This window comes from cf. Phormidesmis sp. LEGE 11477, from assembly GCF_015207105.1.
In the GTDB taxonomy this organism is placed as follows: domain Bacteria; phylum Cyanobacteriota; class Cyanobacteriia; order Phormidesmidales; family Phormidesmidaceae; genus Phormidesmis.
The window spans coordinates 1-57,671 of record NZ_JADEXO010000011.1; the positions used below are offsets into that span (position 1 = coordinate 1).

General features: G+C 50.5%; 51 protein-coding genes (1 of these 51 running past the window's edge). 20 read left to right on the forward strand and 31 right to left on the reverse strand.

What is annotated here, in order from left to right:
- From IQ256_RS05465 to IQ256_RS05475, 3 genes are all read right to left on the reverse strand, one after another.
- On the reverse strand, positions 1–2,828 hold a 2,828-nt coding region (locus IQ256_RS05465; protein ID WP_193854548.1), incomplete at its 3' end, for a HEAT repeat domain-containing protein.
- Positions 2,825–4,396, reverse strand: a complete 1,572-nt coding sequence (locus IQ256_RS05470; RefSeq protein WP_193854549.1) for an MFS transporter — start codon at positions 4,394–4,396, stop codon at positions 2,825–2,827. The genes IQ256_RS05465 and IQ256_RS05470, both read right to left, overlap by 4 nt.
- A 30-nt stretch (positions 4,397–4,426) precedes the next feature.
- Positions 4,427–4,564: a hypothetical protein gene (locus tag IQ256_RS05475; RefSeq protein WP_193854550.1), complete on the reverse strand. Its 138-nt coding sequence runs from the start codon at positions 4,562–4,564 to the stop codon at positions 4,427–4,429.
- A gap of 26 nt (positions 4,565–4,590) precedes the next feature.
- On the opposite strand from IQ256_RS05475, the gene IQ256_RS05480 reads away from it, so the two are divergent.
- A complete protein-coding gene (locus IQ256_RS05480; RefSeq protein ID WP_193854551.1) occupies positions 4,591–5,319 on the forward strand; it encodes a ferritin-like domain-containing protein in 729 nt (242 codons plus the stop codon).
- A 405-nt stretch (positions 5,320–5,724) separates the two neighbouring features.
- Here IQ256_RS05480 and IQ256_RS05485 read toward each other — a convergent pair whose 3' ends face one another.
- Positions 5,725–6,939, reverse strand: coding sequence for a cell wall metabolism sensor histidine kinase WalK (locus tag IQ256_RS05485; RefSeq protein ID WP_193854552.1), 1,215 nt, complete (start codon positions 6,937–6,939; stop codon positions 5,725–5,727).
- A gap of 800 nt (positions 6,940–7,739) precedes the next feature.
- On the opposite strand from IQ256_RS05485, the gene IQ256_RS05490 reads away from it, so the two are divergent.
- A complete protein-coding gene (locus IQ256_RS05490; RefSeq protein WP_193854553.1) occupies positions 7,740–8,138 on the forward strand; it encodes a hypothetical protein in 399 nt (132 codons plus the stop codon).
- A gap of 47 nt (positions 8,139–8,185) precedes the next feature.
- Here IQ256_RS05490 and IQ256_RS05495 read toward each other — a convergent pair whose 3' ends face one another.
- The 5 genes from IQ256_RS05495 to IQ256_RS05515 all read right to left on the reverse strand — a co-directional run bounded on the left by IQ256_RS05495 (position 8,186) and on the right by IQ256_RS05515 (position 14,282).
- The gene (locus tag IQ256_RS05495) at positions 8,186–8,686 is read right to left on the reverse strand and encodes a Na-translocating system protein MpsC family protein (protein ID WP_193854554.1); all 501 of its coding nucleotides are present in this window, start codon (positions 8,684–8,686) and stop codon (positions 8,186–8,188) included.
- Positions 8,687–9,406: 720 nt separating this feature from the next.
- The gene (locus IQ256_RS05500) at positions 9,407–10,741 is read right to left on the reverse strand and encodes an efflux RND transporter periplasmic adaptor subunit (RefSeq protein WP_228024602.1); all 1,335 of its coding nucleotides are present in this window, start codon (positions 10,739–10,741) and stop codon (positions 9,407–9,409) included.
- A 63-nt stretch (positions 10,742–10,804) separates the two neighbouring features.
- Positions 10,805–12,151, reverse strand: coding sequence for a ferrochelatase (locus IQ256_RS05505; RefSeq protein ID WP_228024603.1), 1,347 nt, complete (start codon positions 12,149–12,151; stop codon positions 10,805–10,807).
- 500 nt (positions 12,152–12,651) lie between these two features.
- Entirely contained in the window at positions 12,652–13,725 is a 1,074-nt protein-coding gene (locus IQ256_RS05510) for an aldo/keto reductase (RefSeq protein WP_370623351.1), read from the reverse strand.
- Positions 13,726–13,790: 65 nt separating this feature from the next.
- Positions 13,791–14,282 (reverse strand): bifunctional nuclease family protein, encoded by a 492-nt coding sequence (locus IQ256_RS05515; RefSeq protein WP_193854556.1) that lies wholly within the window; start codon positions 14,280–14,282, stop codon positions 13,791–13,793.
- A gap of 293 nt (positions 14,283–14,575) precedes the next feature.
- Here IQ256_RS05515 and IQ256_RS05520 point away from each other — a divergent pair, with 293 nt between their 5' ends.
- The gene (locus tag IQ256_RS05520) at positions 14,576–15,295 is read left to right on the forward strand and encodes a riboflavin synthase (RefSeq protein ID WP_193854557.1); all 720 of its coding nucleotides are present in this window, start codon (positions 14,576–14,578) and stop codon (positions 15,293–15,295) included.
- A gap of 88 nt (positions 15,296–15,383) precedes the next feature.
- On the opposite strand, the gene IQ256_RS05525 is transcribed toward IQ256_RS05520, so the two are convergent.
- Positions 15,384–15,971, reverse strand: a complete 588-nt coding sequence (locus IQ256_RS05525; RefSeq protein WP_370623352.1) for a pentapeptide repeat-containing protein — start codon at positions 15,969–15,971, stop codon at positions 15,384–15,386.
- 151 nt (positions 15,972–16,122) lie between these two features.
- A complete protein-coding gene (locus tag IQ256_RS05530) occupies positions 16,123–17,091 on the reverse strand; it encodes an ion channel (RefSeq protein ID WP_193854558.1) in 969 nt (322 codons plus the stop codon).
- Between the two features lie 364 nt (positions 17,092–17,455).
- Between IQ256_RS05530 and IQ256_RS05535 the strand changes: the two genes are divergently transcribed.
- Complete coding sequence (locus IQ256_RS05535; protein WP_193854559.1) at positions 17,456–18,370, forward strand: peptidoglycan-binding protein; 915 nt, start codon at positions 17,456–17,458, stop codon at positions 18,368–18,370.
- Here IQ256_RS05535 and IQ256_RS05540 read toward each other — a convergent pair.
- Entirely contained in the window at positions 18,367–21,051 is a 2,685-nt protein-coding gene (locus tag IQ256_RS05540) for a DUF3536 domain-containing protein (RefSeq protein WP_193854560.1), read from the reverse strand. The genes IQ256_RS05535 and IQ256_RS05540 overlap by 4 nt on opposite strands.
- A 431-nt stretch (positions 21,052–21,482) precedes the next feature.
- On the opposite strand from IQ256_RS05540, the gene IQ256_RS05545 reads away from it, so the two are divergent.
- The 3 genes from IQ256_RS05545 (at position 21,483) to IQ256_RS05555 (ending at position 23,606) form a co-directional block, all read left to right on the forward strand.
- Entirely contained in the window at positions 21,483–21,941 is a 459-nt protein-coding gene (locus IQ256_RS05545) for a hypothetical protein (protein WP_193854561.1), read from the forward strand.
- Between the two features lie 21 nt (positions 21,942–21,962).
- Complete coding sequence (locus IQ256_RS05550) at positions 21,963–22,667, forward strand: HEAT repeat domain-containing protein (protein WP_228024604.1); 705 nt, start codon at positions 21,963–21,965, stop codon at positions 22,665–22,667.
- A gap of 69 nt (positions 22,668–22,736) precedes the next feature.
- Positions 22,737–23,606, forward strand: coding sequence for an Rpn family recombination-promoting nuclease/putative transposase (locus IQ256_RS05555; protein WP_193854562.1), 870 nt, complete (start codon positions 22,737–22,739; stop codon positions 23,604–23,606).
- Positions 23,607–23,747: 141 nt separating this feature from the next.
- Here the strand turns inward: IQ256_RS05555 and gndA are convergent, their stop codons facing one another.
- The 3 genes from gndA to IQ256_RS05570 form a co-directional block, all read right to left on the reverse strand.
- Positions 23,748–25,157, reverse strand: coding sequence for an NADP-dependent phosphogluconate dehydrogenase (gene gndA, locus IQ256_RS05560; RefSeq protein ID WP_193854563.1), 1,410 nt, complete (start codon positions 25,155–25,157; stop codon positions 23,748–23,750).
- Positions 25,158–25,301: 144 nt separating this feature from the next.
- The gene (locus IQ256_RS05565) at positions 25,302–27,185 is read right to left on the reverse strand and encodes a glycoside hydrolase family 10 protein (protein ID WP_228024605.1); all 1,884 of its coding nucleotides are present in this window, start codon (positions 27,183–27,185) and stop codon (positions 25,302–25,304) included.
- A gap of 28 nt (positions 27,186–27,213) precedes the next feature.
- Positions 27,214–27,561, reverse strand: coding sequence for a translation initiation factor (locus IQ256_RS05570; protein WP_193854565.1), 348 nt, complete (start codon positions 27,559–27,561; stop codon positions 27,214–27,216).
- A gap of 244 nt (positions 27,562–27,805) precedes the next feature.
- Between IQ256_RS05570 and IQ256_RS05575 the strand changes: the two genes are divergently transcribed.
- Together IQ256_RS05575 and IQ256_RS05580 are read left to right on the forward strand one after the other, a co-directional pair.
- A complete protein-coding gene (locus IQ256_RS05575) occupies positions 27,806–28,546 on the forward strand; it encodes a rhomboid family intramembrane serine protease (RefSeq protein ID WP_193854566.1) in 741 nt (246 codons plus the stop codon).
- Between the two features lie 124 nt (positions 28,547–28,670).
- Positions 28,671–29,573: a sulfotransferase gene (locus IQ256_RS05580; protein WP_193854567.1), complete on the forward strand. Its 903-nt coding sequence runs from the start codon at positions 28,671–28,673 to the stop codon at positions 29,571–29,573.
- A gap of 42 nt (positions 29,574–29,615) precedes the next feature.
- Here the strand turns inward: IQ256_RS05580 and IQ256_RS05585 are convergent, their stop codons facing one another.
- The gene (locus IQ256_RS05585) at positions 29,616–29,762 is read right to left on the reverse strand and encodes a hypothetical protein (protein ID WP_193854568.1); all 147 of its coding nucleotides are present in this window, start codon (positions 29,760–29,762) and stop codon (positions 29,616–29,618) included.
- Positions 29,763–29,853: 91 nt separating this feature from the next.
- Here IQ256_RS05585 and IQ256_RS05590 point away from each other — a divergent pair, with 91 nt between their 5' ends.
- Positions 29,854–30,939 carry an ABC transporter ATP-binding protein gene (locus IQ256_RS05590; protein ID WP_193854569.1) on the forward strand — a complete coding sequence of 362 codons (1,086 nt, stop codon included), beginning with the start codon at positions 29,854–29,856 and terminating at the stop codon, positions 30,937–30,939.
- 84 nt (positions 30,940–31,023) lie between these two features.
- On the opposite strand, the gene IQ256_RS05595 is transcribed toward IQ256_RS05590, so the two are convergent.
- The 4 genes from IQ256_RS05595 to IQ256_RS05610 all read right to left on the reverse strand — a co-directional run bounded on the left by IQ256_RS05595 (position 31,024) and on the right by IQ256_RS05610 (position 34,714).
- Positions 31,024–31,626, reverse strand: coding sequence for a heme-binding protein (locus IQ256_RS05595; RefSeq protein ID WP_193854570.1), 603 nt, complete (start codon positions 31,624–31,626; stop codon positions 31,024–31,026).
- Between the two features lie 423 nt (positions 31,627–32,049).
- Positions 32,050–33,279, reverse strand: coding sequence for a trans-acting enoyl reductase family protein (locus IQ256_RS05600; RefSeq protein WP_193854571.1), 1,230 nt, complete (start codon positions 33,277–33,279; stop codon positions 32,050–32,052).
- A gap of 250 nt (positions 33,280–33,529) precedes the next feature.
- Positions 33,530–34,183 carry an intradiol ring-cleavage dioxygenase gene (locus tag IQ256_RS05605; RefSeq protein WP_193854572.1) on the reverse strand — a complete coding sequence of 218 codons (654 nt, stop codon included), beginning with the start codon at positions 34,181–34,183 and terminating at the stop codon, positions 33,530–33,532.
- Positions 34,184–34,318: 135 nt separating this feature from the next.
- Positions 34,319–34,714, reverse strand: coding sequence for a phosphomannose isomerase type II C-terminal cupin domain (locus IQ256_RS05610; RefSeq protein ID WP_228024612.1), 396 nt, complete (start codon positions 34,712–34,714; stop codon positions 34,319–34,321).
- A 607-nt stretch (positions 34,715–35,321) separates the two neighbouring features.
- Between IQ256_RS05610 and IQ256_RS05615 the strand changes: the two genes are divergently transcribed.
- Positions 35,322–36,698: a DUF1800 domain-containing protein gene (locus IQ256_RS05615; RefSeq protein ID WP_193854574.1), complete on the forward strand. Its 1,377-nt coding sequence runs from the start codon at positions 35,322–35,324 to the stop codon at positions 36,696–36,698.
- A gap of 105 nt (positions 36,699–36,803) precedes the next feature.
- Positions 36,804–38,048 (forward strand): DUF1501 domain-containing protein, encoded by a 1,245-nt coding sequence (locus tag IQ256_RS05620; protein ID WP_193854575.1) that lies wholly within the window; start codon positions 36,804–36,806, stop codon positions 38,046–38,048.
- A 72-nt stretch (positions 38,049–38,120) separates the two neighbouring features.
- On the opposite strand, the gene IQ256_RS05625 is transcribed toward IQ256_RS05620, so the two are convergent.
- From IQ256_RS05625 to IQ256_RS05670, 10 genes are all read right to left on the reverse strand, one after another.
- The gene (locus IQ256_RS05625) at positions 38,121–38,822 is read right to left on the reverse strand and encodes a Na(+)/H(+) antiporter subunit B (protein WP_193854576.1); all 702 of its coding nucleotides are present in this window, start codon (positions 38,820–38,822) and stop codon (positions 38,121–38,123) included.
- On the reverse strand, positions 38,819–39,172 hold the full coding sequence (locus tag IQ256_RS05630; protein ID WP_228024607.1) for a hydrogenase subunit MbhD domain-containing protein: 354 nt from the start codon (positions 39,170–39,172) through the stop codon (positions 38,819–38,821). Before IQ256_RS05630 ends, IQ256_RS05625 begins: the two co-directional genes overlap by 4 nt.
- A complete protein-coding gene (locus tag IQ256_RS05635; RefSeq protein ID WP_370623353.1) occupies positions 39,165–39,512 on the reverse strand; it encodes a monovalent cation/H(+) antiporter subunit G in 348 nt (115 codons plus the stop codon). The genes IQ256_RS05630 and IQ256_RS05635 overlap by 8 nt, the downstream gene beginning before the upstream one ends.
- Positions 39,505–39,756 carry a hypothetical protein gene (locus tag IQ256_RS05640; protein WP_193854577.1) on the reverse strand — a complete coding sequence of 84 codons (252 nt, stop codon included), beginning with the start codon at positions 39,754–39,756 and terminating at the stop codon, positions 39,505–39,507. The genes IQ256_RS05635 and IQ256_RS05640 overlap by 8 nt, the downstream gene beginning before the upstream one ends.
- Positions 39,753–40,190 carry a Na+/H+ antiporter subunit E gene (locus tag IQ256_RS05645; RefSeq protein ID WP_193854578.1) on the reverse strand — a complete coding sequence of 146 codons (438 nt, stop codon included), beginning with the start codon at positions 40,188–40,190 and terminating at the stop codon, positions 39,753–39,755. Before IQ256_RS05645 ends, IQ256_RS05640 begins: the two co-directional genes overlap by 4 nt.
- The gene (locus IQ256_RS05650) at positions 40,187–41,701 is read right to left on the reverse strand and encodes a cation:proton antiporter (RefSeq protein WP_370623354.1); all 1,515 of its coding nucleotides are present in this window, start codon (positions 41,699–41,701) and stop codon (positions 40,187–40,189) included. Before IQ256_RS05650 ends, IQ256_RS05645 begins: the two co-directional genes overlap by 4 nt.
- Complete coding sequence (locus IQ256_RS05655) at positions 41,698–42,042, reverse strand: cation:proton antiporter subunit C (RefSeq protein WP_193854579.1); 345 nt, start codon at positions 42,040–42,042, stop codon at positions 41,698–41,700. The genes IQ256_RS05650 and IQ256_RS05655 overlap by 4 nt, the downstream gene beginning before the upstream one ends.
- A gap of 259 nt (positions 42,043–42,301) precedes the next feature.
- The gene (uraH, locus tag IQ256_RS05660; RefSeq protein WP_193854580.1) at positions 42,302–42,658 is read right to left on the reverse strand and encodes a hydroxyisourate hydrolase; all 357 of its coding nucleotides are present in this window, start codon (positions 42,656–42,658) and stop codon (positions 42,302–42,304) included.
- Positions 42,659–42,668: 10 nt separating this feature from the next.
- A complete protein-coding gene (gene hpxO, locus IQ256_RS05665; RefSeq protein WP_193854581.1) occupies positions 42,669–43,832 on the reverse strand; it encodes an FAD-dependent urate hydroxylase HpxO in 1,164 nt (387 codons plus the stop codon).
- A 285-nt stretch (positions 43,833–44,117) separates the two neighbouring features.
- Positions 44,118–45,980, reverse strand: a complete 1,863-nt coding sequence (locus IQ256_RS05670; RefSeq protein WP_193854582.1) for an iron uptake porin — start codon at positions 45,978–45,980, stop codon at positions 44,118–44,120.
- Between the two features lie 263 nt (positions 45,981–46,243).
- On the opposite strand from IQ256_RS05670, the gene IQ256_RS05675 reads away from it, so the two are divergent.
- From IQ256_RS05675 to IQ256_RS05685, 3 genes are all read left to right on the forward strand, one after another.
- Positions 46,244–47,656 (forward strand): uracil-xanthine permease family protein, encoded by a 1,413-nt coding sequence (locus tag IQ256_RS05675; RefSeq protein ID WP_193854583.1) that lies wholly within the window; start codon positions 46,244–46,246, stop codon positions 47,654–47,656.
- Between the two features lie 187 nt (positions 47,657–47,843).
- A complete protein-coding gene (locus IQ256_RS05680) occupies positions 47,844–50,048 on the forward strand; it encodes a phosphoketolase (RefSeq protein WP_193854584.1) in 2,205 nt (734 codons plus the stop codon).
- A 3-nt stretch (positions 50,049–50,051) separates the two neighbouring features.
- Entirely contained in the window at positions 50,052–51,392 is a 1,341-nt protein-coding gene (locus IQ256_RS05685; protein WP_193854585.1) for a four-carbon acid sugar kinase family protein, read from the forward strand.
- On the opposite strand, the gene IQ256_RS05690 is transcribed toward IQ256_RS05685, so the two are convergent.
- Positions 51,384–53,114 carry a sensor histidine kinase gene (locus IQ256_RS05690; protein WP_193854586.1) on the reverse strand — a complete coding sequence of 577 codons (1,731 nt, stop codon included), beginning with the start codon at positions 53,112–53,114 and terminating at the stop codon, positions 51,384–51,386. The genes IQ256_RS05685 and IQ256_RS05690 overlap by 9 nt on opposite strands.
- Before the next feature lie 194 nt (positions 53,115–53,308).
- Here IQ256_RS05690 and IQ256_RS05695 point away from each other — a divergent pair, with 194 nt between their 5' ends.
- The 5 genes from IQ256_RS05695 to IQ256_RS05715 all read left to right on the forward strand — a co-directional run.
- The gene (locus IQ256_RS05695) at positions 53,309–55,927 is read left to right on the forward strand and encodes a cyclic nucleotide-binding domain-containing protein (RefSeq protein WP_193854587.1); all 2,619 of its coding nucleotides are present in this window, start codon (positions 53,309–53,311) and stop codon (positions 55,925–55,927) included.
- A gap of 204 nt (positions 55,928–56,131) precedes the next feature.
- Entirely contained in the window at positions 56,132–56,362 is a 231-nt protein-coding gene (locus IQ256_RS05700; protein ID WP_193854588.1) for a hypothetical protein, read from the forward strand.
- Positions 56,359–56,787 carry a PIN domain-containing protein gene (locus IQ256_RS05705; RefSeq protein WP_193854589.1) on the forward strand — a complete coding sequence of 143 codons (429 nt, stop codon included), beginning with the start codon at positions 56,359–56,361 and terminating at the stop codon, positions 56,785–56,787. The genes IQ256_RS05700 and IQ256_RS05705 overlap by 4 nt, the downstream gene beginning before the upstream one ends.
- A 161-nt stretch (positions 56,788–56,948) precedes the next feature.
- Entirely contained in the window at positions 56,949–57,632 is a 684-nt protein-coding gene (locus tag IQ256_RS05710; protein WP_193854590.1) for a cysteine hydrolase family protein, read from the forward strand.
- 7 nt (positions 57,633–57,639) lie between these two features.
- Positions 57,640–57,671, forward strand: partial view of an ABC transporter ATP-binding protein gene (locus IQ256_RS05715; protein ID WP_193854591.1) — the 5' end (the start) only. 1,687 nt of this gene lie beyond the right edge of the window; the window shows 32 of its 1,719 coding nt (coding positions 1–32); its start codon is at positions 57,640–57,642; its stop codon lies beyond the right edge, outside the window.

The window sequence follows — 57,671 nt, forward strand, 5'->3', positions numbered from 1 at the left end:
TCTAATGAGAGATTCTTGAACAGTGAAACGGTCTTTAACAGCAGCAATCGATTCATGACAGTCTTAGCAGGTAAAGTAGTTTCAAAAATTTGGCTCGCCACCTGTTTCACAAACGGGTCTGGATCGTTTACTAGCGCCGATGGCACCATGGCCAAAGCAATCAGCGCCCCAGATTTAATCCAGCGCTCACTCGATTCTAAAGCCTCTAGCAGCAGCCGATAGCCTTTTGTCTTTAGCCACAGCGGCGTCACCTCACTGATTGCCTCGGCTGACTCAGCCTCGGCTGGGGATACCAACGCTTCTAATAGCGGCATCAGCGGGATGACAAATCGCCGATGGTTGAGCGAGGCCAGTACTTCGATAGCGTTTTCTAGCTCCGCTTGAGCATTGGTCGCTAGCAGGCGATTGACCGCATTGACCGTGCGAGCGTGCCCTAGCGCCGAAAGAACATAGAGCACTTTTTGGATCAGGCGATCGTGATAGTCGTCAATAGCTACCGCCAGTGCTTGCCAGCTAGGGGCGTGGCTAGGTATCTGTGACTGCCAGCGCCGAGTTTTAGACAAGAGTGCATAGCTCGGTGCCAGGTAGTCAAACAGGACATTACCGGCATAGCGCGATTGCACCAGCCCAATCGCCGTAATCGCCGCGTTCACCACCTCTACCTGCGGATGGTTCAAGCTCGCCTTGGCTAGATCGACGCCCGCACGACCGTAGGCTGCCAGGGCTTTAGCTGCTTGCACTCTGACACGCGGATCGTCATCACTCAGGCAGTCGCCAATCGCAGAGAGCGTCTGGTCGCAGCAGCTGATCCGCAGCAGTTCTAGCGCCGCGATTTTGACCATAGGATCGTAGTGACTCAGCTTGCTATGGGCCATGCTAGCGGTGGCGTCATCACCTCGATAGGTGAGTGGCTGTAGCGCCTCTAGGCCAGTGCGAACGATATCTGGGCTAGTTTGAGTCAAAACCAGGTCGGGAATCAGCGACGCCAGCCGAGAGTTTTTGCTGTAGGCGACCACGCGAGTGATGATACGGGCGGCTTTGGGCGTGAGAGGATTGGGCCATTGATCGAGACTGGTATGGCCAGAAGTATGACTAGAATCAGAACCAGAAGTATGGACAGAGGCATTGCTAGAGTCGGAGGGAGCGTTAACAATAAGATCGGCAATTCTCCCCAGTATTTTGATCTCTTCGCTGGGGTCGCTCAGCCAGGTTTGAATGTCCTTAGCGTCGGGCACATACTGATTGATCAGCAGCACTTCTAAGGCGAATGCTCGTAGCTCCGGGGTTTGGAGCTTAGCTTTGAAAGTCGCTTGCAGCTCGGGCTCGCTGGGGCTAAATAGAGCGATTACCTGTTCATAAACCTGACTGTCAGGCAAGCTATCAGACGAGTTTCCAGCGGCGACCAGCGGTTCTATCTCAGGCAAGAACTGACTGGGTTGATCCATCCGCGCCGCTAGTTCGAGCCCTTTGAGCTGACTATAGCGATCGCCATCGGTTAGCAGATCTTTGACGGCTGTAGCCGACTGCGGCGTGAGCTGAATCGGATACAGATCAAACTCATCGAGATCTAGGCTGTCCGAGCGAATCATGGCTTCTAGACCGCTGGCATAAAAGCGACCCATCGGCAGACGTACTAGCAGCAGCAGCACCGTCAGCCCGGCTACCAGCCAAGCAATCTGCATCAAAGTCAGCCGCGTTTCGCTAATCCAAAGCAGCGTCCCGGCCAGCGTCAGCCCCAGTGCGTAGATGAGTCCGTCACTAAGCGAGCGAATCCGCCCGACAAACTCCCGAGGAATGGCATTGTAATTAAGCTGATGAACCGGCAGATTGATCCCCTTGTACAATGCATCGCCGTTGACATGCAGTCCTATCGCTGCGGGCAGCCCGAAGTGAGAAAGTAGCCCTGCGAAGCTCGCCAGGGTCGTCAGTGGATACACCGGATTCATCTGCGCCACGCCCAAAGTTTTCAGCAGTGGGCGCGTCGCGCCGTAGATCACCGCCACCTGCACCAGGCTGATGACGATTCTCATGCCGCCCAAAAAGCCTGTCAGCGCCTGTTCGCCAAAGTGACTACCGTAGATGCTGAACCAGAGAAATTCAGAACTGGTGTAAATGATCACTAGCAAGAAGCTGCTGCTAGCTAGGAACAGCGCTAGCGGATAGCGTCTGACTAACTCGGGAAAGGTACGTAGCGACTCGATGATGCCGACCGCCTGATTAGACTCACCGACGTTGACTCGCCTTTGCGATCGCTCTAAATACACGAGCTGTGCTACCCCGATCAGAAAAACCACTGGCATAAACAACAGCAGATCTCGGGTTCTAAAATATTGAGACAGTAGCGTAGTCAGGCCGCCGCCTAGCAACGTTCCTACCGCCTGAGCAATGCCAATATAGGGGGCATAGCGCTTGTACTCTAAGGTCGTGAAGTAGTCTGTCAGCAGGCTGGGATAGAGCACGTTGTTGTGAAAATCCCACTGAAAGAAAATTGCAATCAGCAGAATGTAGTAGGCGTAGGTAGACTCTTGCGAGAGCAGCAGCCGCAGCCCGATGATTGCCACAACAGACAGCAGCAGCACGTAGCGAAAGAGCTGCGGTCGGCTATAGCTATCTACGATCTGTGAGAACACCGCATAGGCAGGCATAGAGCACAGCCCAATCAAGATAAACGCCTGGGGTAAATGCCCAGCGCCTACGTGGGTGACAAACAGTGAATTGGCGATCGCCATTCCTAGCACGCTGTAGACCAACACCGTTACTGCCAGCAGCAAAAGCTGAGAGAGCCGATCTAGCTTGAATGAGAGTATAGGGAAAGTGTCTGTTGTCATGAGGTAGCAGGCTCTCCCAGACGGCTATCGTTAGCAGCATCTTCAACAACGTCTTCAGTGGCATCTTCAGCGGCGTCTTCGGTAGTGCCTTCGGCAGTGTCTTCGGCAGCACTTTCAGATAGAGACTCCAACGACTGCTGTGGCACTTGCACGAACGGCATAATCGCCGCAGCTAGCAGCAAAAAGACGCCGCCTATCACCACGGCCATCAGGCGATTGTCATGCAGCCAGTGTTCCATCACCCAGCCAAACCCCAAGGCAATACCAATCTCTGGCAGCACGATAAAAAAGTTAAAAATGCCCTGATAAATGCCGCGCTGCTGATTAGGAATAGCGTAGGTCAAAATGGCATAGGGAATTGACTGAGCGCTCGCCCAAGTTAGGCCAAATCCCACCATCGGCAATAGCAACATCCAAGGCTGCTGCACTAGCAATAAAGAAACCAAACTCAACCCACCGCAGGCTAAGCAAATGCTGTGAACGGCCTTGCGACTGATGCGCCGAGTTAGCCTAGGCAGCAGCAGCGAAAAGGGAATACAAACTGCGTTGAACATGGCAAAACACAGGCCAGCCCATTCAATCCCAGCATTGTACAAATCCGAGTCGTTTTGCGCTGCACCGAACAGATTACGAGCCACCGCTGGCGGAAAGTAGAGGAAAAAGCAGAAAATTCCCAGCCAGGTGAATATCTGCACCCAGGCTAGCTGCTGCATGGTCTTCGGCATCTGTCGCAGTGCTTGAAACGTCTCTTGCAAGCTGTTGAAGATGCCGCCATGCTCTGCCTGCCGCCGCTCAAACTTAGCCAGATCTTTTGGCGGGGACTCAGCGGTGGTGATCGCCGTCCATACCGTTGTCCCTAAAAACAGCGCCGCACCGATATAAAAGGAGAATTCTACCGTCAGCGGAATCCGTTGATCCGGGCTTGAAGACGCATCTACGCCGAACAAGTGATTCAGCAGCCAAGGCATGCTAGAGGCCGCGATCGCGCCTAGTCCCACCATCACGCTCTGCATCGCAAACCCTTGCGTTCGCTGCTTTTTCGGCAAGAGGTCGCCGATGAAGGCCCGAAACGGCACCATACTCACATTGGCACTGGTATCTAACAGCCACAGCAGCGCCGCCGCCATCCATAGAGTCGATGAACTGGGCATCAGCACCAGCGCAACTGCCGCCGCGATCGCCCCGCCCAATAGATAAGGTCGCCTGCGGCCCAGCGCACTCCACGTATGGTCGCTGAGATTGCCAATAATCGGCTGCACAATTAGCCCTGTCAGCGGCGCTGCTAGCCACAAAATTGGCAAATTGTGAGCGCTAGCCCCTAGATACTCAAAAATAGAGCTCATGTTGGCCATTTGCAGACCCCAGCCAAACTGAATACCTAGGAATCCAAGGTTCATATTCCATAGCTGAAACAGACTGAACCGGGTATCGCCTGCTGGCGACTCGTCTGACGGTGACTCATCGGGCGATGACTCATCGGGCTGCGACTCACTTAGTGACTTATCTGGCTGTGCCCTATCGCCCGTTGTTTCCTCTATATCGGGTGGCGTTTCCTGAGCGGTGGACATGCGTGCGTCTCCTACGGTTGGCTATCTATTCTAAGGTGAACCAGCTTCTTTCGCGCTGGCTTCTTCACCGCTAACTTCTTCACTGTTGGCTTCTTCACTATAGCCATCGTGCTCCGCTAGATCGAAATTTTCGGAAAATGTAGATTGAGCGCCTGTAGTCAATATCACATTCAAGCTTAAGCAAAATCCTTTTAATGACTGCAACAATACACGGCACAGACCAGCACAGCGGTGCTAATGCTAACGATACTAAGCACTGGACAAGGGCCTTCTCACAAAACACGAAGCGCTGGCAGCAGTTTGCCCAAGAGATCGATTTTTCTACACTGCGCCTAGACGCTCATCTAGTTGATTCCATCAAAGTCTTTCAACTAGGAGAATGCTCGGAAGGAAGAACGCTAAAGGCACTCGCCGCCAGCTATGCTCAGCGACACGACAATCCTGACTATTTGCTAGCGATACAACAGTTTATCAAAGAAGAACAAAGACATGCCTACTACATGGCTGAGGCGCTGCGAGCAAACGATGTAGAACCGATCGCCAAACAGTGGAGCGATGGGCTTTTTCGTAAGGTGCGCCAGCTGTGTGGCTGGGAGATGATGATCTCAGTGCTGTTGACAGCAGAGGTAATTGCGATCGCATACTACTCAACACTTGCTAAAGCCAGTAGCGACCCTCAGGCCAAACGGCTATTTGAAAGAATCCTACAAGACGAAGCGACACATCTACAGTTTCATGGGGAGCATCTGCGCTGCGATCGCGCCAGCAAGACCTCAATTCGTCGGAGGCTGCATAGACTGTTTCACTGGCTGGTAATTGCACTCGTCTGGGTAGAGCATAGACAGGTACTGACCTATCAGTTTTCCTCATTTTCTCAGTTCTTCAAGCGATGCGACGCGCTGCTGCTGACGACACTCACATAAGCCATACTGAAGCCATTTTTGCTCTGGCAGATGATTGGTCGAAAGAGAAAGAAACTTGTGCATATTACCGCGCCGACAACTACGCAACAACAGCCTATTTATTAGACATTACCGGAAAGTAGAAGAATCGAAGAACAGAGATGAATCCCACTACTTTGTTCAAATGCTCATACACATAAACGCCAGAATTAGAATCCTTATCGTTGTCAGATAAAGCTTGCTCCACTTGAGTTAACTTTGAGGTGTATTTCAACTGATGAAGTAGCCTACATAAAACGCTTGCATCCTCAACTTTTGCCTGTCGGATCATTGACATTTACGGCTCTTCCTATCTTGTAATGAAACCTAGAAACTAGTTATGTTCAGAAGCAGTCAGCCACCTAACCCCAGGCATAACGAACCTCACTAGCTAGTCTGCGAATAGTCTTCGCCGGTATCGAGCGGTAATATAATAGAAAAAGTAGAGCCTTTGCCTACTATCGAAGTAAGTTTTAGCTCACCTTGTAGCAAAACTACTAGCTTACTAACAATCGCTAAGCCCAATCCGGTACTATCAGTAGGATGAGACACCGCTTCGCTATCTCTAAGATATGGCTTGAAGATATTCTCTTGCTGTGCTGGGCTAATGCCTCTACCCGTATCTTGAACAGACAGCAGCCAGCGGTCATGTTCTAGTCCAGCACAGCTAACCTGGATGCTGCCGCTGTCGGTATAGCGAATCGCATTGCTGATTAGATTTACTATCACCTGCTGCAGCCGTAGCATGTCTGTACTGACCAAAGGAGGCGCACTTCGACAATCTACCGTCAGGCTCAGCCCTTTCTTCAGCGCTGCAGGCCGCTGAGACTCGACCACCCGCTCTACTAGCTTAGCGACTTCAAACTGCCCTACCTTTATCGAGTGCTGCTGCGAGTTTTTGCGAGATACTTCTAGCATATTGTTGACTAGCTGAAGCATCTGTATGCCGTTTTCGTAGATGCGCTCTAGATGCTTAAGCTCCTTGGCAGGCACCTTACTAGTAGAGGAAGTCTGCTTTCGTGCCCGCAGCAGTAACGTTGAGAACGAAATCACTGAATTGAGCGGGTTCTTTAGTTCATGTGCTAGGTATGACGCATTGTCCTTCTGCATCTGCACGAGGCGAACTAGCTCCTGATTACTTGTGAGCAGCTTCTGGTGCATGGGTTCCAAGCGCTCTAGCTGATACTGAGTGTATCGTTCAGCCGCACTGCCGGAGATGCGCTCAAGCACGCTATCAATCGAACGCAGCGCCACAACAGCATCTGAAACATTCTCGGATCTGAAATCAAACTGAAGGGAAGAGAGCAGCAACATCCGCAAAATGTTGAACTCTCTATCCATTTCCCTAATGTCAAACCCTAGTTCTACGGGTATTTGAAGTCGCTCCCAGGACTCTAACTGTAGCTCGTGAATAGGACCTTTGGCTGATTCATTCGCTAAGCACGCTGATATTGCTTCGATCATCAGCGGCAGTCGGCTGTGAATAGACTCATAGGTCATCGTTACGTTGTAGCTTTGCCTGATATCACGACGAACCTCTCTGGTCCAACGCTCGATAATATCATCGACTTTATCTAGTAGCTTTGCTTTCAAGGCTTCCATAGCTTATTGGTCAACACTCTTGTCAGCAGGTGTCAGTACGGTTTCTGCAACTACCACCGCGACAGCTCTACTAAAAGAAGAATGACTATCGCACCAAGCATAGGTAGGAATATATATGCTAATCACTCTAAAGAACAGCCTAGGAGCACATACTTACTAGTAGGTATATCAAAGTAACTCCCAGCCCAGACAGAAGTACCAATTCTTTTTACCTGCTTTCCCTTTCTTTCCATAGAGAAATTGAGAACAGCACGTGATTTTCTTTTTAGAAACATACTTTTGACATAGAGCGATCTCTTGCTTTAGATATAAAATACCAGGCGATCACAGTATTGAAATCTGCAAGCGCCTGGTTTCGGACTATCGCTATTAAATAGTTGCGCTTATTGAAGCTGGTTGTCTTGAAGAGTAGAAGTTTCCACAAGAGTTGGTTTGATTCGCACATCTATGCCAAACGAACGAGTGTAAAGTTCTATTAAGATGATACCCTTTGTTTTCAACAATGTAATTTTCTACAAGGAATGAATATATTTAGTCACCAGTCTGGCCGCTTCTACTACTACCGTTGCTCACAATCTTTCCAAAGCACTTCACAGCGAAAGTAAGTACTTATACCCAATTGCATAGATTATGGTTGGTATTTTCGTTCTTTATACAACTGCGCTCTAAGCCTTATGCCGCAGGGCTAGATAGCGGCGGCAGCCTACGATAGACGTTACTTGCTTTCAACGAGTGCTATTTACTACGCTTACGTGCCGTAGCATCTTGCCATCAGCCCAATAGAACACACCTTAATAGCAATGATAGAGCCGCTACCCAACTTACAAGCACTGACTGCTTCCATAGAAGCAGCCGTAGAGCAGCTCTTCTATGCGTATTTAGGCACTAGGCTAGATTGGGTCGAGTGCAGAGTGATAGAAGAAATGGACTTTGTCATTCGTATAGAGAGGCCCGTCTCTGCCACCGAGAACTACCTTTTTCAGCAGCAGCAGGACACACTAGCACTAGAGATGGGTCTAGCCATCAATCAAGCGCTAAAGAACAGACTCTTTGTCCTACTTTGCGATCGCTTCGGCCTAGCAGTGGCCGACATCTCCTTCCTACAATCAGCACAGCTACAAAAGCTTGACCTATTAGTCTTGCTAGACGGTGCATCAGCAGCTAAATCGGTAAAAAGCGCTCAGCGACGCAAACCTTAGAAAAGCGACGCAGCTACTCAGAGCTATCTTCTCTTACCTGTTTTCTCTTACCTGTTTTCTCTTATTGGAGACGATGATAGCTTAGCAATTAGACCCGTGCAGCCCTGTTCATAGCAGGTATCGGCCACCATCGTTACTACCCTCACATTGAGACGCCGTTCTATCAAGCTAACTAGCTGCCGATGCATCAGCCTATCGACCGTAAAGCACACTCTCTGCGCCTCTAGAGCTTTCTCTAAAAACAGTAGCCTCTCTACCGGTGTGATACTTCCTTCTACCCATATCACTAGTCGGCTGTCTAGCAAATCACAGCTTACCTGCTGAGGGGGCTGACCCAACCGCTCTTTGTACAGTTGCTCTATCGCTGCTGTGATACTTTTTAGCAGTTCGTCGGTAATGGGCAAGCGGTTTTCGGTGAATGAAGCATTGTTAGCATGGGCATTTGAGCCTGAGGACTGGATCAAGGTTCCTTCTAAAGCTGTTTTTTCTAAGGCGAGTCTTTCAAATAAGCGATCCGCTTTATCGCCCGAGGAAGTAGGTTCTTGCATAAGAGACCAAGGGATAAGGAAGGCTGAGCAAAGCAAGCTTTTCTAGCTCTCGTTCGTCAGCACGGTTCATGATCCGAATTGACAGAACAGCATCAGAGGCAAATCCGTTCGCTCTCATCTATGTTAATAAATGTTAACAAAAAAGAAAACTACTTAATTGAGGAGTATTGCCGAACAAGACAGGCGGTGTTCAGCACTGGAAGTAAATGAACTTTTCTCTATGACTTTTGTAGACTCACTCAGGACATTCCCATCAGATAGAACTGTTGTAGAGCACTACGTAACTCGACTAGCAAAGTAAACATGCATCCTCATGCTATATCAACAGCGAAGCCTCTGACGCAAAAGGGCAGAGTGGTCAGCATCAATCAGATGGCCAAAGCCACAAAGAAGAATAAAGCTGCTGAATAGTAGCGTGAGAGCACGTGGAAAGTCTTGCTTTCGCTCGTAGATGAAATAGGTCAGCGTCAGTGGAATAGAAAAGTAGGAGCGCGCGATTAATGAGTCGCTGATAACATGCAGTCCTACTAAGGTTGTTTGCCAAAGGTAGCAGTTAAGGGGTTCTCTCATTTAGCAAAAAGAGATGACTCGGCGTTTCCCTCATTAAGAGTATTAGAACAGCGCAGGGCATTCAGTGGAAATATCGATGGCGCTTGACGCTAGCTCAGTCTCATTGACTATCGAAGGTTAGTCAATTCAGTCAGCCTTTATTCACTGACTCTAGTCGCGGCCAAAGGTTAAGTTATCTAAGCTTTGATTGGGGGGCAAATCAATAAAGACGCGATCGCCTTCCTCCAAGCCCTCAACAATCTGAATGCGATCGCCCACCTGCGTTCCTAACACAACTGGCGTAAACCGTGCTCTATCAGTTTCGTCGGGCACCAGCACGCCCGTCTCACCTCTTGGTGTAACCACAGCAACTGCCGGAACAACTAGCGCATTGTCTAAGCGATCGCCGATAAAAGCAACGTTGACGTTCATATTCGATCTCAGCTGGTCTGTACCTGTAAGTATGTCGATCTTCACCTGAAAGACAGTCACGTTTTGCCGTTCGATGGCTTCGGGTGCAATCAATTTGACTTCACCTTCAAAAATCTCTTCTGGAAAAGCATCTGCCTGGATTTCAACTGCTTGACCGCTCTGAATGCGGCTAATGTCGGCTTCTGGTACTTCGGCAATCACTTCTAAACCACTGGCGATCGCGACAATCGCTGTAGAGGTGGCCGAAGTCACCTCTGAAGCTGTCGCGGTGGGCGTCACAAAAGCGCCTTCCGATGCAAACCGCTGGGTGACAATACCGGCAAACGGCGCTCGAATTTCGGTATCTGCTAGCTGCGACTGTATCCCCTGCAGCTGCCCTTGTGCTCTTCGCAGCCGCGCTTCAGCCTGAGCAATTTCTTCTGCGTCGCTGCCATTTTGCTGATCGATCAATCGCTGTTCTGCCTCGTTAACGCTGGCGGCCAGTTGCTCTACAGTGGCCGCTGCGCTGCGACTCTCACTGATATCTACCTCTAGCTCGCTTCTAGAAACGGCTCCCTGCTCAAACAAACTTTGGGTGCGATCGCGATCTTCTTGGGCTAGCTCTAGTCGCGCCTGGGCTTCTCGGAGCTGGGCGTGGGCCGACTCTAGCGCCGCTTCAGCCTGGGCAATATCTGTATCAGACGCACCGCCTAGTGCATCGTCAAGCTGGGCTCTCGCTTCGGCCACCCCAGCTCGGTTTTGAACCATCTGCGCCTCCACTTGGTCGCGATCCATTTCAGCAATTAGCTGACCTTGGGTGACGCGATCGCCCTGCTCCACAAACAACGTTTCGACAATGCCTGCCGACTTCGGGCTGACATTCACTGTTCGCACTGGTTCTACGCTGCCACTAGCCGTAATCCGCACCGTTAGCTCGCTAGCCGCGACGGGCACCGTCAGCGCCTCAATATCGTAGTTGACGCCTCGCCTCGCCACAGAAAAAGCAATTACGCCTGCCCCTATCAAGCCAATTAGCCCTAGCCCTATCAGCCAGGGCAGCGGACGTTTCATTGGACGAGCAAGGGACAGGCGCATGACTGTAGAGAAAGTAGATATCTCTAAATAGAAGGGTCTCTACAGGATAGTGAATTTTATTGGCTAATGTGGGTGGCTGTGTGCTTTTGCTTTGTCGGCGGACGCTGCTTCGGGATCGTGATTGGCGTCGTGAGCATGAGAGCCATGGTCATGGTTGTGACTGGCGTGGCTGTGACTATGGTCGTGCTCGTTCGAGCCGTGGCTTTGATGACCGTGGCTAGGGTGACTGTGACTGTGGCGATCGCGGCTGTGATCATGATGTCCGTGATCGTGAGGTCCGTGACCGTGGTGAGTATGCTCAGCACTTGCTTCCCTGAGCTTTTCTCTTAGCTCTGTATTCACACTCAGCGGTGCGGCTTCTAACAAAGCTTGAATTTCAGAATCCGCCCAGTCGGCGACCATCTGCAAAAATTCGGGATGATCATTGACACAGTCCATCTGCACGTAAGTGACCTGAGGATTCTTGCGACGCAGGCTATGAATAATGTGATCTACATCTAGCAACGTTTCATGGTTCTCGGTGGCAAAGCCAATCGGCATCATCACCAGAGCTGTCGCGCCTAAGTCGATGATGTTTTGACCGGCCACTGCCATGTTGGGTTGAGTCCAGTCGATTAGCGGCGTGTCGTGGTTCATCCAGCCAATCGAGATTAGCGGATACTTACGTATTAGCTTTTCACGCACGGCTTCATAGAGCTTCTGGCTTTCGTCAATTCCAGAAGTAAAGCCTTTAGCCTTGTGCGGACAGCCGTGATTGAGCAAGATAATGCCAGTTTGAGAAGGCAGGTGGGCCACGGCTAGCTCTTTTTCTATCTTTTCTTCGACTAGGTTTGCAAGCAGGTTAATATAGCGCTCTTCGTTATAAAAAGAGGGAATGTAGCGAGTCCCTTTCAGCCAGTGCTCGCCTGGGCCTGCCAGCTTAGTCAGTGCGTCGTTGACTTGTTCTACCGCGATCCCGCTGGTAAAGATAGAATCTACAACTAGCAGCGGATAGATTAGCAGCTTGGTAAAGCCTTCTGCCTTGACCGTTTCTAGTACCTGTTCGGGCAGATGCGGAGCGCAAAAGTTAAACGCTTTGAAGACTTTGACCTGGTCGCCCCAGCGATTTTGTAAGCAAGTTTCGATTCCCGCTCTTTGCTTTTCAAAAATAGCGTTGTGAGGAGAGACAAAGTTACCGTGCTGATGGCTCCACTCATGCAGATCAAACATAGCTAATAGCTTGGCCAGGGGAGGATATATCCAAGTTGGCACAGGCGCAAACTTAGCGGTTAACAGATTAAGGGCTTGCTCGTTGTAGTTGGCAAAGTCTTCGTAGCTTTCGACTTCGCCATAACCCATCAGCAGTACGGCTACTCTGTCATCGGTTGGGGTGCCGTTACCAGAGAGGTACTGTTCTTGAGTGAAGGTCATATAGTTTCTGAATCCTGTAAGACGGTGATCTGTTTTTTTGGTTGATAGTGACTGACCGAAGTAAACCTATAGTTGCTTAGAAGGAATCTACTTTCAACTGATTTCTCAACAATGGTCAATTTCTCGTCGACTAATTTCTCAATAGCCTTATTTCTATGGCTACACTAAAGGATCTGTGGTCTTTTTGTGTAGTTTTGCTTTTGAGGCAACCGCTTGTTTCTTTCATCCTACCGATTAGATTCACTTGTGCCGCTCAACAAAGAGAAGAAAATCTATAGCTTGTGAGCATAGACAATTAGCGATAACAAAAGGGCTGAGAGGGCATGAAGTAACGTATCTTTTCTGAGGTCAGCGGCAAGCTCTGTGCTAGCTAATATCTCTTTTAAATGCAGGAATCAAACGCAAGCAAAAAGTCATAAAAAATAAACAATTTTCTCCATTCTTTAAGTAAGTAAAGAGAGGTTTTTGTTGTTTATATCTTTGTGACTTTACTAATCTTCTTACTCTTCCCAGAGACGACGGCGGCGCTTGCCAGCGAGTCGGCGATGAGTGTCTCTAAGTAAGGTCGGAATATCAAGCTGTTCGGGACAGCGAGGCAAACAATCTCCGCAATCGGTGCAGCGATCGCCCCGCCTGCCCGGAAACCAATGACCCGCGTTCTCAAACATGCCATACCGATACTGACCAAAGCGCTGCATGTCGTAGGCTACGGTGAGGTTTCGCAATCGCAATACTTCTGGAATGTTGATGCTTTCTGGACATGGCAAGCAGGCATGGCACTGAGCGCAGCGATCGCCTCCCAACGTATTCTCTTGGGCGCTTTCTAATCGCCTGATGGCCTGTTGCTCTTCTAGATCAAGCGGACCGTCTTTGTCTTGGACCTGTAGCGGCCAATTTAGTTCTTCTGGCACTGCCGGACCGATGCTAAGGGTAGTGATGCGAGGATCGCTCAGCAGCCATCGATAGTTAAGCAGTAGCGGATCAAAAGGAGCGCAAAGGGCCTTAAGCGCTTCAGGGGGGGTGTAGAGCAGTCCGGCTTTGTCCGCTGGAGAGATGATAAAAATGCCCATTTGCTGCTGGTGAGCCTGGGCAACTGCTGCCTGATTGCGCTGAAAAAAGAAGCTGTAGTGCAGGTTAATAAAGCTGAAAGCACCGCTAGCGATCGCGTCTTGGATAATCGCTAGCGGTGCGTGGGTCGAAAACCCTAGATGATGAACAAGTCCCTGCCGTTGAAGTGAAGCGATCGCCGCCAGCAGATTTATTTGAACCGCCTCTAGGTGTGATCGCGTGTTAATGCCGTGAATCGCTAGACAGTCTAGGTAGTCGATGCCCAAGCGAGTCAAAGACGCCTGCACAGTAGATTTCACATCTGCTAGCTCAACTGTGGGCGCAATTTTACTAGTGATAGTTAGATCAGAGCGGCTAATCAGCCCGTCTAAGAAAATGCGGTGTAGCGCTTTACCGACGTAGCGTTCGCTTTGGCCATAGGCTGGCGCTGTTTCTATGTGATTAATACCTTGGGCGATCGCCGCTGTAATCACCGCTCTAGCGGCATCGGCAGAGTCAAACCGCATAGTGCCCAGGGAAAAAACGGACAATCGACGCTCAGTCTTGCCAAAGAGGCGATCATGCATAGAGACTAAACAGAACGACCACGCTCAGCAAAGTCCGCCGGGCTAATATCTGAAACAAATGCTCTAAATGCCTTCGATTCGGCGGCATCAGCGGCCTGGTCTACAGGCATCGCCGCGTCTACAATGACTTCTTCCATCACCCAGATCGGCGCATTGACTCTGAGCGCTACTGCGATCGCATCGCTGGGCCGCGCATCAATCTCCTTCTTTTTCTTGCCCCGTCCTACCGTCATCACCGCATAGAACGTGCTGTCTCTAAGTGAGTGAATCACCACCCGCTGCAAATCTACTTCCCAGGCGTTCATCAGATTCACAATCAGATCATGAGTCATAGGCCGGGCTGTCTTCTCGCCCTCTAAAACAGAGCGAATCGTTCGAGACTGCTCAGCGGATATAAAAATCGGTAGCTGCCGCCTTTGAGACGCATCACGTAGCAAAATTACTGGATTTCGAGTGCCTCCATCAATGGCAATCCCCGCAACCGTCATCTCAATCATCGCTTAGTTCCTTAGGTTTGCCAGGTAAAACGTTCTTCAAACTAAAAAAGCAACTTTATATGTCTCTCTAGGCTAAAGCGATTTTTAGAAAAACTCAGTGAAAGATAAAAAAACTTTATCGAAAACATGGTGAACTTGAGGCTACGACTGCACCACGTCACTGTGCCACGTCGTGGTGAACACGCAACTGCGTTAGAGTAAATCGAACATCTCGCTCAAGTTCTAGGCATAAGGTCTCAAGAATTAAGCCTCAAGAAGCAATTCTTGATGACCGCACTATCTCTACAAGATTTATGTTTACAGGTTTAGTTCAGAGTATTGGTCAGCTACAGCACCTGAGCCAGTATCAGCTCAAAATTACCTGTCCTACTATTCAAGACCCGGTGCTGATGGGAATTGAACTCGGTGATAGTATTGCGGTCGACGGCGTTTGCCTGACTGTCGAGCAAATTCTGACAAAAGGCTTCATCGCAGCGGCTTCCCCCGAAACCCTAGACAAATCCACCCTTGGGAAATTACCCGAAAATGGCAAGGTAAATCTAGAGGCTTCCCTGCGAGTAGGCAGCAAAATTGGCGGCCATTTTGTGACTGGGCATGTCGATGGCACCGGTCAGCTAGAAAGCGCTGAACCCACTGGCGATGCCTGGGAGATTTGCTTTCGAGGTGTCAGTCCCAAAGTGGCTCGCTATATCGTTAATAAAGGCAGCATTGCTGTCAATGGGATTAGCCTTACCGTGGCAGAGTGTAGTAATACCGGCGATTGGTTCCAGACGGCGGTTATTCCAGTCACCTACGCCGAAACGAATTTGCGCTACCTTCAGCCCGGAGATTTGGTCAATCTCGAAGGCGATGTGCTAGGTAAATATGTAGAGAAGTTTACTCGGTATGGCCCCAGCACTCATGCCGCTGCTGAGGCTAATATGGAAATCCTTGGCAGGGAGAACACAAATGTCAAAGACGAATCTGATCTAGATATGTCTTTGGCATTTTTGGCAGAGCATGGCTATCTGTAGCGATCGCCTTGGGCTTGCTCATAGATACGACTACTCACAAATGTGACTGTTCACAGTCGCCCTGCTTACCCGCGATACTTCAGCAACATTAGGGACAGTACAAAGTCTCTTTAGTCTCTCTGCCAGTGACAGGATTAGTCCCACTGGCGATTTCACACAGCTTGTCATTGTCTTTAGGGTCTAGCAAGACATCGGTGAAGTCCGCGCCTTCGATATCGATTCCGCGAAAATCAATGTTGATGGCATAGGCACCTTCTAAGACAGCATCTTTAAGGTTAGCGCCCACCATACTGGCTCCGTCTAAAGTAGCCCCTCGTAGATTGGCCCCTTCTAGATTCGCTCGGTTAAGCCTAGTGGTAAATAGTCGTACTTGCTCTAGATTAGTGTGGCTAAGATCTGCCTCGGTAAGGTCAGCGCGCGTATAGTCGTTGCCAGTAAGATCCTGACCAGAAAAATCCTGCTGTCGTAGGTTCATGCGATCGAAGTTGTCGGCATGAGCAGGGCCGCCAAAAAGCAGGCCACCGCAAAGCAGGCTGATCATTAACGTAACCGTCAGCGTCAAGGTCAGTCTTGGTAGGACTAATCTGCGTAAACGGTAACGCGGTCGTTGACTGAGTCTTTGATCGAGCTGTTGCCTGATCAGATGCCAGACAGAAATACTTTGTTTTTTGGCCACTGCTAGCTTGTTATCCTCTAGTAGTATTAGCTGCTTCTATAGCACTCACCACGTTGCTTCATACATTATCTAGCAGTGAAACCCCTGTTATCAAACCTTGTTATAAAAAAGCAAGGTGGTTAGCTAGCGGTGCGAATGCATCTGATGCTAGCTAGAGAGCGTCCTCTATTGGGGTCGGAATTTTACCGTTGCTAAGCGTACGACCGCTGGGTAGCTGACGTGGTTTGCTAATCGGATGAATCTGATGGAATCGATTGAAGTCGATTAGACGGCGGCCTTGAGCGTTGGAGAGGAGGATATCGTCGAAGCGGTAATTCCAGTAGATATCTTTTGCTTGGAAAGTATGGCGGGCGTGGATGGTTTGGGCTAAGGTTTCATCTAGCCCAGTGAGAGTAACAATAATCTCGGCGCGATCGCGCTCTAATGTCTCTACCGTGTCGCCGTCGAGCAGACCGCCGGACTCAATTTGATGCATGGCAGTCCAGGAAAGGCTGAAGATCGGGGTATGCGATCGCACCAGCGGCACATCGTGAAAACGCCGCATAAAATCACCCTCGTCGCTATACTCATCGCGCACCAGTGTCACCCATAGCTGCGCTTCTAGAATGTAATTTTTTCGCTTATTTGCCGTGCGAAACATCAGTGTCGATACGCCATTGAAAGGAGCAATAACTGCCACGCTGCTAAACAAAATGCGCGCTGTTGGCAAAGAAAACCGAGCGTAGACTAGCCCCGTTGTCATCGCAATAAAAAACAGCCCTACTAGCGACTCGATCACCACCAGCCAATGAGCATACAGGCTATCTGGATACATAGCGCCATAGCCAATCGAAGCCATCGTCTGCACGCTAAAAAAGAACAGATCAAGTAGCTGTTCGGGCTCACTTCCACTCACCCTAGCGATCCCGTCGCCCCAGCTATAGGCAAAGGCAAATAGCGCATTGACCAAAAGATACAGGCCGCTAGTAAGCCCGATAAACGTGGGCCAGGGCATGGTTAGCAATAGGTGATAGATATCTCCCCAGTAAGAATGGGGATCGCCAATGCGCTCAATTTCTGGGTAGGTGCTATTGCCAACAAAGACTTTCTTTGAAGCACGACGAATCTGAGGCCGAAGCATGGTCTCTCCTATAGCAGCTGCGAACTTAAACGAGAACTTAAGAATAGTGTGGGTATACCTTTGAGCAAGGACCGTTCGGGAGCAAGGCTTGTTTAGGAGTAGGCTAGTTTGAGAGTAGGTTGGTTTGGCATCTGTGTCCTGCCTTTTTCTCCTAATATTTTATTTCGATCTTGGTTTGGCCCTTAGCCCCGAGTCAATCTACACAATAGCAACTATATTTGGCGTTGCAGGCTCCTGGCATACCGTCTAGCACAATTATCCGCACTAGCCGAAGGCAACACACCACTAGTAGATCACGGCATTTTTACATTGCTTTATGCATGAATGAGTCATAATATCTCATCAAAACCACCCTCAAAACACTGTGGAGTTTCCTGTGTTGACCATGAAGCAGCTCACTGTCCGCGCTATAGGCTGGGGAGTCTTGACGACAATGACCCTCGTTCAGCTACCCGTCTTAGCAGCCGCCGAGTCCGTGAATCGGACCGCCGACCAGTCTGCCAGCCAGTCAGCCAGTCACGCTGCTACTGCCGCATCCGATGGTTCGCTGCTGCTGGCAGTAGGGCTGACGCGCCGTTCACTCCGTCAGGGTGATGCAGGCGCTGATGTGCGCGCGTTGCAGCTATATCTGGGTCGAAATGGCCTTTATCCTTTTCAAGTAGATGGTATCTACGGCCAAGAGACGGCAGATGGCGTTGCCACCTATCAGAGGATTCGCGATCTGCCAGCGACCGGTATCGCTGATGAAGAAACCCTGCGCGACATGGAATTTGAGTTCTTACCAGGCAGCAACGCCTCAGCGCCGACACGAGCCGCCTCTAATAATGCTGGTGGGTCTGTGGCAAGCGATACGCTAGGGCCGGGCAGCACGGGTTCTAGTGTGACGGCGCTACAGCAGCGGTTGAACGACTTGGGTATTCCGGTGTTTGTTGATGGTGTCTATGGCTTTGAAACGCAGCAGGGTATTCGCACTTATCAGCGGGTGCAGGGGCTGGCGGTGACTGGCACAGCCGATCGCGAGACCCTTTCGTCTATGGGCTTTTCGGTCTCTAATAGACCCAGTCGACCTTACATATCGGCGGTGATTGGCGACGAGTCAGACCTAGCCAGCATCCGAGAGATTTTCCCAGAGGCGTTCATAGATCGAGAGCGAGGCGGACGGTTTATCAATATTGGCAGCTTTGACTCTCGCTCTCCAGCCGAGGCTAGAGTCGATGTCGCCGCTGCCCGTGGTTTCAATGCGCGGGTAATCTATCGCCGCAGAGGCTTCTTTCTCTAAGTGGTTTGGGCGAGAACTGCTTCTGTATCCAACGCTAGGGCCCATCCTAGTCTGACGAGCAGGGCTTTATGACTGGAGATCTGGTGATCGGCAGCTCGCGGGCTAGCGGTTTTTTGACCGGCGATCGCGTCATTCATCTGCTGGGCGAGGTAGTCGTAATAAAGCTCTTGAACTCGGTAAAGAGCTAGTTCTAGGTTGAGCTTTGCCCCTAGCTTGATCAACCGCTCTATTCCTTCAATCGCTGCCTCTAGCTCAAGGTATTGCTCTGGGCTGGCTGTCTGCAGCGTCTGCGATAGACTTTGCCAAATCAGCCGTTCGAGCACGGGTTGGGCGTCGGGTACTTTTAGGCTGGCACAAAAGTGATGGGCTTCAGTGGCAATGCCTTCTAATTCAGCAATTCGACCGACTGTAATGTCAAGCAGATTGCCATCGGGTTCGGTAATGTTTTGCTCTAGAGCGTGAATGACGGCTAATGCTCTTTGGCTAAGGGTGATATCAGCCGCGACCTGAAGCGACTGGGGTACGGTAATGCGATCGCGGTGAAACGCCATCAGAACGCTATAGTTCTCTCGGTAAACCTGCTCATAGAGCTGATTTAGCCGCTGTAGGGTCTCGTGGTTGAGCTGCTGCATAATCTGCTGCCGCTCTTCTTGTGAGAGATCTTGCAAAGTGTAGGTCTGACTAAACTGCTGGTCAATTGCCAAAATACTTTGAGCGATGCTGGCTGTGCTAAATGCCTCAATCACTGCTTTTTTAGCCTGGGCGTAGAGCCCTTTGTGCGCGAAGGCTTGAATTTTGCACTGGAAATCCCAGCCGCCTAGGTGCAGCACTGCAAATGAGAGGATCTGTGTCTCTTGGGTCATGGCCGTAGTCACCTCGACTCGGCCCACGGCTAGCGTTAGCGCACCCAAAGGCTGTTGATAGTAATCTTGCTTTCGCAAGGTGTAGCAATAAAGCTGTTCTTCCTGTTTGACAGGCGTGAACAGAGACCCGGTAGCATAGTGCGCCACTATTCGCTCTAGACTGGTTTGGCTTGGCTTGACTTGCTTTTGGTAGACGCCTGCGCCTGTTTTAAAGTAGTCGATGTTGCTAGGAGCCTGAGCCAGTCGCTGCACGAATTCATTCTCTAGCATGTTGCCAGAAACCGCTTCTGCTAGCTCAATTGCTCTAGCTGCATAGCGTAGGATCTGCGTTCCTTCTGGACGAGAAATCTCATCAAAGAACCAGCCGCAGCTGGTATACATCAGCATGGTATGTCGCTGCATTTCTAGCAGCCGTAGCGCTTCTACTCGTTCGCGGTAGGTGAGCGGATGGCTCTGATGTGCGGCAAAGAACTGATCGAGAGTCCGCGTGGATGAGCTGTTGAGGACATTGACATAGTCATTACGAGCTGCCCAGGGGTCTTGTAGCAGCGATCCGCCCAGCTTTTCATACAGGGGAATAAGACGATCGCGTAGCCAGTCTAGCGCCTGCCGTAAGGGGGCTCGCCACTGCTGCTGCCAAGCGCCACCGCCACCACAGCCGCAATCACGCTGCCAGCGATCTACGCCATGCGAACAGCTCCAGGCAGTGACTGGTTTGAGCTGCACTTCCCAAGTCGGCGGGCACATACTTAGATAGTGAGCATAGCTAGTGACCTGCCAGCCCCTATTTGGCAGCTCGTTGATCACGGTATGGGCCAGCGTCTTCTCAGCGCCCCCTCGATGATGACCAAAGGTCTCGCCGTCTGTAGCAACTGAGATTAGCTGCGATCGCCTTTGACACTTCTCTGCCTCGGTCCAGTCTGCCGCCTCAGTATCTATTTCAAAAGACCTGACAGCTTGCCCTAGCCGATTGGCAAACTGCTGAGAAGATCGCAGGGTATCGTCAAATCCCATATCGCCCGAGATCGGTCCATCGTAGAAAAAGATATCAATATAGTTGCGCCCGTTGGGTTGAGCGGGTACAAAGCAGCGGTAGGGCTGAGTCGGATCGATATCGCCATTTTCTACAAGCTGCCATTCGTCAAAGCCATCGGCTAGGCCAAAGCGTCGACACTGGGCCGCTTGCGAAGGGGCCAAAATAATAAACTGAATGCCTTCGTTGATCAAGACTGCTAGCGTATCGTTATCAACGGCGGTTTCAGCCAGCCACATGCCTTCAGGATCACGCCCGAACCGATGCTGAAAGTCGGCGATACCCCAGCGAATTTGAGTGACTTTATCGCGGTGGTTGGCCAGCGGCAAAATGATGTGATTGTAGGCTTGGGCGATCGCATTGCCATGACCTTGGTTGCGATCGCAGCTAACCTTATCCGCCGCTAGGATGCGTCGATACGTCTCTAGATCGTGACGCGCTAGCCAGCTCATCAGCGTGGGGCCAATATTGAAGCTGATGTGCTCATAGTTGTTGACAATCCGCGTCACCTCGCCGTCGCCATTCAAAATCCGTGCAAAAGCATTGGGCCGATACGACTCATACAAAATCCGCTCGTTCCAATCATGAAAAGGCGACGCGCTCGGCTGCTTGCTCACAACGCCGCGAGCAGGATCTTCACGCGGTGGCTGATAGAAGTGCCCGTGGATGCAAACATATACTCCAGCGGCAATACTAGAAGAATGCTGGGAAGGATTTTCAGAAGACTGTCGGGGATCAAACGCAGAGATGCTCTCTACAGCAGAGTTTGACTGAGACTTGCTCATAAATTTCCAAAGTAAGGATAGAGGTGGAGAAGATCAATGGTATGAACCCACGGGGCAAGCCCCGGCTATTATTTCGCCCCAAGAGTCGGGGGATGTACCCTCAGAGATTCAAGCAGAGATATTCAAGGCACGGAATCCGAAACGATCCCGGCGGCCTGTTCTATTGACTGATGCTGGCAATTCTTATGCCAGCAGTTTGTTCTTTAGATGAAACGCCAATTCTTTTGCAGTGGCGGTTTCCGACGGGATGGCTTTTGCGTGAAGCTAACTCTTGAAAGAGACATTCTCTCCTGAAACGTCGCCCTTATGAAAAGCTAGTGTAGCCCTATCTTGAGATGACGGAACACAAGATTCACACAAAGTTCCGTTCTTTATCACGCTATGCAAACATAATATTCAACCCTCTATGCAGATAGAAAGCTTGCTTTCCTATGGATTCTCCTGATCCTATTTCTCTTGTAGCTACGGTCGTTTCAGGTCACCGGGTCGCCTCTGGTGACGCCACAGATAGCCCCTATCCTAACGGCACTATTGCCATGCAAACGCCTCACTTTCGCGCTTTAGGTGTTGATCTCTCATTGTTTTATCCGGCCACGCTGAACGTTTCCATCGCGCCCGCCATCTTTACGCTCCAGCCAAAAATTACGTTGCCTCTGGTCAAATGGTCTACAGATCACGATCCCGAGAGCTTTTCCTTTGTGCCTGTTCAGCTCCTCTGGCAGCAGCAGCCGTTCGATGGTCTGATCTACTATCCGCACCCAGAGACCAAAATCAATCATTTTCAAGACCCTTCAGTTCTAGAGCTTTTGCTACCTCATATTCAAGGGATCGCCTACGAGAGCAAGGTCATTCTTTTGGCATCTGCTAACGAACTTATAATAAAGAGGTAAGCCCCTTTCTTGCCTTTACCTATGTCTCAGTCCGAGCTATCTACGATCTCACAACCTGAACTCGACACCCTCTCTGCGCGGCTAGAAGCGGACAACTTGGTAGAACGCAAGCTGGCCCTCGCCGCGCTTCGAGACGTGCCAGCGGAGCAGGCCGTTCCTTTGATCAAAAAGGTATTAGACGATAAGAATGAGCAGGTGCGCTCGATGGCGATCTTTTCGCTAGGGCTAAAGCCGACAAAAGAGTGCTACGGCTTGCTAGTTGATATCTTAGAAGGCGATCCCGACTACGGAATCAGAGCGGATGCGGCAGGTGCTTTGGGCTACTTAGAAGATCCACGCGCGTTTGATCCCCTCGTTCGCGCTTTTTATGAAGATGTAGACTGGCTAGTCCGCTTTAGCGCCGCCGTTTCCTTGGGTAATCTCAAGAATCCTAAGGCTCATGATGTATTAGTAGCAGCTTTAGATAGTCCAGAGGTTGTGATTCAGCAAGCTGCGATCGCGGCCCTAGGCGAAATCCGCGACACCAAAGCAGTAGATAACATCCTCAACTTCGCCCAGGCCGAAGACTGGCTAGTCCGCCAGCGCCTCGCCGAAGCCCTCGGCAATCTGCCTACACCCAAAAGCCTCGCCGCTCTGCGCTACCTAGCAAAAGACGACCATTCTCAGGTTTCAGAAGCCGCTCGCATCTCACTTAAGCGCCTAGAATCAGCACTACCTGAAAGCTAGCTGAGACTTATTCAACCAGGCGCATTTAGAGAGGCAAGTCTTCGAAACGTCTACACTATCAACTGCCATATGCGTCGAGACGCCATCTTCTATCAGCTCTTTCAGCGCTACCCAGCCATCTTCTTCCAGCTCATCAACCAACAGCCCGAAGCGGTTCAACGCTACAGGTTTACCTCCGTTGAGGTCAAAGAACCGTCTTTTCGCATTGACGGTGTCCTTCTCCCGCCTGAAGACATCTCCGATAGACGCATCTTTTTTACCGAAGTACAGTTTCAAAAAGATCAGGGCATCTACCATCGCTTCTTTGCTGAACTATTCCTATACCTCTACCGAAACCAAGGTAGTTATGACAGTTGGCACGGCACCCTAATTTTTCCTAGCCGTCAGCTCTTACCAGAAGACGATCGAAACCACAAAATGCTACTCGATTCTGATCGAGTCCATTGCCTTTATCTAGACGAACTTGAAGAGTTTGAAGCTTTACCACTAGGCTTAGCACTCGTTAAACTCACAGTCGTATCTGAGGCAGAACTGATCTCCTTCTCCGCTCAGCTGATTCAGAAGGCAAAACAGCAGCCTGAGCCATTTCCACCGCTACCAGACATAATAGAACTAGTCACAACTGTCGCTGTTTACAAGCTAACAGCACTCTCGCGAGAGGAAATTGAGGCCATGCTCGATCTAGAGATCAAAGAAACCAGAGTATATCAAGAAATTAAAGAAGAGGGTCGTGAGGAAGGCCGTGAGGAAGGCCGTGAGGAAGGTCAGATGGCGATGGCTATCCTGATAGCAAAAGATTTGTTGAGAACCCCGATGCCACTAGAGGATATTGCGACCTTAACGAGGCTAGAGCTATCGAAAGTGATAGAGCTCCAGCAAGAGAGTGATGTCAACACGGAGAATACCGAGATAGGCGACTCTGATGAGGGAGAGACATAAGCTTCTATCAGGCTCAGCCTGTGTTTCCTTAGCCTCTTATCAAGTTTACAATCGCTGTCTAGTCATCAGAAAGCACTCTAAAGCCTAACCACGTTGCTTAGAGTGCTTTTTCAATATGAAAGTGCTAGCTGTTTGTGAGCTCTACTTAGGCCATTCGGTGTGGAAGATACCTTCTTTATCTGTGCGCTGGTAGGTATGTGCGCCAAAGTAGTCGCGTTGCGCCTGAGTTAGGTTTTGAGGCAGACGACCGCGACGGTAGCTATCAAAATAGTCTAATGACGCGCTAAAGGCAGGGACAGGAATACCAACTTTAGCAGCGGTAGCAATGACTTCACGCCAGGCATCTTGCCGATCTAAGATAGTCTGCTTGAACTCTGGAGCCAGCAGCAGGTTGGGTAACTTGGCATCTTGATCGTAGGCAGCTTTGATCTTGTTGAGGAAAGCAGCACGAATAATGCAGCCTCCTTTCCAAATGCGAGCGGTTTCTCCTAGGTCTAGATCGTAATTGTTCAAGGCTGAGGCTTTGCTCAGCAAGTCCATTCCCTGAGCGTAGGAGCAGATTTTAGAACAGTACAGCGCATCTCGAATTTTATTGACAAAGGCTTTCTTGTCACCGTCAAAGCTAGCGGTTGGCCCAGTTAGCTGCTCTGCTGCAATCAAACGCTCTTCTTTGATCGCGGACATAATTCTGGCATTCACCGCAGCGGTGATGGTGGGGATGCTGACGCCAATTTCTAGAGCGCTCATCACGGTCCAGCGGCCTGTTCCCTTTTGCCCTGCTTTGTCCATGATCAGCTCGACCAGCGGCTTGCCAGTTTCTTCATCCATTTTGGTGAAGATATCGGCGGTAATTTCGATGAGGAAAGAATCTAACTCTTCTGTTTTATTCCACTCAGCGAAAATCTCATGGAGCTCTTTGTGGCCTAGACCTAGCGTATTTTTTAGCAGGTCGTAGGCTTCTGCGATCAGCTGCATGTCACCGTATTCAATGCCGTTGTGTACCATCTTGACGAAGTGACCAGAGCCACCTTGGCCGATGTAGGTGACACAGGGCCCATCGTCTACTTGAGCGGCAATTTTGGTAACAATGGGTTCTATCGAGTCGTAGGCAGCTTTACTGCCACCGGGCATCAGGCTAGGGCCGTTGAGTGCGCCTTCTTCGCCGCCGCTGACGCCCATGCCAATAAAGTTGAATCCAGCCGATTCAAGGTCTTTGACGCGGCGCTCAGTATCTTCGTAAAGGGAGTTGCCGCCGTCGATGATCATATCGTCGGGATCGAGCAGTGGCTTGAGGCTCTCAATTACCATATCGACTGGTTTGCCCGCTTGAACCATCAGTAGAATGCGGCGAGGGCGTTCTAAGGCGGCAACGAAGTCTTCTAGAGAGAAGGTAGGGACGACGTTCTTTCCACCTGCTCGGTTCTCCATAAAGGCATCGGTTTTCGACCGGGAGCGATTGTAAACCGCGATTGGAAAACCGTTGCGTTCTACGTTGAGCGCAATATTCTCACCCATGACCGCTAGGCCAATCACACCAAAACTCTGTGCCATAAATTTTTCCTTGGTTATCCGTATCTTGCAGCGTTCAGCTATAAGACTTTAAACAACGCTGTTGACTTTTTCCATTAAGGAGAGAGGAAATTTTCGTGAGAACGCGGAATCTTCTTTCTTTTGACGGATTTTGCATAAGTATTTTTACCTAGCAACGGGATGAACTGCCTGGTTTGAGAAGAGTTCTGTCAAGGCTTGTTGACGCTGTGAGGGCGTACCTTCGCTGCTGAGGTTCCACAGGGTTTCGTAGAAAAAGAAGGAGACCCCGGCAAAGCCGCGATCGCGCACGGCTTCTACCTGCTCTGCGATCACCGGCATCGGCACCGATCGCGCCTTCAGGCCGCTCAGCACCCCTACGGCTGTGGGAATATGGCCGCGAGCGAATTCAGCCGCATCCTGTCCCATCTCCCAGACAAAGCGCCCTAAATCGGTGCGGTATAGCTGGATAATTAGCTCCTCGACATAGCCTCGCTTTACCCAGGTATCCCAGTCCTGCAAGTAGTATTCGTAGGCGAATGCGTGTGGATTGGGGGATACAGACATCACTGCTCGCGGGCGCTGGGTTTTGACGGTCGTGAAGACCTCACCCATAAAATCAGTGATCTTGTCGGCCCGCCAGCGAGTCCATTCAAAATCCTTGGCATCGGCGGGCGGACTTTTGCCATTGTGTTCTTGCTGGTAGAGGTTGACGGTGTAGGGATCGTAGCCGTAGGCGAAGGGCAGGCCCATATGGTCGTCTACCTGAAAGCCGTCAATGTTGTAGTTCGCTGACAGTTCGGCGATGAGCTGCAGCAAAAAGGACTGAACTTCGGGGTGAAAAGGATTGAGCCAAACGCGATCGTGAGCCCCTTCAGGGGTCGTCAAGGTGCCGTCCGCTTTTTGGGTGAGCCAGTCGGGATGGCGACGGGCTAACTCTGAGTCAGACGGGGCCATGAAGCCAAACTCAAACCAGGGCATCACTTTGAGATCGCGGCTGTGGCCAAGTTCGATGATTTCTCGAAGCATGTCGCGATCGCCCTGAGCGGCTTCTAGTTCAACTTTCCGTCCAGTTTTATCTAGATCGGGATACAGCCCTTGCCTGTAGCCAATTGTTCTTTCTGCTACAGCGCTGGGAAAGAGCGTCGTTCCCCAGTTCCAGACAGTGGGATAAACAACGTTGAAATTAAGATCCGACAGCGTGTCTAGGGCCTGTTCGAGGGCCGATCGAGAGAACAAAACGTCGCTGTCAATATTGGTCATCCAGACGCCGCGTAGCTCAGTTGTGGGCATCGCCGTAGCCGGTAAGCTAGCTGCTGATACGGCGCGATCGCCCGGAACAGTCGCGGCTGTGTTGGGGCTCAGGCTAGCTCTGCAGATGAAGGCAGCGCTATCGGCGACGGTGATGCTACGACGGGGAAACAGCAGCGCCTGATTATTTCTAGCGAGCCATCTACTGGCCAAAACCGACGGTTCTTTTTTAACCAGATAGCCAGCCGCTAGCGCTGCCGCCGTCCCTTCCTTAACGCTGCTAGGAATCAAGGCCGCATCTTGAAAAGTTGCCGATAAAAGCTGATTTGCCCGAGATTGATAGGGCGTTGCCGATCCAGAGACCAGAATGGCTAGGGCCTCGGCGCGGGCTACAGACCGCTGCGGACGAGCCTCTGTGCCCAAGGCTGACATCAGTAGCGCCGCCGCTTCAGAACCAGCTTCAAAGGTGAGTCCTAAGTATTCATTATTAGCGGCAAAAGCGCCGGGGAAAGCCTTTAGCACTGCGGTAGCAAACTCTATTTGGCTAATAGCGCTACGGGGATAGCGACTTTCTAGCACGCTGGGCTCAAAGATGCCCTGAAGCGTTAGTGAGGTCATACAGGGCGCAGCCCAGTGATTCGACCAGTGGCGACCCACTTCGATCGGCGTAGAGGCGTAGGCTTGGTTGAATTTGGTTTGTCCCAGGCCACTGAGCAGCGTCGAGCAGAAGATGCCAATAAGAAAGGCGAGGCCGAGCTGTTTGAGCCTGAAGAATTGCTGGGGTCTATCTAGTGAACGCATTCTGTCCCTGCCGTGGGCCATTTTCTAGCTAACCTCCGCTAATTTTCGCCTTGTAGCCTTTTTCGATTAATAAAGAGAGCAGTTTGGGGGCGTGCTCTCCTTGAATTTCGATAGTGTCATCTTTGACTGTACCGCCCGAGCCACAGCTAGCTTTCAGGCTTTTGGCCAGAGAGCCCAGTGTTTTGGCGTTGTGAACAAAGCCGCTGGCAATCGTGACGCTCTTGCCCTTGCGCCCTTTACGAGAAACTTGGACACGAATGTCTTGCTGGTTGGGGGGCAAGTCCGGTTCAGGCCGGGCGGTGGCTTCTGGCGGGCCAAATTCTGAATAAACTTTTCGATCCGTCGCTTTGTTTTTATTGCCTTTGCGGTTTGCCATCCGGGTTTGCTATTCGGGTTCGCTATTGATGTAGACGTGACCTGTTTGCCCCTCGAAAGGGGGATCGTCAATAGAATGGAATCTAGTAAATTTACATGAAAAGGGACACCCCTGCCCGGTTGCTTGTTCACTTGCTTGCTCACTGTAGCGATCTCCACTTTGCTCTTTTGTCCTCAAATCTGCTGAGCCGCTTGCCAACCTGGTCTAATGACTAGCTGCCCGTTATTCGCTGGAGAAATCTGTTTTGGTTCCTATTCGCGACGAAAATCCAATCACCACCACGCCCTATGTCACCTATGGGTTAATCGCCCTTAATTTGCTGGTGTTTCTATACGAAGCCTCGCTCAGCGGGCCTAGCCTAGAGGCTTTGTTTGATACGTTTGCGGTGGTGCCACGCGACTTGAGCGCTAGCTTTAATACGGGCCTGGGATTTCCTCATGTGACGGAGTGGGGGACGCTGCTGAGCGCGGAGTTTTTGCACGCTGGCTTTTTCCACGTGGGGGGCAATATGCTCTATCTGTGGATCTTTGGCAATAACGTTGAAGACCAGCTAGGCCATCTGAAGTTCTTTTGCTTCTATCTTGTCTGTGGCGTGCTGGCGTCTTTGTGTCAGTGGTATGTTGCGCCGGAATCGCCGGTACCTTCTTTGGGAGCAAGTGGGGCGATCGCAGGCGTTATGGGGGCATACATTTTCCGCTTTCCCAAAGTCCGCGTCCTCACCTTTATTCCTATTTTCTTCACTGCCTTTAGAGTGCCAGCTTTACTCTTCTTGGGCTTTTGGTTCGTCGAGCAGGCGCTCTATGGCTTCACTAGCCTGGGTGCTCCGGCAGATGTGGGCATGGGCGGCGGCGTCGCCTATTGGGCACATGCGGGTGGATTTGTGTTCGGCGCGCTGCTGGGCTATTGGCTAGGGCTGTTTAACAATATCGACAAAGAAGCGTCTGATTCGGCGGAGGAAATAGCCGACGTTATTTCTGGGGATTGATCATTACGTTTCTAGACGGGTGCGTCTTTATATAAGGCATTCAAGCTGGGCAGGCAGCCTTGAAGCACATCAAGCAGCGTTGAGCTGGGAAAGATGAAGCTGTGAATCGCTCGACCTTCCCAATATGGTTCTTCCTAACTTCTTGATTTTCGGTGTGCAAAAGGCCGGAACAACCTCTGTCTATAGCTACCTGCAGCAGCATCCGCAGGTGTTTATGAGCCCGCGTAAGGAGACTGAATTTTTAGGCAGAGATCCCGCGCAGATTGACAGCTCTTCTGATAAACCGCTGCTGACACCGGGTGGTAGAGCGCAAATCGTTACCCTCGAAGCGTATAAAGCGCTGTTTGAGGGCGTGACGAATGAAGTTGCTATCGGTGAAGCATCGCCGAATTATTTGTTCAGGCACGAGCGGGCAGTGCCAGCTATTCAAAAGTACGTGCCTAAAGCGAAGCTAGTGGCGATTTTGCGTAATCCGGTAGAGCGAGCCTATTCTGACTATTTGATGCATGTGCGGCAGGTAGTAGGTAACCAAAAGCCGCTAGCTGAGCAGATAGAGACGAGCGCAGAGTCTTCTTTTACTTTGCTCAAAGGGCGGTATTTTGCGGGGATGAAGCACTTTCTCGAAACGTTTGGGCCGCAGCAGGTGAAGGTATTTTTGTATGAAGACCTAAAAGGAGATGCGCCGGGGCTGATGAGGGATCTCTATCGGTTTATTGGGGTCGATCCAGAGTTCGCGGTAGATACGGGCCAGCGGCAGCAGACGGCAGCGGTACCCAAAAATCAGTCGGTCAATCGGCTGCTGCGTACAGATAATCCGGTGCGTTCGGCAGTGGGGACGCTGCTGAGAACGGTGATGCCAGAGGAAAAAAGGCAGGCATTGCGATCACGTCTAATCGCTGCTAATTCTGCTGGCAAAGAGGCGATGCCCCTGTCAGACCAAGACTGTCAGCGGCTCAAAGCCTACTACCGAGAGGATGTTCTGAAGCTACAAGATTTGATCAATCGCGATCTGTCCGCCTGGCTTTAGTTCGGAAAACAGTTCGGAAAACCCGGAGAACAGCGCGACTATTTAGGACAGCCAAAATCCTAGAAAACTCACTGGCGCTGGGAGCATTTCACCGCGAAAATCGAGCATCTGTACGAGCACTAGATATGTGATCGCCAGCAAAACAGACACAACTCCGGTGATGATAGCGACAGTTTTCGAGCGGTCCATATGCTTCTCTCGGTTGATATCTTGCTTGTGTTCTAGTGTTTAGTTTACTAGAGGTTCTTTTTGTCGAGCCTTTGTCCTAGGAATATCTATCATGACCGTGGCCTCCCCACCTTCGACCCCTCCACCTTCGACGACTTTACCTGCTACCAACGGCGTGGCCGCTTCGCCTCACCGCCCTGTGATCATTCGCACTGAACTGCTCAGAAAAGTCTACCGCACTGGCTTTTGGCTAAAGGCAGCGCCGCCCTCTCTCAAGCACTGCTCATTAGATATCTACAAAGGTGAGACCTTTGGTCTGCTCGGTCCGAACGGCGCAGGTAAAACGACGCTGCTAAAGCTGTTGCTAGGCATCATCCGCCCGACTGCAGGCGGTGCAACGCTGATGGGCCAACCCGCTGGCGATGGTCAGACCAAGGCAAAGATTGGCTACCTGCCAGAAAATCCATATTTCTATGACTATCTAACCGGTTGGGAGTTCCTCAGCTACACAGCGGGGCTGTTTGGCATCAAAGGCAGCGCTCAAAAGCGACAAATCACGTATCTATTGGATCTGGTGCAGCTAGACGTCCGCTCGGCGAAGAAGAAGCAAATGCGGCGCTACTCTAAAGGTATGCTCCAGCGAGTAGGGATGGCACAAGCGCTGATGAACGATCCTGAAATCGTGTTTTTAGATGAACCGATGTCAGGGCTAGACCCGACTGGGCGCTATCAGGTGCGTGAGATTATCCTGTCGCTAAAAGCGCAGGGGAAGACTCTGTTCTTTAATTCTCATGTGCTCTCGGATGTGGAAATGATCTGTGATCGCATTGCCATTCTCGATCAAGGCGAAATTGTCTGCATCGGTGCCATCAAAGAGCTGCTGGGCAATCCAGACTATTACAAAGTCAAGGGTCACGGCGGTAGCTTAGATGTGCTGGATACCTGGCTGAAAAATATCTCTTTTCGTGATGGCTATTGGTATGGCACGATGCACGGCGATCCGTTTGAGTTTATGTCTACTATGCGGCTGATGAAGGCCCAGATTGCCAAATTAGAAGTTGCCAAACCGACTTTAGAAGAGTTCTTTATGGAACAGATTCAACAGAGACGCTCAATTGCGGCGATTGAACAAGAGAGACTGGCTAGAAGCAAAGCTGGAAAGAAGCGGTGGGGAAGAGGGGGCGCGATCGCCCAGTAAAAGCTGTGTAGAATTTTTGCGGCTATAGCACCTATCAAGATTGGTGATGAGTTAGAAGCCTTCTTCTAGTCTGCCTAGCTAGCGCTATTTCCGCTGTATGGGAATTTGAATGTCGCTGCGCTTCAACACATCTGGAATAAACGGCCCGTCATAGAAAAAACGTCTAGGCGACCCTACCACGCTGTACTCAGGATGTGCCGCTAGCCAACCCTGCAACTGCTCAATGCCCTTCGTATAGATATCATAGTCATAGCCCCCTCTTACGCCGAAGCTAACGACTGTCATCGGCGGCGTGTCTTCTACATCTACGTCCTGTTCAACTTCTTTAGGCACGATATCCAAGCTCCGATACAGGAAAGAAACTGCGGTATCTCCTTGGGTTAGGACATCAGCTTGAAGCGTTGCTGCTGGATACTGCGCCTCTACTGGGGCAGTCATCGAAATGTCGTTATCGCTGATATGACGAAACAGCGGCGAGAACCCTCTAGAAGAGGCCGATCTCAAGTCCCCTTTGACTTGCACGGTCGCCGACCGATATGCCGGATATTGCTTAACTTCTATTTTTCCGTCACCAGTTGGCTCAGGGAAACCCTCTGGCAGCGGTGCAGAAGCTGCACTATAGGCACCAAACAGCATCGCTCCGACTAGAACCACGCCCAATACCGCTAACCCTTGACTCAACTTCATAGTGACAAACCCAACACGTCTGCACCTAGTCTAACGGTGTCTAACGGTGTCTAACGGTCTAAAGTCTTCTAGCATTGCTTCAGCATATCAATGGGTGAGAAGAGAAAGCGAGAAGAGAAACGCTTCTCTTCTTCTCAAGATTATTCGAGTTAGGCACACTGACGGCAGCTTGTACTACTCACCTGTAACTTTAGTCTGGTAGGCCGTCTGTAGGTCTGAAAACAGAATTAAGGAACGTGCGCTCAAATAATGTACCGGCAAGCACCTGCTTGTTGAGTCCTCTCCCTAAATCCCTCTCCTGAAGGGAGAGGGATTTAGGGAGAGGGCTAGCGGTACATTATTTGTTTGCGGCTCCCTAAGGTTGAGGCGGTTGCAATCAATTCAACCCAAAACTAAGAGGAAGCATAAAAATCAGCAGACACTTTAGCGTTCAAACGTCAGTCCAGCAGCTTTCACTAATCGCTCTATCAAACGATTGCCAAACATCGATGCAGGTGTCCAAAATCCCCCCGGCTTATCACTTTTAGCAAAGTCTTGAGCCATACACAGCCCTGCTTGCCCCAAAATCTTCGCTGTAGAGCCATAGCCAGGATCTCGATCTCCTAATACTTTGACTTCTATGGTTTTCCCGCTGGCCGTCACACCCCAAAAGCGCAAATCGTAAAACCCTTGTTCCTGTGACGCTTGGCTCGGACCTTCTCCCTGTTTGGGAATGATTGTGTTCTCCAAGAGTCGACGGGTGGCTGAGAATGCCGTGGCTACCGTTAAACCAGTGAGCGCTGCACTAAGCCCCTTCGCCGCTAGCCAGCCCTTGACGCTAGAACCAGTCAATACCGCCTCCTCGTACTGAAACCTTTTGCCGTAGGAATATCCCAGCAAAGCATTAGAGCGCAACACAATACGGGTATTGATAGCTGCCATTACAAACGGTGACACCCATTCTTGAAAGTCTAGGTCATACTGCACGGGTACCAGTGTTGGGGGATGCGTCACAGTGGAGGAATTGTCTGGGCATAGGGAATAGGGATTGTTTAGTTCCTGGCGCAGCCTAGAGCTGAGTCTTGCCTCTTGGATGATGTTGATGCCGCTAGCAACGGTGCCTCCAGAGACGCCGCCTTTCGCTGCTCTAACTCGCATTTTGATGCGATCGCAATACTCTCCTAACTGCTGTTGCGCCTGCTGTTGCAGGTAGTAAACGCCTAAATCAGAAGGGACAGAATCGAACCCGCAGCAATGGACGATACGCGCACCAGAACTTTGTGCAGCAGCTTGATAGCGCTCAAGCATCTGCCGAACCCATTGAGGCTCTCCGGTCAGATCGCAGTAGTCGGTTCCGGTCTCAGCGCAAACTTGTACCAAGAGTTCTCCATACAGGGCGTAGGGGCCGACGGTGGAAATAATCACTCGGGTTTGGGCACACAGCTCTCTCAAACTGGCCTCGTCAGTAGCATCAGCAGTAAGGTATGGCGGGCCATCTGCCCTGGCACCCAGTTCAGCAACAAGGGTCTCCAGCTTGGCCTGGGAGCGACCAGCGACGGCCCACTTAACCGAGCTGTCTACTTTCTGGTTGAGTAGATAACCACAGAGGATGCGTCCTACGAATCCCGTTGCGCCAAAGACGATCAGATCGTAATCAGGTTTGCGATCGCTCATCAAAATATTTCCGCGTTCTATAGGCGAGGCACCAGCCCTTGCTTTCTATATTATCTACTGATTGAAGCACCGTTTGCGCTTTGACCAGACAGCCTCTTGTAAACCAACTGCTAGATCGGAATTAGGAAGCACTTGTGAGAGATCTTCGATCGGCGAGGTTAGGCCGGTGCATACGTGGTTGATTTCTCCAACATCTACCAGAACAGCGAGTATCGTTGCTTAATAGTAGAACGCTCTAGAGTAGGACGCTCTAGCTAAGCACGAAGTCAAACTGAGCTTGCTTTCCATCAGGAGTATCTTGTACCACCATCAATAGCGCTGACTGAAAGAGAAAATCTCTTTCGTTAAGAGGCTCATTAGGAAGATAGAGCTGAGTAGTTAGTATCGAATAATTTGGGGCCTGCACTTTGATGTGTAGATGGCGGGTACGGCCAGGATACAGCCCTGGAACAATCGTTTCGATCCGGTAACGTCCTTCATTGTCAGTGAACTGATGCCCTCGTAGTTTGTTTCCTTCGTTGTCATATGTGCCCTGTGCATCTGCTTGCCATACGTCAACCAGGCTGTTGTCGAGCGGAGTGCAGTCGGTTGAAAGCACTTTCCCTGTCAAAGTGAGTCGAGTGCCTACCGTCTCTGATGACAATAGTGACTGGCGCTGAGGCGAATTAGGAGTGTAGAAAGGACCAGCAGTCTGGCTAGGCGTAAGCGTATGGCCTTCGCAAGCAGGGGTAGGGCTCAGCCGAGCAGATGAGGCTTGGGGTTGAGTCTGACCTTTGACAGTGGGCTTGGTAGCCTGAGAGCAGGCAGCGAAACCGCAGGCAGCAAAGAAGTAGGGCGATCGCCGCAGAAAACGGCGGCGGCTAGTGCGGCCTGCCCATATTCTCTTCGTTGAGTCAGTAATCATTTGAATCTCTGCGTTGAGCGTTAGTTTGCAGGAAGGGTAGTCACCTATCACCTCAGTATTAGCAGCAGGTTCATCAACGGCATCGCCCTAGTTGGTAGCTTCTCTACCATGTGCCAAGGTCTATCGCAAAGACATTCATTTTTTAGGAGAGTCATACTCGTCGTAGTCGCTCTGAAGCCGCATAATATCGTCTTCGCCAAGATATTCTCCACTTTGAACTTCTATGAGAACTAGGGGAATAGTGCCAGGATTTTCCAGCCGATGCGTTATGCAAGCAGGAATGTAAGTTGACTGGTTTGTGGCTAGGAAAGATTCCTCACTACCACAAATGACTTTGGCTGTACCTGATACAACGATCCAGTGTTCATTGCGATGCTGATGGGTTTGTAGGCTAAGCCGGTGACCGGGCTTTACTTCAACGCGCTTTATTTTGTAGCGTCTTCCTTCTTCTAAGACACTAGCAGCCCCCCACGGACGTAGCTTCTGCGAAGCAGCAGTATCAGCACCGGAGAACGCTTCAGATGAAGACATCCTGTTGGCTACGGATGCCTTTTTCCCATTGAGTGGTTCCTGCTTTTCTGTCATATCCATGACTGTCTATCAGACCAAAACGCTACATCGGTGAGTTGCCCTTTGATTCAAAGACAGATAATTAAGTACTTATCCATCATATCGGGTTGACGTTCGGCTTCAGTCTTGCTGATTTCAACGCTCTGTAGCTCGATCTGTCTAGTGAAAACAGCGCTTGAAGGGAACTGTGAAGAGCAGTCGAACCGCAGCGCGTATGAGTGAACACGGAAGCTCCACGATATTTGCCTGTTGCCAATCACAACGGCAAGCGTGACCAGATACAGACCGCGCTTGCTATTGAGCATTCTCCTCTAAGGCTCAAGGCTCAGGCTCATCCATATCATCGGTCCGGGTACTTAGATGCCAAAACTTGCCTGTCTTGTTGAGCGTACTCAAACTATATCAAGATGTTTTCCTAAGACATTGTTGTTATATGGCGGCGAGCATATGAAAGTTGAATGAAGATTTATTGATTTAGGCAGTAGCCAACCGCTGACAAAATGAATTCAAGAATAACTCGCTAGAATGAGCCCAGTCCTCTGTCTCGATTGTTACTTCGGTCTTGTCTGTGAATAACTCGCAAAAGATTACTCATGTGATTGAACGCCTGAGCTTGGGCGCTAGGCCGGGCGATCACACCCAAGTCCAACGCATGGGCGTGGAAACCTATATTCGCCAGCAGCTCAATCCAGACTCGGCTAATGAACCGGCTGCGCTGACGCAAAGGCTCAGCCAACTGCCCCATATTGACCTGTCGCCCAAAGCGCTGTTTGCCTACAACGCTGTTCCTAAAAAACCAACGAATGAAGAGCGTAGCGCCGCCAAACAGCGCCGGGTAAAAGTGGCGAGGGAGGCCGTTCAAGCCCGGCTGCTGCGCGCCCTAGAAAGTAACAATCAGCTACAAGAAGTGATGGTGGACTTTTGGTTCAACCATTTCAACGTCTATATGAATAGAGGTATTGTCCGGCTGCTGGTGGGCTCTTACGAGCATATGGCCATTCGCCCTCATGCTATGGGCAAATTTCGCGATCTGCTCGGAGCCACCGCTAAGCACCCAGCCATGCTGTCTTACCTAGATAACTGGCTCAACACCTCCCCCAACAGTCCTCGCGGTAGAAACAAAAAAAGGGGCCTCAATGAAAACTACGCTCGCGAGCTACTAGAGCTGCACACTATGGGCGTCGATGGCGGCTACACCCAAGCCGATGTCGAAAACCTAACTCGGATCCTGACGGGCTGGAGTATCGCTGGCGGCCAGAATGCGCCGGATGAAAGCGGCTTTCGCTTTGAGCCCAATCGGCACGATCCGACTGACAAAGTATTTTTAGGTCAGCAGATTGCCAGCGGCGGCGTAGAAGAAGGTGAAAGGGCTCTGGACTTGATTGCTCGTCATCCTTCTACTGCGCGTCATATTAGCTATAAGCTAGCTCAGCACTTTGTTGGCGATCAGCCCCCAGCCGCTCTAGTAGATCGGCTTAGCGAGCGATTCCGATCGAGCGACGGCGATATCCGAGTAGTCTTGTCAGACCTGTTTGAAAGTGACGAATTCTGGTCGCTCGACCACTACCAAACCAAGTTCAAAACGCCCTACCAGTATGTATTCTCTATAGCCCGCGCAGTTGGGCTTTCGTCACCTTCCGACCAGGTGCTAAGACGATTGAATGGCACCATGAGGCAACTAAGTATGCCGCTTTATGAGTGTCGTCCGCCTGATGGATATGCTCAAGTAGAATCGGCCTGGCTGAATGCTGATGCCATGATGCGCCGTACTAGCCTTTCTACTGCCGTTTATAGACTGAAAAAGGACAATCGGCCAGCGGCAACCAGTCTTATTTCTACGCTAGGCGATCAGCTTTCTGAGAATACGCTAGCCGCAGTGAATAGTGCATCTAACGGAATACAGCCGACTTTGATTCTAGGTAGTCCAGAAATGATGTATCGCTAGATCTGCTAGCTTCAAATTTCTTAGCGCCCGATTGCTCGACAATAGATTTCTTAACGCTAGATTTCTCCAAAGCCCCCTTTCTAAAGAAGAGTTCTAAAAACTGCTATGAGAAGACGTCAATTACTTCGACAAACCGCTTTAGCAGGTGCGTCTAGCCTAGTCGCGCTAGGGGCTCACGGTTGGGCTTGGCGCAGTGAGGCCCAGACCTCCGGGAATACCGCTGGGACCAGAATGCCTCGACTGGTTGTGGTCATGCTTAGAGGGGGAATCGATGGACTCAATGTCGTGGTGCCTCATCAAGACCTAGACTATTACGAGGCTCGGCCCACGATTGCGATCGCCAAACCAGGCGAAACTAATGGAGCGCTCGATCTAGACGGTCAGTTTGGTCTAAACCCTGATCTAGAGCCGCTAATGGCCCAATGGCAGGCCGGAAATCTGGCGTTTGTCCAGGCAGCCGGATCGCCTGTTGCCTCAAGATCGCACTTCCAGGCCCAAGACTATATAGAAACCGGTACACCTGGCGAAGCCTCTACCTCGATTGGCTGGCTCAACCGCCTCTTGGCCTTCTTACCGAACGGTACACCCACCACGGGGCTAAATGTGGGCTCGGGTGGCACGCTGCCGTTGATTCTCTCTGGGCCGCAAACGGTGGCAAACCTGAAGCTAACTGACCAGGGCAGTCCGCCTATGGCAATTGATCGGCCTCAGCTGCGAACGGCTTTTGACCAGATGTATGCGGGCGATGATCGAATCGCTAGAGTCTATCAAGACGGACGAACCGCCAGGGATGTGCTCTTGACTGAAGTCAACAATGAAAATATGGAAGCCTCTCGCGGCGCGCCTAAGCCGACTCGATTTGCTCGCAGCACCCGTCGTTTGGCCCAGCTAATGAAGAGCGATGCCAATACTCAGGTGGCCTTTATGGAGCTAGGCGGATGGGACTCTCATGTTGGCGAGCGCGGTATCCTGCGGCGTTTTCTGCCACTGGTTGGTACTGGGCTAGCGACCCTGGCACAGGATTTGGGGCCGCTCTATCAAGATACCGTCGTCGTCGTGATGTCAGAGTTTGGCCGTACCGTGCTAGAAAACGGCAATGCCGGCACCGACCATGGTCACGGCAACGTGATTTGGCTGATGGGCGGCGGGCTGCGCGGGCAGCAGGTGTATGGGCAGTGGCCTGGGCTGGATTTATCAGAGCGATATGAGTCGCGCGATTTGGCGGTGACCACTGACTATCGAGATGTTTTAGAGTCGGTGCTGCGGCCACATTTTGGTCTAGATGATCAGGCGATCGCACAGATTTTTCCAAACCATCAGGCTCAAAGCCGCCTAGAGCTGCTGTCGTAGCCAGTCACAAGCAGTGGAAAAACTCTCCGACTAGACCCATAGGGTGAGAAGTAGGGTTTAGGAAAAAGAGCGCTAAAGCAGCCCTCTATAGCGAATAAACAGCAGCACAGCAGACCAGCTACCCAAAGCGACTTTGATCGCGACCAATATATTCAATACCGGAATCCAGCCGCCGTCTAGCAGCGTACCTTGCGGCACCAGGTTTGGCGGCATGATACCTGACAAGGACAGAGCTGAGAATACAATAAAAATGAGAACAGAAACTTTTTCTAGCGTTGATGCTCGCCAGCGTTGATATATGGTCTCCATCAGCTTGGCATCAGAGACAATCACTACTAGGCCAATTGCGGTGCCGCCAGCTACACCCGCCGCAAAGCCACCACCAGGACTTAGGTGTCCTCGAATCGCCAGCTCGACTGCAATCAGCGCCGCAATTGTAGCGCCTAGCTTTGCTAATACAATTGAAGGATAGTCAGTAAACTGACGAATGTTGCTAGCGGGCTGCTCATCAGCGAGCAAGAATCGAACGCCCATAATCGCCAGCGTAAATACGACTACTTCAAAAATAGTGTCGTAGAGGCGGTTTCTAAAAATAATTCCAGAAACTGTGTTGGCAACACCACTTTCGCGGGCAACAACATCAACAACTGAAGGGGCAAGCGTCGCGGTAGAGTCTGCAGCGGTGCCCGCTAACGTCAGCGATGGCAAAAAACTAGGAGAAATTAGAATCTCTATAAATAGGATAATCCCAGCAGCAATATAGAGGTTTCTCATGGCGATTCCTCCAATGTCTGGCCCAAAGATGTCTGGCCTAATGTCTGGCTAGGCAAGGGCTGATTCGATTCCTGTTCCGACTTTTGAGAAGAGAAGATCGCGACAATATACAGCGTCATCGACAGCATTGTTCCTACTAGGGCCTCAGTCAAAGCGACATCAGCAGCGCCGAACATAGCATAGACAAGCGCCGCGATCGCACCCAAAATCCCTCTTAGAATCAGCGCCTGATATGGACTAGTCTGAAACACCAGCAGTCCGCCGACCATCGGCATCAGTGCCACGATTGCCAGCAGATAGCTCTGCTCCATCAGGCTCTCTGAGAAACCTTCAAAAAGATACTCAAGCATCTAGACCTCCTATTGTAGAACCGCCTGTTGGATCACTTGGATTAATTTTAATGCCAGCCGCACCGCAAACTGTACAAGAGTAAGCAAGCACGTAGCCCAAAACCGTATTCCAAACGCAAAGAGCAATCAAAGCCAGCACCAGCAAAGGCCATTCTCTAGGAATTTGAAACAACAGTCCAACAACAATGGCCATCGACCCTAGCGTATCGGAAACTGAAAGCGCATGCAGCTTGAACAAGATACCGCGATCGCCCAGCAGCGGCCAGCTACCCCACACCCAGAACACAACCCCTACACCCACACAAAACAAACTGAGAAAATTCATGATTGGTTCAGTCACTCTTCAATAGCCTCAACGCTTGCGACAGCAGCATCACCGCTGCATTTCCCATGCTGAGAATCAGCACGCCAGCTAGCCCAATCATCCAGTCATCTCTTAGCACTGAAATGATCAGCACAATTAAAGAGGTCTTCGTAGAGATACTGGCAAACGCTAGCATTCGCTCCCAGACGCCCTCGTCGCGACAGGCGCTGGCGATAGGAATCAACAGCGCTAAAATCATCACAATCAACAATCCATTCATGGCTGCTCCTGCCTACTGTGTCCGTTCTGACGAGGAGGTTCTACATAGTGAACCTCGTAAAAGTTGTTCTCATCATGTCGAATGACAATTGTTTTGGGCGTGTAGGTAATCAAAAACACGTCTAAGAAAACTAAGGCGGGTGGTCTTCTTGGTTTCGACCTAATCTGTCCTATGGTTTCACCCGAATGAGGCCGGAAGATCATCTCCACCGCCTCTATATAGGCAGTAGGAATCGCAATCAGTAGCTGCCGAGCTTCGCTGGCCCACTCTCTCAAGGAATCTGAGCGAGGCCTGGAGGAATCTGACGGCTTCATACTTTGATGCGGCAGTAGTAGGGCGATCGCCACGCCGATGATGACATTTGTTGGACCTGTATCTGCGGTTAGCAGCAGCCAAAGCGTCAGCTTGAAAATAAAGCCAAAGAGCCTATTCATATCGCACCCCTCCTTGAAATACCCCATAGAAATATGACCAGCACTAGGCTCATAACCCCCATTAGATGCTCAAACCGTTCGGGCGCGGTAGGTAAAGCTAGTTTGATTTTTTTGAATATCAGCAGATAGGCCAGCCAGCCAGCCCCAATAGTCCCTAGCGATTGGACTACCTTCTGAACGCTGTAGGCTTCTAGCGTCAGTCCGCCAACCGCCACCAGTCCTACCGTCAGCAGCAGCATAGCCGCCCAAAACCAAACATCGGTTCTACTTTTCGAGGGCTTAATCGCGGGAAGGTTAGTCGCCGGCAGGTTAGTCGCTACAGCGAGATCGCCAACCTTAGGACTAGCCGCAAACGGTAAGAATATGAATTTGGCGAAGGCGATCGCACTGCCCACCGCCACCACGCTAAGTGTCCAAAGCGGCCAGCCAGCCAGCGCTTCGAGCGTCAGCGCCTTGGCCCCGTACCCTGCTAACAGCGGGAAACCAGAAATCGATAGCGAGGCAATGGTTAGCCCGGCCCACAGCTCTCGCTTCAGCGGCGATTGCTGTAGCACTTCAAACTGACGGCTTGGCAGATTTCCAGCAATCAAGAACAGCATTGCTTTTGCTAGGCCGTGGCTGAGCGCGTACAGCCCGGCCACCACTGGTGCTACCAAGACAAATCCCATTTGCGAGATTGTGCTCCAGGCTAGCAGTCGCTTAGTGTCTTTTTCTAGAATGGCGCAGCTAGTTCCTAAGATAGCCGTCGCCACGCCAAAAAGCTGGACAACGGGCGAGATTTCTTCGACAAGCAGCGCACAGCGCACTAGCGGAAACGCCCCCGTCTTAATCACCGCCCCCGACAGTAAGGCGGAAACAGGCGTATCTGATTCTGAATGCGTCAGCGGTAGCCAGAGACCAGAGACGAAAATGCCGCCTTTAGTTAACAGTCCGATGAATATCAGCGCGATCGCCTCTCCAGGCGCAGCCGCCAACCCGCCAAAAGCAAATGACTGGTTAGCCTGATAGACCAGCACCGCCCCCAGCAAATAAAATAGCATCGCCGTATTGCTAATCAACAAATAGCGCAGTCCTACCCAGAGCGCCCGGTCTGTGCGGGGATAGACCATCAGTAAAAAAGCTGACACCCCAATCACTTCCAAACCTACATACAGACTCATAAAGTCCGCACAAACGAAAATGGCATTTACACTACCGTGCAAAATCAGCACTTGCGTATAGAAAAAAGCGCCTTTGTCAGTCGGCCAGCAATAGAGCACAACAGCCATCATCACTAGCGCATTTAGCAGCACAAAATATCCGCTCATCTGATCGATTAGCAGCGACACGCCAAAGCTATCGATCAGCTGTATCGTCAGTGGCGCAGGCAAAGCGATCTGAAAAAGACCTACGCAGACAGAAAGCAGCATCATAGCCAGGGCCAGCATTCGAGCCAGACCAGGCAGCAAATAGACCGCAAACCCTATAAACAAAGGGATTGCGATCCAGGCAATCATTACAGTTTCTATCACCCGGCTGACTCCTCTATCTCATCACAGTTTAGAGAAGGGTAGTGGTTTGAGAGCTTCATCACGCCCACTAGCATCAGCGCCTGAATGGATAGCCCAATCACAATTGCGGTCAAGATCACCGCCTGGGGCACCGGGTCTGCATAAATGACACCTTCAGGCGAATCATCGGCCACAATCGGCGTAAAAACCCCCGTACGCGCCGCTACTAAGACATAGAATGAAATGACACCCGTACTCATTACATCCATCGATAGCACTTTCATCAGCAAATTCTTCTTGAGCAAGATGCCGAAAAAGCCGAATAATACGGTGATGAACACGCACGCTTCCAAAAAGATCATCCTGTCTCCCTCAGTTCGCAACCCATACTTCACAGTCTATAAGTAATAGTTAATAGATTATCTGAGGTTCATAGTCATTAGTCAATGGTAGATTAATTTTCATTGACTGCACTCTATTTCGCAAGCTTGCTAGAAGCACGACCTTTTGTTGAGTCGTATAGAAGCTCTGTACAGATTGCTATACGCTCGGCGTTATGTACTCGGACGCTATGTATTCGGCGCAAAGTACTCAGCGACAATGCGACCAGGACGACCACTTCTAGCTTCCTCGGTAGGTGCTGTAAGACCAGGGCGAGACCAGCAGCGGGACATGATAGTGAGCTGTCAAATCGGCGATGCCAAACCGAATGGGGATAGCGTCTAGAAAAGGGGGACTAGGTAGAAGATCTGTTTTTTGCGCGAAGTAAGGGCCTGCCATGAACAGCAGCTCATAGCTACCGACAGCCATAGTATCAGCCTGTAATAGAGGGCCATCTGTTCGGCCATCTTCATTAGTGATATGGCTAGAGACTTTCTCGTGTTTTTGCGCTTCTAATTTCCACAGCTCTATAGTCATCCCTGCTGCCGGACAGCCGTTTGCAGTATCTAGTACGTGAGTAGTTAGCTTCCCTTCCATAGCGTCTTGCCTACCCCATCGGTCCCGCTAGAATTGTTCTAGAAATCGCATTCATAATCTTCTGACCATCTTCTTTGGCTAGCTCAGCGTACCATTGCTCAGTTTTTTCAGGCTCTTTTCCGTGAGTCATATTAGATCGCTTTCTTGCGCCTAACACGATCCCTGCGACTCTCTCCTTGCGGCTTGCCTCGTAGCGACTCAGCGCATCTTCTACGCTCAAGCTAGTTGTCAGCAGACAGTTCGCCAACGTCCAAGCATCCTCCATCGCCTGACAGCCACCCTGGCCCAGATCTGGAGAGGTGCTGTGGGCCGCATCGCCGATCAGCGCCACTCGCCCTTTGACCAGTGTCTCTAAAGGTTCGATATCGTGAATTTCCACTCGGTTGGTTTTGTCAGGATCGAGTTGTTGAATCAGATTTTGTACGGGTTTGGCCCAGCCTTCAAAGTGTTCGGATAGTTCTGGTTTGAAGCGGGTAGAATCTCTTTCGGTTCCTTTTGGCAGTGGCACATCGAAAAAGAAATAAAAGCGATCGCCGCCTACTGGCATCACAGAGGCTCGCTGACCGTTGCCGACATAGATATCCCAGCTATCGAGCGGGGCGATATCATCGCTAGCAGGCACCAGCCCGTTCCAGTTTACATAGCCCACATATCGACGCTCCGGCTTGTGTCCTAGTACGTGAGTGCGAATGATCGAGTGCGTCCCGTCAGCACCTATCACTAGATCACCTGATGCTCTGTGCCCATCTTCAAAAATGGCCGTTGCGCCCTCAGCATTTTGTTCTACCGCAATGCAACGCCTGCCTAGCTGTACATTGCTTTCGCCGACCGCTTCTAACAGCATCATCTGCAAGTCTGTTCTAGAGACTGGATAAGGCGATTGGCCAACTTCTTCTATCAGCGGCGATAGGCTAAATCTGGTCAGCAATTCGCCTGATTTGGCATAGTAGGCCATCTGCTGCATCGGCCCACCGATTTTAGAAATCTCTGGCCCTAGCCCTAGCCGATTGAGTACCTTGACGCCATTAGACCACAGCGAAATTCCAGCGCCTGCTGGACGCAGTTCACTGACGCGGTCATAGATTTCTACTTCATAGCCCGCTCTTTGCATGGCGATCGCAGTTGTTAAACCACCCATGCCCGCACCGACAACAACAACCTTCAGATTTTCCATATGAAAATGTCAGACCCCGTAAAGTAAAAAGAATTTAGTAGATTTTCAAAGACACCTAGGTAGACTAGTACTACTCATTTAGTGCTATTCAGCCTTAGTGCTAATCAGTCGGCATTTACTCGAAACTATTCTTACGATATTCTCATCATTCTAAATTAGAGCGCAGCTATTATCTGCATAGACGGATACTCAAGACAAACTGCATTCTCCACATCTAAAGGGTCTATACCCACGAGTAGCGCGCTGCCCTAATAGACGAACAAGTTAAAAGGAAGCCAAAGCAGTCTAAAAAGACACCTGTGCCTGCAAATTGAAAAAGAGAAGATCGGGATTTTCCTCAAAGTTGTTGGCGTTCATCACCCAGTAGAGAGAAGGAATAATTGCTAGATTAGGCGATACCGGATAGCGATAGGTTACTTCGACTTCTCTTTGGATCGCACCATCGCCACCGCCAGCGATTAAAAATTCCTCTCCGTCTAAGACTTCAAAAGGCTGCAGATAGGAAACAACTGCCTGCGCGCCAGGTTTGAACAAGTCTGGAAATGCTACTCCAGCTTGAATTGACTGAGCATTCACATCTCCGCCTTCACGTCCTGCTGTCGACGGGTTTAGATTGGTGCTGCCGTAGCTATAGCGGCCAAACAGGCCAAATCCCTTAGTCACTAGCCAGTCGAAATTGAACAAAAATGTGTCCGCAGTGGCGTTGTTCAAAGGGCCGCCTTCGCCGTCATCGGCCAGGCCATACAGCGGCTCACTGACTGCGCCGCCGACAATGCCAAACTGATTGGCCTCTAGATTCGAGCGCGTGTACAAGAATCTCAAATTAATATCGTCGGTGGGATAGATGCCGAGCTGCCCGGTCAACGTGTTTGCCCCACCAAACAGACCACGCTGCGGGTCGCTAGAAGATCTCGGCCCTGATAAGAATTCTGTATTCTCAGCGAGGTAACCCACTCGCAGATCGGCCCATCTCGCCAGATCGATTTCAGCCACTACGCCTGCGCCTCTATCTACCGCGTTGACCTGCGTACCGCCACTAGAGTTGAAGCTGTTGGCACCCGTTTTGAAAAAGGTAAAACGGTTGTTGTCAAAGTGTCTGTACCAGTTGACCCGAGGACCGATCGTAAAAGAAAGCCGCTTGCCGACCGGGAAGGAGTAGAACACTTCTCGGATGACGGGTTCATCATCTTCAATCACTCTAGAGAGCGTGAAGGGCGTGCCATAGGTGTTGAACAGTCCGGCTGAGGTGAAGTTGTTGGCCGCTGAAGTGGCATCGCCCGCCGCTATCTGAATTTGCAAGCGGTCTTGCCCGGTGAAAGAAGAGGTCAGATCTAGCCAGGTCAAATAACCAAAGGTCGGCTGAATATCGCTTTCGATCGATTGAACTAGGGGGTTGCCATCGACGTCGCGTCCGCCGGCAAAGGGGTTGGTTGCGATCGCCCGTTCGGACAAAACATCATCACCTGCTACGGCGTAGCTCAAGTAAGCAAACACGCTACCGCTGAGCTTGGTCGTGGTTGAAAACTGATTGGCCTCTAGCTCTGCAACATCTGCTTCTAGGTCAGTTACCTGGGCACGTACGGCTTCTAGGTCTGTAGCAAACTCCTCTTGTAGTCGTTCGAGTTCAATCAGATCGACATCGGTCATGAGGCCGAATGATATGACGTCGAGGCAGGCATTGAGCCCGGCGGCGAACTCGTAGCGAGTCATGGCGCGATCGCCCCTAAAAGTGCGATCGGGGTAGCCCTCTAGACAGCCATATTCTTCTACTAGTCTCTGAAGCGCTATATAAGCCCAGTCGTCAGGTTCTACGTCGGATAGTTCAGAAACGGTAATGATCTGAGCGATGTCAACTTCACTGCTTTCTACAACATTGTTGTCTACGACAAGCGTTTGTGTCTTCTCTAGCGTTGTGGTCTGTTCCCTGTCGGAGTGTAACCCTTCTGTTGTAGATTCAGTATTGAAAGACTTTGTAGTATCAGCTTCTTCTAAAGCAATATCTTCTAAAGCAGTGTGTTCTAAAGCATTGCCTTCACCCTCTACGGTGGTGCTCACTGCTTCGAGAGTAGTAATACTTTCTACATTAGTACTTTCTATCGCATCACTGGCCTTAGCTACGTGGATAGAAGCTCCATCATAAATAGCCAAAAATAATAAGACCTGAAAAGAAAATTTGATTCGTTTTAGATTTTCAAAAACTAATAAATGCAACTGCATGCTTAAAACTCACAACCCACACTATATTGGGAGCTAAGCTATCAGCAAGGAAACCCGAAAAATGTATCGTCTGTCACACTTCGGTTTCGTGGTTTCCTCATAATGGCTCTGTAATCAACGCGCTGCAATTGGCGTGATATGCCAAAGCATACGTGCTAAGCAAAACTAGCTTGGAACACTAGGAGAGGTGTCCGATGAGCCAACCAAACAAATTTGTCGAAACTCCAGATGAAACCGTCGCCGATCTGCCGCCTGTCCCTGCGATCGCAGTTCCAACGGATTTGATCTACGGCTTAGAAGATAGACCGCCAGTTAGGGAGGCAATCTTTGCCGCTATTCAGCATGTTCTAGCGAGCTTTATTGGTATCATCACCCCCTCTCTTATCATTGGCGGCGCACTAGATCTACCGCCAGAAGATAGAGCCTATATCATCAGCATGTCTCTATTTGTCTCAGGCATTGCCACCTTCATTCAGGCCAAAAGAATTGGACCAGTTGGGTCTGGTTTATTAAGCATTCAGGGCACCAGCTTTGCCTTTATTGGGCCGATTATTGGCGCAGGGCTAGCGGCGACAGCAGGCGGGGCAACGTCGAGCGAAGCGCTAGGTCTCATCTTCGGACTGTGCTTTGTCGGTGCATTTATTGAAGTGATCTTTAGTCAGTTCCTAGAGATCATCAGCCGAATCATCACGCCGCTAGTCACCGGGACAGTGGTGATGCTGATCGGCTTAACGCTGACCAACGCTGGCATACTAGCGATGGGTGGCGGGGCACTAGCTAAAACTAATGAGACGTTTGGCAGCGCTCAAAATATTTTTCTTTCTTTGTTTGTGCTGGCTATTATCTTAATTCTCAACAGCAGCGGCAACACTTTTTTGAGAATGGCTTCTATTGCTATTGGGTTGATTGTTGGCTACATCCTCGGCATCTTTTTAGGCATTGTTGATCTTAGCAGTCTTGGCTCTTTGTCTTTGTTCGCCCTGCCTCAACCTTTTCGCTATGGCTTTGGGTTCAACTTTGCCGCCTTTATCCCATTCGCTTTTCTCTATCTGATTACTACAATTGAATCGATTGGTGATCTGACGGCCACCTCTGTGGTAACAGGTCAGCCGATCAAAGGAAAGATCTATTTCAATCGAATTCGGGGCGGTGTGCTAGGCGACGGGATTAATTCTGCGATCGCAGGCATGTTCAACTGCTTTCCCAACACCACCTTTAGTCAAAACAACGGCGTTATTCAGCTCACCGGAATTGGCAGTCGCTACGTTGGCTACTTCATCGCCGCCATCTTCGCCTTGTTAGGACTGTTCCCAATCGTAGGCGGCATATTGCAGGCGATTCCACAGCCTGTACTGGGCGGAGCCACAATTTTAATGTTTGGTAGCGTAGCCGCCGCTGGGATAAAGATCATCTCTACTATCGAGCTAGGTAGAAGAGAGACTTTGATACTAGCAACTTCTCTAGGCTTAGGCTTAGGCGTAACGTTTGATCCAGACTTTTTAGTGGGTCTGCCGCCCTTAGTGCAGAATATCTTCGGGTCTGGTATCTCGACGGGTGGAATCTGCGCGCTAGTGCTGAATATCCTTTTGCCGGGTGAACGGCGATAGCTTTATCCTCATATAGCTTTGCTCTCTGGCTGCTCTAAGGGGGCTGCTTTAAGGCTGCTCTTTCTAACTGCTTTGAACGTTTTCAGTAGACTTCTTTCTATGTAGAAGCTAGGAAAACATAGATTTTTCGCTTTCCGCAGTCTGTATCATGACCAGTATTATGACTGTGTAGGCCAAGGATTCTCTCATGACGGTAGCTGTTTCTATCCCTAACTTCTGCGAAGGCATTCAGCATTTTGGGTCGCCAACTTCTGATTTTGAGCAATACGGAAAGACCCCGGCGATCGCCCAAGGAAAGCAGGCGATCGCATCCCCCACAGACCCTGCCGCCGTCTACCAAACCCGCCTGGCCGCCGATGCCCTACGCTACCTGACGCTGCACATCACCGCGAGCAAACAATCTGGTCACCCCGGCGGCTTTGCCAGCATTGCCGATGTGATTGCTTCGCTAATCATGCTGGGCTACAAAAATTTGATTACTGAAGTCGGCCATCATGCGCCTGGCTTCTACAGCACCGTTTTTCTAGATACCTCTCTAGAACAAATGGATATCAAAACTGTCAAACAGCTCGGCGATCGCTTCAGAGAAACCCACGGTCTACTCGGTCACCTCTCTGGTCAAATTCCCGGCTTGCTCAGCCCAGCGGGTCCGCTAGGTCAAGGACAGCACTTCGCTATGGCCGCCGCCAAACTTCACCCTGACCAGCTCTTCCCGGTGACGATCGGAGACGGGGGGCTCGGTGAACCCTACATCATGAGTAGCTTTGGCCACTTCAACACGATCTACCCTGATGTCACCAACTATCTCCCTATTCTCGTTTGGAATGGCTTTTCTCAAGAGCATCACAGCATCGTTTCGACCTACACAAACGAGCAGATGACCAGCTACTGGAGTGGTAACGGCTTTGCCAAAGTCATCTTGATCGATGCCAAAGAATACGACGATGCCAATCAGGAGGGGGCTTATGTAGACAGTACTGCCTTTTCTGACAAGCAGCGAACCACTTTCACTCAGGCAATTTTAGAAGCCACAGACGCCGCTGCGAAATCGGCATTGGGCGGCACTCAGACGGTTTTGATTGTCAAGCAGTTGAAGGGGGCAGGCGTTCATAAAAGAGGTTCCCAATCCCACAATCTCTACGCTGGCGACAGCTTAGACAAGGACTACATCATCAGTGCGCTAAAAGCTAGAGCGCTGCCACCTGAAGGCTGGGCGCTGGTTCGAGAAAACTTTGCTCGCTCTCACGGTGGGCCGGGCGCTAAAACCGCTGTGACTGAATCCGAGCTGCCGCTGTCTGAGCTAGGCGCTTTGCCGCTCAATGAGTTCGAGCTGGGTGAAGACAACAAACAGGTGGCGACGACCGCAATGGGGGTATTGGTGGCCCATGTAGGTCAGCAAGATCCGAACTTTATTGTCGCCAATGCTGACGGCAATGCGGCCTCTGGCATCAACAACATCAACCAGGCGCTGAAGATCATTCACCCCACCAAAGACGATACTTATTTTCAAGGGCCAAAAGGTCAGGTCTATGAGCCGCTTAGTGAGGATGCCTGTGCTGGGCTTGCAGCGGCGCAGGCGCTGATGGGCGCACGCAGTCTGTGGTGCTCTTATGAATCTTTTGCCATCAACGGCCTGCCGATTTGGCAGACAACTACTCAGGCCATGGCCGAGCTGCGTAGGCCCACACCGTCTACAGTCTGTTTATTCACGGCAGGGGCGCTAGAGCAGGGACGCAATGGCTGGACTCATCAGCGCCCAGAGATCGAGAACTACTTTGCCGCAATGATGAAAAACGGCAATATTTTTCCACTGTTTCCTACCGACGCTAACAGCATCCAAGCTTGCTATGAGTGGGCGATCGCGACTAAAAACAAGGGCGTGGTCATCACCGCTAGCAAGTCACCGCTGCCGATTCGCACTACCTTTGAACAAACCCGCATGGCCCTAGAAAAAGGTGCGGTTGAACTGCAAGAAACGCCGGGAGAAAGAACAGTTGTCTTCGGCGTAGTCGGAGATATGATGCTGATTCCGGTATTAGAGGCAGTGACTGCGCTAAACGAGCGCGGCATCGGCAGTAAAGTGATTAGCATCGTTAGCCCCAGGCGGCTGTATCGCCCTAGCGATGTTGCTTGGGAAAGCTGCGCTTACTCAGACGGAGACTTTTTGAGCGACGCGGAATTTAACGAACTGTTCGATGGAGACGCGCTGATTGGCGTTACGGGCGGATCGAGTGCGACGGTAGAACCTTTGATGCTTAGAAGCAGTGCGCCGCGTGATGTGCTTTCTTGGAAGCGAGGTGAAACAGCCGCCAGTGCTCGTCAGCTCTTTACGCTGAACTCGCTGACGGCTGATAGCATTGCTAAGCGGGCGCAAGCGCTGTTGGAGGCATAGGTGATGACGACCCCAGAGACAGCCCAAGACACGCCTAAAATTATTGTTTTAGATGACGACCCGACGGGTTCGCAGACAGTACATAGCTGCCTGCTGCTATTGAAGTGGAATGTCGACACGCTCTGTTTGGGCCTGCAAGATCCTTCGCCGATCTTCTTTGTGCTGACCAACACGCGATCACTTACTCCAGAGGCCGCTGCCGCTGTCACTACCGAAGTTTGCGACAATCTCAAACAGGCCCTAGCTCAGACCGACACCACTAACTTTTTGGTGGTCAGTCGCTCAGACTCTACCTTACGCGGACACTATCCCATCGAGACCAATGTCATCGCCGAGCATCTAGGGCCCTTCGACGCTCATTTTCTCACGCCGACCTTCTTTGAGGCCGGTAGAGTGACTGTCGGCGGCACTCACTATATCGAGTCCGACGGCCAGCGCATTCCTACCCACGATACAGAATTTGCCAAAGATTCTGTGTTTGGCTACAGCACCAGCTATCTACCCGACTACGTAGAAGAAAAAACAAACGGCAAAATATCTGCTGACGAAGTAGAACAGTTCACCCTAGAAGATATCCGTCAGGGCAGTTTAGACAGACTGCTGAAGCTAAAGGGCAATCGCTGCGTAGCTGTTGATGGCGAAAGGCAAAGCGATTTAGATCAGTTCGCCAAAGACCTATTGGCCGCCGCTGCCCAGGGTAAAAAGTTCTTATTTCGCAGCGCCGCTAGTCTGCTGACGTCCTTGGCGAATCTGCCGCCGCAGCCAACTGCCCCCGAAGAAATGTATCAGCTCACCCATGCTTCAGCCGGGGCAGTCATCGTCGGTTCCCACGTCAAAAAAACAACTCGTCAGCTAGAAGCTCTCTTAAATACGACCGATACGGTGGGCGTAGAAGTGGATGTTTCGCAGCTAAAAGATAGTCCAGATACGGCGCACGATCAGCTATTGAACGCTGTCGTCAAAGAGATCGAAAACGCACACAGCAAAGGCAAAACACCCGTTATCTACACTAGTCGAACAGAGCTGACATTTGACAATTCGCAAACTCGACTGGCTTTTGGTGAGGCGATTTCAGCGCTGCTAGTCGAGGTAGTGCAGGCGCTGCCGCAAGACATTGGCTTTCTAATTAGCAAAGGGGGCATCACTTCAAACAACACGCTTAGTAAAGGGCTGGCGTTGACCTCTGCTAGACTGTTAGGCCAGGTAATTCCAGGCGTTTCTGTCGTGACGACGCCTTCAGATCATCCTCAGTTCGTTGATTTGCCAGTGGTTGTTTTCCCTGGAAATGTTGGCGACGATACGGCCTTGGCCACTGCTTACAAGCGACTGGTAAATCTAGGATAGCGGCAGCTTGATAATAAACTGAGTACCCGCCTCCGGCGTAGACACACACAGTAGGCGACCTTTGTTCTGCTGCGTCACAATAGTGTGACTAGTCGAAAGCCCCAGACCGATGCCCTTACCCACAGGTTTGGTTGTGAAAAAGGGATCGAATATTTTTTCTTGAATATTCTCAGGAATGATAGGGCCGTTATTGGTAATCGTAATCACAGCTTCTTGTGTACTTGAGAGCTCAGTCGAGATTGTGATTTGAGGCGTCCATTCAGCCGCTAGCTCAGTTTGGTTATCTGTTTTTTCTATTGCTTTTTCTATTGTTCCTTCTGCTATTGTTCCTTCTGCCGGTCGAACTTTATTTTGGTTGATGTGATACTCATCTAAGGCGTCAATAGCATTTATTAGAATATTCATGAAGACCTGATTCATCGCCCCCACTGAGCAGGTTACCAAAGGCAGCGGGGAAAAGTTTTTAACGACCTCTACTGGCGGTCTAACCGAGCGATCTTTCAGGCACTGTTCTTTCAAGCGATGCTGCAAGATCATCAAAGTGCTTTCTATTCCCGCTTGAAGATCGGCTGGCTTACGCTCTGACTCATCCAACCTAGAGAACGTTCTGAGTGCAGCTACAATTTGTTTGATTCGCTGACTACCCATTTGAATTGATTGGAGCAGACGAGGAAAATCTTCGGCTAGGAATGCTAAGTCTAGATCCTCTGTCATCTCCTGAACAGTCTCAGAAGGGGCTGTATGTTCGATTTGATACTGCTTTAATAATGCTAGAAGCTCGTCGACATATTGCGCCGCTGGGTAGATATTCCCGGAGATGAAGCTGACTGGATTGTTGATTTCATGGGCAATGCCTGCTACGAGCTGACCAAGGCTAGACATCTTCTCGCTCTGAATTAGCCGCGACTGGGTTTGCTTTAGATTAGCTAAGGCTTGTTCTAATTCATCTGTCTGTAGCCGATAGCGTCCCTCAGAGGCAAGTACTTCTCGATACTGGTGGTCGAGCAGACGGTCTGCCCTACGAACAAACAAAAATAAAACAGCGTAGAGTCCCGATAGAATCAACACGCTACCTAACACGATTACCCGCTGAGTTTGATAGATATGCTGCTGTAGTGGGGTAACATCGCGATACACTTCGAATACGCCGATGATGTTGTCATCTTTCTCCGCTCGAATTGGAAGGTAGCTGGAGAGCAGATACCTATCTGTGATTTCTTGATTGATTGCCTGAAAGCTATCACGATGGCCTATCTGACTGACCACTTGACCAGATTTTGCAGCTACAAACCCAGGAGATTCACTGCTATCTTGACCTATTTGAGAAGCATCTGTTGAAGAGATGACTCGCCCATTGAGATCAAAGATTTTAATCTTCTGGATGGTCGAATTGTCAACGGCATCTACTACCTTTTGGTTAATTGTGCGAACGGTTTGGTCGGATAGAAGAGTCTCATTATCTAGCAGGCGTATGGTGTACAGGTATTTTCTGTATGTCGGTAAAAGCGCATCAGATAAAACGTGAGTAATAGCTACGTTCCCTTCCTCTGTTGAACGGAGCAGATCTTGCTGCGCCTGCCGCCGATAAAATGCAGCTAATAGAAGAACCGCGATCGCAAATCCGCTAATGCTAACAATTGAGAAATTACGGAGTAGATTGAAGCGCTTATCTGAGGTTGGCTGATTCCGTAGAGAAAAAGCTGAGAGGAAGGTATTTTTCATAGGAGTTAGGCGTTGGGCAGTAGAGCCTTGGGACTCCAATGTCATCTTTTTTAAGAAAAATAGCGATTTAGATGACACAGCCTATACTTCCCGCCCGCGCTATGTATCTCTATCTTTGTTAACGATGCCTGATACAGGCATCTATTCTGCGCTAAGTTCAGATGAGGAAGTTTGTCGCAGGGGTTCTGACGCTTATGGATGTTTCTTCGCACCCTACCTCACCGGATGATGCAGCGGAGTCGCTAGGTCTAGGTCTCTCATCAGAAGAGATTGACTGGCTACGAACGGAGACTATCTTTCGTGATTTGCCGCTGGCTTTGGTAGAGGCGATCGCGCCCTGCCTTCACAAAGTTCCGTTTGCTGCCAATCGTCGTCTAATTCTAGAAGATACTGAACCTGACGCCCTCTATATCCTCAGATCCGGCCAGCTCGAAAGCTATCGTACCCGCCGCTCCAGTCAAGCTGTAACCGCAGAGCTGCATCCTGGCGAGGTATTGCACTTACAGGCTCTTTTATTAGAAAAAGCTGCCACTAAAACAGTTGTTTCGCAGACAGAGTGTCTCTTATGGAAATTAGAGAAATCTCGCTTTGTGCAGCTAGCTCAAGAATATCCTGAACTCAATGAGGAACTGTCTAAACTTCTCGCTACCTGTCTAGAAGATGTTTCAGAGCAGTTAGCCTACGAGCAAGAACGTCAGCAGGCGCTTAGACCTTATTTACTCACTAGAGTCGAGCGCGGTGTAGTAGGCCGTAGTCGCTACGCCAGTCGGCTTAGGCAGAATGTCAGAGATGCGACCAGTCTAGAGGCTGTTCCTATCGCTACGGATATAGAAGAAAAGAGCAGCGAGCGACGACCTCCCGTGCTGATTTTTGGCGAGCCAGGACTGAACAAAGACAATCTAGCTGCCCTCATTCACTTTGGATCGGCCAATAAAAAACAGCCGATGGTTCAAGTCGACTGTGAGAGTCTGCGATCGCAAGATCTCTTTGGTCGAGGCGATAGCCAGCCCGGTTTGCTCGAATGGCTAGGCGCTGGCACACTTTTGCTCAACAACATTCAAGATCTAGACGAACAGCTAAAAGAGCCGATTCTGTCTCTGCTGGCAGAAGGGTCATACCAGCCCGTCGCTAGAGAGGGCGAAGCACCCACCGAGCTACGGCATAGTGCCGCTTGGATTCTAGTGGTGGCCGAGAAAGCCTTACCCGAAGTAGCGAAGCGTTGCGCCATGCAAATAAAGGTGCCGCCACTGCGTCTTCGCAAAGCTGATATCGAAGCGCTAGTCACCTACTTTGCCCAGCTGCTGTGCCGCCAGCGCAAACGGCGTAAAGTTAAGCTTGATTCAGCCGCCCTTAGACGCCTGCAAAGCTATGACTTTCCCGGCAATCTGACCGAGCTAGAAAGCATGGTAGAGCGCGCAGTCAATCAGTCAGAAGGCCATATTCTTACCGAAGAAGTCTTCTGGGCCGAAGAAAATGAAAAGCGTCGCTTTCGGTTCGATCTTTTACAGGGCTATCCGACGCTACGGAAGTTTCTGCTAAGTCCCTGGTGGCCCGATCGGATCAACTATGGTTTTACGCTATGGTTTTATCCTATTGTTGTTGCTGTCTTGATGTGGGGGCCGCAAACTCGCGATACTAATTTCGCACTGAATTTCTTTTGGGCGTGGTGGTGGCCGCTGGTCTTGATTAGCTTTCCGTTTGTCGGTCGGCTGTGGTGCGCGGTTTGCCCCTTCATGATCTACGGAGAGGTGGCTCAAAAGCTCTCTTTGATAGTCTGGCCACGTCAGCTTCAGGGCTGGCCTAGGACTTGGGCTGAGCGCTGGGGTGGGTGGATTCTCTATGCAGGGTTCGCGCTGATTTTACTGTGGGAAGAGCTTTGGAACCTAGAGAATACGGCCTATCTTTCAGGCTGGCTATTGCTGATTATCACCGCTGGCGCGGTTGTTTGTTCTGTTCTATTCGAGCGGCGTTTTTGGTGCCGCTATCTCTGCCCGATAGGGGGCATGAATGGCCTATTTGCCAAGCTTTCAATAGTCGAGCTTCGCGCCCAGCAGGGAATATGCTCAGCGACTTGCAATACTTATCACTGCTACAAGGGTGGTCCGGCTGAGGGCGAAGGGCAAGAAACAGGAGGCTGCCCAATCTATTCTCATCCGGCCCAGCTCAGCGATAATCGCAACTGCGTTTTGTGCATGACCTGTCTAAAGGCTTGTCCACACAAGTCAGTGGCGCTAAATCTTAGGCCGCCGGGGATGGAGCTATGGACGACCCACCAGCCGACTAGCTATGAGGTGGCGCTGCTGCTGCTTCTGCTAGGCGCTGTCTATTTGCATCGGCTGCCGCAGCTAACGACGATGGTATTTGGAGATACCGCGCTGCTAGAAAGCTTTTGGGGACATGCGATCGCCTCTATCGCTGCTCTATTTTTACCGGGGGCGATCGCGCTGCTAGTCGATAGAATTCGCGTTCAGTTTCAGGGGACTGGAGCCACTCGCGACTTTCTCACACTAGCCTATGGCTATCTGCCGCTCGTTCTTTTGGCAAGTCTGTCCCACTATCTACTGCTCGGTTTGTCAGAAGGAGGACAGATTATTCCAGTCTTTTGGGCAACCATCGGTCAGCCTGCTGTGGGCCTCGAACTAGCCGCTCATCCTGCCGTCATCGCATTTTTGCAAGGCACTTCTCTGCTCTTCGGTGCTGGTCTCAGCATCATCTTGACCCAAAAGATAGGCCGTCAGTCCTGGCTGAAACTCATGCCGCAGCACAGCATTACCTTGGGCTTCACCATCTTGTTTTGGCAGCTCATTGTGTAAGTTAAGAGTTGAAAGTGGGGAACGAGCCAGCCTGAGATAACCGACCGAGCTACGTTTCTTCAACAAAGGTTCTCAGTACTGAGTGAGAACCATAACACTACATAGAAGTGGATGAATTAGCAGTTAATTGATCGTTTCTCTGGTGATTATGAATAAGATTGTTCATACTGGAGGTAGAGATCCCCTCGACTGTAGGAGCAATCTATGTTGCCGCAAGATCTAAAAGCAAAAGTCTTAGAGTTAACGCCTGGTGATCGCCTTACGCTGATCTCTGCCATCGTTGAATCATTGCAAGATACGGCTACTGTTCAGCCTGAGCGCTCCGGTGCAATTCAACGGATGAGAGGATTATTAAAAACAGAGCAGCCTGCGCCTACTGATGAAGAAGTAGCCGCGATGTTGGAAGAGAGACGCATGGAGAAGTATCTTCAGTGAGAGTTTTGATTGATACCAATATCCTTCTAGACTTTCTATTGCAAAGAGAGCCTTTCTTTCAAGACGCAGAGCGACTGTTTCGAGTTATTAAATCCAATCAGATCACTGGTTACGCTACAGCTACAACACTTACAGATATTTTCTACATCGCTCGGAAGCACACAAGCAGTATCGAACAAGCACGGCAAGCAGTTTCAGAGACAATGACAGCAATGGAGATTTGCTCTGTGGATCGTCGGATCTTAGAAACTGCTCTCAGCTCAGGTTCTGCTGATTTCGAGGATGCAGTTCAGATTGCCTGCGCTGTGGTTCAAAGGCTTGATGCTATCTTGACCCGCGATACTCAAGGTTTTTTGAATTCATCTGTGCCGGTATTGTCGGTCGTAAGCTGCTTGCAGCAGTTGGAAGAGTCAGATAGTGAGTAGTCTAGCTGATGCGTGACGTACCGTGCTATATGCCCACGTCTGAGTGTAAACTTTCAACTCGTCCGCTGTGAACAGTCTTAGCAACAGTCAGAATGCTATTCATGTTGTGATATCCTGCGCTGGATTAGCTCTACTGAACGATTACTTTAGGCTGCTTGACTATGGGATGCTATGTCAATTCAGACCCCTATCCTTATCCTTTTAATGGCGATTTGCGACCTGAGAATACGGCGCTGATGATTATTGATATGCAAACCGACTTCTGCGGAAAGGATGGCTATGTCGATAAGATGGGCTACGACCTATCGCTGACTCGCGCCCCAATTAAGCCTTTGCAGCAGCTGCTAGGTGTGATGAGGCCGCTAGGTTATACGATTATGCATACCCGAGAAGGACATCGACCAGATCTATCTGACCTGCCCGAAAACAAGCAGTGGCGATCGCAACAAATTGGCGCTGGCATCGGCGACCCTGGCCCGTGTGGACGCATCCTAGTCAGAGGTGAAGCTGGCTGGGAAATTATCCCGGAGCTAGCGCCGCTATCCGAAGAAACTATTATCGACAAGCCGGGTAAAGGGGCTTTCTTCGCGACCGACTTAGATCTGTTGCTGCGTCGTAAGAAGATTCAAAATCTCATCCTCACAGGAATTACAACAGATGTGTGCGTTCATACAACCATGCGCGAGGCCAACGATCGCGGCTATGAGTGCCTAGTGTTATCCGACTGTACAGGTGCAACAGACTATGGCAACTATCTCGCTGCGCTTAAGATGATAAAAATGCAGGGCGGCGTCTTTGGCGCTGTTGCCCAATCTAGCGATTTGATTCAGGCGCTGAAGGACTAGTAAGCAAATGGCATTTACAGAGGTAAGCTCAGACAAAAC

Excerpts from the sequence above, each read along its gene's own strand:
- IQ256_RS05490 (WP_193854553.1), top strand. The coding sequence starts at position 7,740 with ATGATAGAGCCGCTACCCAACTTACAAGCACTGACTGCTTCCATAGAA.
- IQ256_RS05570 (WP_193854565.1), bottom strand. The coding sequence starts at position 27,561 with ATGGCAAACCGCAAAGGCAATAAAAACAAAGCGACGGATCGAAAAGTT.
- IQ256_RS05710 (WP_193854590.1), top strand. The coding sequence starts at position 56,949 with ATGGGATGCTATGTCAATTCAGACCCCTATCCTTATCCTTTTAATGGC.
- IQ256_RS05550 (WP_228024604.1), top strand. The coding sequence starts at position 21,963 with ATGTCTCAGTCCGAGCTATCTACGATCTCACAACCTGAACTCGACACC.
- IQ256_RS05505 (WP_228024603.1), bottom strand. The coding sequence starts at position 12,151 with ATGACCTTCACTCAAGAACAGTACCTCTCTGGTAACGGCACCCCAACC.
- IQ256_RS05520 (WP_193854557.1), top strand. The coding sequence starts at position 14,576 with ATGTTTACAGGTTTAGTTCAGAGTATTGGTCAGCTACAGCACCTGAGC.
- IQ256_RS05600 (WP_193854571.1), bottom strand. The coding sequence starts at position 33,279 with ATGAGCGATCGCAAACCTGATTACGATCTGATCGTCTTTGGCGCAACG.
- IQ256_RS05515 (WP_193854556.1), bottom strand. The coding sequence starts at position 14,282 with ATGATTGAGATGACGGTTGCGGGGATTGCCATTGATGGAGGCACTCGA.
- IQ256_RS05655 (WP_193854579.1), bottom strand. The coding sequence starts at position 42,042 with ATGATCTTTTTGGAAGCGTGCGTGTTCATCACCGTATTATTCGGCTTT.
- IQ256_RS05555 (WP_193854562.1), top strand. The coding sequence starts at position 22,737 with ATGCGTCGAGACGCCATCTTCTATCAGCTCTTTCAGCGCTACCCAGCC.
- IQ256_RS05480 (WP_193854551.1), top strand. The coding sequence starts at position 4,591 with ATGACTGCAACAATACACGGCACAGACCAGCACAGCGGTGCTAATGCT.
- IQ256_RS05565 (WP_228024605.1), bottom strand. The coding sequence starts at position 27,185 with ATGCGTTCACTAGATAGACCCCAGCAATTCTTCAGGCTCAAACAGCTC.
- IQ256_RS05585 (WP_193854568.1), bottom strand. The coding sequence starts at position 29,762 with ATGGACCGCTCGAAAACTGTCGCTATCATCACCGGAGTTGTGTCTGTT.
- IQ256_RS05630 (WP_228024607.1), bottom strand. The coding sequence starts at position 39,172 with ATGCTTGAGTATCTTTTTGAAGGTTTCTCAGAGAGCCTGATGGAGCAG.
- IQ256_RS05645 (WP_193854578.1), bottom strand. The coding sequence starts at position 40,190 with ATGAATAGGCTCTTTGGCTTTATTTTCAAGCTGACGCTTTGGCTGCTG.
- IQ256_RS05620 (WP_193854575.1), top strand. The coding sequence starts at position 36,804 with ATGAGAAGACGTCAATTACTTCGACAAACCGCTTTAGCAGGTGCGTCT.
- uraH (WP_193854580.1), bottom strand. The coding sequence starts at position 42,658 with ATGGAAGGGAAGCTAACTACTCACGTACTAGATACTGCAAACGGCTGT.
- IQ256_RS05500 (WP_228024602.1), bottom strand. The coding sequence starts at position 10,741 with ATGCGCCTGTCCCTTGCTCGTCCAATGAAACGTCCGCTGCCCTGGCTG.
- IQ256_RS05695 (WP_193854587.1), top strand. The coding sequence starts at position 53,309 with ATGGATGTTTCTTCGCACCCTACCTCACCGGATGATGCAGCGGAGTCG.
- IQ256_RS05590 (WP_193854569.1), top strand. The coding sequence starts at position 29,854 with ATGACCGTGGCCTCCCCACCTTCGACCCCTCCACCTTCGACGACTTTA.
- IQ256_RS05540 (WP_193854560.1), bottom strand. The coding sequence starts at position 21,051 with ATGAGCAAGTCTCAGTCAAACTCTGCTGTAGAGAGCATCTCTGCGTTT.
- IQ256_RS05610 (WP_228024612.1), bottom strand. The coding sequence starts at position 34,714 with ATGTCTTCATCTGAAGCGTTCTCCGGTGCTGATACTGCTGCTTCGCAG.
- IQ256_RS05495 (WP_193854554.1), bottom strand. The coding sequence starts at position 8,686 with ATGCAAGAACCTACTTCCTCGGGCGATAAAGCGGATCGCTTATTTGAA.
- IQ256_RS05675 (WP_193854583.1), top strand. The coding sequence starts at position 46,244 with ATGAGCCAACCAAACAAATTTGTCGAAACTCCAGATGAAACCGTCGCC.
- IQ256_RS05690 (WP_193854586.1), bottom strand. The coding sequence starts at position 53,114 with ATGAAAAATACCTTCCTCTCAGCTTTTTCTCTACGGAATCAGCCAACC.
- IQ256_RS05685 (WP_193854585.1), top strand. The coding sequence starts at position 50,052 with ATGACGACCCCAGAGACAGCCCAAGACACGCCTAAAATTATTGTTTTA.
- IQ256_RS05605 (WP_193854572.1), bottom strand. The coding sequence starts at position 34,183 with ATGATTACTGACTCAACGAAGAGAATATGGGCAGGCCGCACTAGCCGC.
- IQ256_RS05595 (WP_193854570.1), bottom strand. The coding sequence starts at position 31,626 with ATGAAGTTGAGTCAAGGGTTAGCGGTATTGGGCGTGGTTCTAGTCGGA.
- IQ256_RS05510 (WP_370623351.1), bottom strand. The coding sequence starts at position 13,725 with ATGCGGTTTGACTCTGCCGATGCCGCTAGAGCGGTGATTACAGCGGCG.
- gndA (WP_193854563.1), bottom strand. The coding sequence starts at position 25,157 with ATGGCACAGAGTTTTGGTGTGATTGGCCTAGCGGTCATGGGTGAGAAT.
- IQ256_RS05625 (WP_193854576.1), bottom strand. The coding sequence starts at position 38,822 with ATGAGAAACCTCTATATTGCTGCTGGGATTATCCTATTTATAGAGATT.
- IQ256_RS05545 (WP_193854561.1), top strand. The coding sequence starts at position 21,483 with ATGGATTCTCCTGATCCTATTTCTCTTGTAGCTACGGTCGTTTCAGGT.
- IQ256_RS05640 (WP_193854577.1), bottom strand. The coding sequence starts at position 39,756 with ATGAATGGATTGTTGATTGTGATGATTTTAGCGCTGTTGATTCCTATC.
- IQ256_RS05530 (WP_193854558.1), bottom strand. The coding sequence starts at position 17,091 with ATGCTTCGGCCTCAGATTCGTCGTGCTTCAAAGAAAGTCTTTGTTGGC.
- IQ256_RS05470 (WP_193854549.1), bottom strand. The coding sequence starts at position 4,396 with ATGTCCACCGCTCAGGAAACGCCACCCGATATAGAGGAAACAACGGGC.
- IQ256_RS05700 (WP_193854588.1), top strand. The coding sequence starts at position 56,132 with ATGTTGCCGCAAGATCTAAAAGCAAAAGTCTTAGAGTTAACGCCTGGT.
- hpxO (WP_193854581.1), bottom strand. The coding sequence starts at position 43,832 with ATGGAAAATCTGAAGGTTGTTGTTGTCGGTGCGGGCATGGGTGGTTTA.
- IQ256_RS05485 (WP_193854552.1), bottom strand. The coding sequence starts at position 6,939 with ATGGAAGCCTTGAAAGCAAAGCTACTAGATAAAGTCGATGATATTATC.
- IQ256_RS05580 (WP_193854567.1), top strand. The coding sequence starts at position 28,671 with ATGGTTCTTCCTAACTTCTTGATTTTCGGTGTGCAAAAGGCCGGAACA.
- IQ256_RS05680 (WP_193854584.1), top strand. The coding sequence starts at position 47,844 with ATGACGGTAGCTGTTTCTATCCCTAACTTCTGCGAAGGCATTCAGCAT.